We start from the raw sequence: 56,679 nt of genomic DNA on the forward strand, positions 1-56,679 counted from the left end.
TGGCGGGTGCGCGCCAGATATTCGGCTGCGCCGAGCAACATTGTCGTGTGGCCGTCATGGCCGCATGCATGCATCTTTCCAGCGGTCGTGCTGGCATAAGGCAGGCCCGTCGCTTCCATAATGGGGAGGGCATCCATGTCCGCGCGAATGGCGATGCTGCGTCCGCCTGCGCCCTGCCGGAGCCGACCGACGACGCCAAGACCTCCGACATTGCGGATCACCTCGTAACCCCAGCGTTCCAGGCGATCCGCGACGTAGGCGGCCGTTTCACGCTCCTCGAACGAGAGTTCCGGATGTGCGTGGAGATGCCTGCGCGTCTCGATGAGCTCGGCGGTCCGATCGTCGAAATCTGCAATGCGAGCGAACTCGTTTGAAGTTTGTGGCATGAGACTGTCTTCCGTGTTTTGTTCGGCCACCGGTCAGATGAAGCGGCTGAGGAAACTTCTGGTGCGGGGATGGGATGGATTGGTAAGGACCGCGGCCGGCGGACCCTCTTCGACGACGACGCCTCCGTCCATGAACACGACGCGGTCCGCCGCTTCCTTGGCGAAACCTATCTCATGGGTGACCACGATCATGGTCAAACCTTCCTTGGCAAGGTCGCGCATGGTGGCCAGCACCTCGCCCACCAATTCCGGATCGAGGGCGGATGTTGGCTCGTCGAACAGCATCAGCCTTGGTCGGATTGCCAGCGCGCGGGCGATCGCCACGCGCTGCTGCTGCCCGCCCGACAATTGGCGCGGATAGGCGTCCATCTTTTCCGCCAGCCCGACGCGGTTGAGGAGTTCCTTGGCGTAGCGGACGGCCTCATTCCGGTTCTGGCCGTGGACGCCGATAGGCGCTTCGATAACGTTCTGCAGCGCCGTCATGTGCGGGTAGAGATTGAACTGCTGGAACACCATGCCGATCTTGCTGCGCTGCACGGCGATGTCGCGATTGGAAAGCTTGATCAACCGGTCGTCCCTGAGCCGATAGCCGATCTGTTCCCCATCGACTTCGATGAAGCCCTGGTCGATCGCCTCGAGGTGGTTGATACAGCGTAGGAAGGTGGATTTTCCCGAACCTGACGGACCAAGGATCACAACCACTTCCCCGGGCGCGACGTCGAGGTCGATGCCCTTGAGGACTTCCAGCGGGCCGAACGCCTTGTGAACGTTGCGGGCCCGCACGAGGCTTGTTTCAGACATGCTCATGGGCCGCTCCTACCATAGGCGTGGCGTTTTCTTTTGTCCTGTCCGCAGGCATCGAGCCACGATCGCCACGATTGTAATAGCGTTCGATGGCGCCCTGTCCGACATTGAGGATCGACGTGATGAACAAATACCAGAGCACGGCGACAAGCAGCATCGGGATGATTTCGAATGTCCGGTTGTAGATCGACTGAACCGAGTAGAGGAGATCGGCCATGGCGATGACGCTGACAAGCGAGGTCGCCTTGATCATGCTGATCAGCTGGTTGCCGGTCGGCGGCACGATGGACTTCATCGCCTGCGGAATGATGATGCGCCACAAAGCGCGCGCCCTGTTCATGCCGAAGGCTTCCGCCGTCTCGGCCTGACCCTTGTCCACCGACAGCAGGCCGCCGCGAATGATCTCGGCCATATAGGCGGCCTCGTTCAGGGCCAGCCCGACAATGGCTGCGGTCAATGGCGTAATGAGGTCGTTCGTATCCCAACTCGCGATTCCGATGGAAATGCGTGGAAACAGCGTCGACATGTTGTACCAGAAGATAAGCTGCACGAGCAGCGGTGTTCCGCGGAAGAACCAGATGAACAGGCTGGCCAGATATGACGCCAGCCTGTCGTTCGACATGCGTGCGATAGCGAGAATGAGTCCAAGCACCACGCCGATGATCATCGCGACGACCGTCAGGCCGAGTGTCACCCACAGGCCCTGCATGACCGTCGGGTCGAACAGATACTGGGCTACGACCGGCCAGCCGAAATTCGGATTGATCGCTACGATGTAGGCGAATCCGAGAGCGACTGCCAGGGTGAAGATCCAAAGGGCCAGGCGTGTTATGGGGAACGGCACGTGCGCAAGTTTGACGTCGCGCAGCCCGTCGTCGGGTTGGATCGATGCGGAACTGGACATCGTCCTCTACTGCCCCTGGTTGATGCCGGGAGTGTCGATCAAATTTCTGTCGAGGCCCCACTTCTTCATGATCTGGGCGTAAGTGCCGTTCTTGATCAGGATCTTGAATGAGTCGAGCAGCACGCCGCCCAGAGGTGAGTCTTTCTTCACGACGGCGCCCTGATAAATGTCCTTGAACCCGTTGGCCTGGCCGACGGCGGCCAACTCGAGCTGACCGTTGGCCTGCTGAACGAAGTAGGTCAGCGGTGCCTGTGAGGAGAAGAACCCGTCGGAGCGTTTCGACCGAACTGCCAGGATCGAGCTCGGCTGGTCGGTAAAGGACTGAACCTCCACCGCCGGGTTACCCGCCGCCACGCATTTTTCCGATTGTTCCTTGATGACTTTTTCCGCAGAGCCGCCGGCCATCACTGCGATACGCTTGCCGCAAGACGCATCGAGCGACGTGATGCCCTTCGGGTTGCCCTTTTCCACGGCGAAGACGACATATTCGCGGGCCCAGTCGATGAAGTCATTGGCCTTCTGGCGGTCGGGATAGTCGCCCACCGGGCCCATGGCGAACTGGTAGCGGCCGGAATTGATGCCGCTGAGCAGGGCCGGAAGGCCGGCTACGGATGCATGGTCGATGGTGATCCCGAGCAATTCGCCGATGGCGATCGAGATATCGTTGGTCGCGCCGGTCAGTTCGGTTCCGGTAACGATTTCATAGGGAGGGAAGGAGCCATTATTGACGGCGACCATCTTGCCCGCGTCGCGGATGTCCTGTGGCAGGCGCGCGCGCAACTCTTCATTTTGAGTCTGTTTCTGAATGTCCTGAGCCCATGCAGTAGTTGCGGCCAGAGCCGCAACCAGTGAGGCGAGAATGCGGATCGATTTCTTCACGGTACACTCCTCTGTGAAATTGATTCAGGTGGCGTTTGCGCGGCGCGTGGCTTCGAACGGAAAAAGCGAATGCGGCGTGAGGTCTGACTGGAGGATGCCCTGTTCGCGCAATTCGATAACGAAATCCTCGATCATTCTCAAATTCGCGTCCAGTCCGCTATCGTTCCACGTCGGCGGCAAGTCACGCGCCGAGCGCAGCAGCTCGTCGAACATCCATGGCGTCGTCTCGGCATATTTGCGTCGCTTCGAGGTCCAGAGCCGCTGACTTTCGTCGACAAGGCGGGTTAATTCGTCGGCTAGCCATGGATGATCATGGACCAGCTTTGTCTTGACCGCAATTATGTGCATGCCGGGCACATATCCGACTTCATCGAAATAGGCCTTCTCGGCGGCTGCAAAATCCGGCAACAACTGGCGAAGCCCCGCTCCGTTCTCGAAATAGCCGTCGGGCATGAAGGGAGTGAAGATCGCATCGAGCTCGCCCTTTGCCAACAGTTCCAGCATGGGACGTTCACCGGGAGCCGCCTCGATCCTGCCGGGTTGGCCAAAGCCGTCGAGCCGATCGACAATAGGGTGGTTAGCCGTCAGGCGACCGGCGAACCAGAACGCGTCTTCGATACCGACGCCTTCCCTGCGCAGGGCAGCCCGCGTCCAGGTATTGCCGGAGTCGCGCCAGCCGGTAACGCCGATCCGCTTCCCGGCCAGATCGGACAGCCGGGTCATAGGGCTCTCTTCGGTGGTGATAATGCACCTGTGGCGGAAGCCGCGCATGATAAAGCAAGGAATGCCGACGATGGTTTCCGCGCCCTCGGCCATGGCGGAGGTATAGCGGCTGAAGGAAACTTCCGCGGCGTCATAGGTCTCGCTCGAAGCAAGATCGGGGATCAATGTTCCGACGCGATCTACCTGTAGTTCGATCCGGTCCGACGGGACGTCGCCGAAAATCAGTGGAGTCAGATAGTCCCAATCGCGGGTGGCAATTTTTATGGGAACGCGCATGGATTTCCTCATTCCGGCGGTTTGACTAGACCTCCGTAAATGTTTATGTTCATGCAATCAAATGTTATTATGACATTAAACATTTAAAGTTCAGATGATGACGGATCAATTCGACGCCCAATGGTTTGCTCATCGTCTCGGCGATCGGACCTCGCGCGGCATCGCGCTTGAAACGGGCGCGATGATCCGCTCGGGACTTCTGCCGGTCGGAACCAAACTGCCGTCCGTACGCGATCTCGCCTTCACGCTGGGTATAAGTCCGGCGACGGTTTCCATCGCCTGGGCCGATCTGCGCCGCCACAAGATCATTGGGGGGAGAGGTAGGAACGGCGCCTGGGTGATGGGCGACAGATTTGCGCCTCGTCCGACGCGCCTTGTGAACATAGGCAACTACGTGCCGGACACCTTGGAACTCGCGACGGCGTCACCGGATAGGTCTTTGCTTCCGCCGCTGGAAGCTGCGCTGGTGCATGGAGCGAAAGCCGAAGCGCTCAACAGCTACGAAAGGGTTCGTATCCTGCCCGAGTTGGAAGAGGTGGTTCGCCCATCCTGGCCCTATGATCCTGGTGCATTCCTGGCAACCAATGGAGGGTATAACGCCGTATACACCTTGCTGCATGCACTGGTGCCTGCAGGTTCGCCGGTTGCAATAGAAGACCCGACGGCAATGCGGCTTCTGGATATCCTGGAGGATCTCGACGTTCCGATCATCCCGGTTGCATGCGACGGGCACGGACCGCTTCCGGACGCGCTCAGGGAAGCGTTGAAGGAAAAACCGGTGGCGTTTCTTTTCCAGCCCAGGGTGCATTCCGTCACCGGCTCCTCCATGACGGCGGAAAGGCTTGAAGCGCTGGGCGACGTGCTCAAGGAGTCCGAAACGCTCATCATAGAAGACGATGGTGTCGGCGATATTTCAGAGGCGGCCCGGCAGTCATTGGGTCGGCGTTTTCCGGACCGTGTCATCCATATCCTTTCCTATTCGAAAACGCTCGGGCCCGATCTGAGGTTGGCTGTGTTGTCGAGTTCAGCGCGTATAGTCGAACAGATTCAATCGTATCGAAGCTTCAGCGCAGGCTGGACGAGCAGGATTTTGCAGGCAGCAGCATCCTGGCTTCTTCAAGACCCATCGACGGATGAAATCATCCGTCGGGCCAGGACGATATATCGGGAGCGCCGGCAAGTATTTGCCTCGGAATTGCTCCGGCGTGACATAAGAATTGCTACTGGAGACGGGTTGAGCGTGCTCGTCCCAGTCATGTCGGAGAACTTTGCCTTGATAACCCTGGCGTCCCGCGGCATCGCCGTTCATCCAGGCTCAAAATTCTCCATGAAGCCCATCAATTTCATACGCGTCGCCACCAGTGTCCTTCAATTGCCCGACGTCGAAAGGGTCGCCGCCGCGATCGAGGTTGCGGCCGCTGTACCCAGATGAGCATCCGGGGCGCTTTGCTTCATGCAAAAACGGCCTGAGAGATCAGGCCGCTTTCATGTCTTCAAATGGGGGCCTGCGAGGGTTCAGAAATTCCTCTGGAAGCGGATTGTGCCACCGAAAGCATCGTCATCGGCGCCATTGGCAACCGAGAAGGCTTCGCGAGCGCCGTCGAACTTGGTGTAGTTGAGCTCCGGTGTGATTACGAACCCGGGAACCAGTTCGTATTCGACGTTAAGTGCAAAGGCGTAGGTGCCTTCGTCTTCCCATGCCGCCTGGCCATTGAGAGTTGCCTTTTCGGCGACCTTTGCGGTGAAGCCACCCCACGCAGCCCAATCGCCTTCCCATGTCCCAAACCAGTTGCGGTTGAATTGATCGACATCGCCTGTCGCGGGATCGAAGTCATTGTCATAGCCGGACTGATAGCCGCCCATGAGGAAGACCGAGAACTTGTCGTTGATTGTCAGGTCCAGCCGGAGTTTGCCGGCAAATTCCTCGACATTCGAGTCGTAGCCGACGACGCCGGAAACACCGCCCCAGTCTTTCTCGAGTTTTGCACCGGCGAGAACGTGAGGCATATAGTCCTCGATGACATATTGTCCGCCAAGGCCGGTAACATCATCCTGGCCTTGTTCAGCGCCGATCATGGCCGAGAAGCCGTTGCCGCCTGTAAAGGTATAGCTGACCTGATTGCTCTGGCCGGACTGATAGTTGATCACATCGTCATTGAGGATATTGCCGGCGTAGCCGACGAATGATCCGAAAAGTTCATCAGCTGTACCGATGCGGAAGCCGCCGAGTTCGATCCAGGCTTGTGGGAGTGTACCACCGGTGGAGACGCCATTCTCATACTCAAGGCGGGTCTCGGCATAGGAGCGTAATGTGCCCAGTTCGGTTTCGGAGCGGGCGTCGAAGCGAACCTCTGCACGGGTGAGCTTGTACCAGGTCTCGTTGCCCTTGGCGCCGACATTGGTACCATCATAGGGGTTGTCGCCGGCTGCAGCATCGTAACGAACATAACCGTCGATCTTCAGGCAGGTCTCTGTACCGGGTATGTAGAAGAAGCCGGTGCCGTATGCATCGCAAACACGCACATATTCAACGGGCTCCGGTTCAGCAACAACAACTGCATCTGCAGCGCGCGCGCCGGAAGCGACAACCAAAGTTGCAATTGATCCCAGTAAAAAGCTTTTGATATTCATCGGTGTTCCCCTCATTCTTGTTGCTGATCTAGACAAAATTCAATCGAATCGTCAAAGAAGATGTTCGAAATGACGGTAGTTGCATGCTGGTTATCTGATACGTGTTGCCATTTTACCATCAAAACTACTCGTCAGTATTTCTCATCCTTCTCAACCAGTCCTTTCCGATAGAATGCGATCTGAGGATTGCGAGAGGATCTTCCCAATCGAGGCGCGAACAGATGCGATAGATCTCCAATGTCTCCGCATCCATTTCGCCCCGCCGATTGAAGTACATGGCGGCGGCATAACGGGTACGGCCTGACCATTCCTGCCCCAGCGGTGTGTTGATCAGGGCCCACTGTTCCCGCTCGATGTCGTCCGCAGACATGTCAGAAATCCGCAGGCGGGTTCGCAGTGCGTCGATCGAGCTTGATGAACGGCCTCGGCACCACCTTGGCCCGCTTCATCAGTTTCTGATAACGCAACTCGCGCATGGCATAGATCTCGACCCACAGATCGCCGGTTATGGTGTCGCCGTAGGGCCGCTCCAGGCTGGCTAGGGCAATGTTGCGCTTGGCCATCGGCGACCATATCGCCGCGCTGACCAGTCCTATCTCCCGCTTGCCCTGATGGTAGACAATGGCGTGTTCGGCCGGGATATTCCCCTCGATTTCAAGCCCCACAAGGACATGCCGGAGGCCGCCATTGGCTCGGGCCTGCTGGATGGCACGCCGCCCGTTGAAGTGGGGCTTTTCCATATCGATCATGAATCCGAGACCAATCTCATCCGGCATTCGCACCCGGTCCGCGCGAATGGCGTGCTCGGCGGTGATGAAATCCGAGTTGGCAACGATCAACCCTGCTTCGAGCCTCGCCCGGTTGAGCGCGGCATAGCCTATTGCGCGCAAGCCGCGCTGTTCTCCCACTTGCCATAACCTATCCCAAAGACTGAGCGCCAGTTTCTGGTCTACGAACAGTTCATAGCCAAGATCGCCGGTAAAACCAGTGCGCGAGATCGTGACATTTTCGCCGTCGTGCTCAAATTCAGCAAGGTCGAATATTTTCAGCGCGTCGACGCCGTTGAAGCCCGCATCGCGCAGGACCGCAAAGGACGCTGGTCCCTGTAGCGCCAAAGCGGCGATGGATTTGGTCTCCTCGATGATATTGACGTCGAACCCGATGCCGCTATCGAGCAGCCAGGGTAAATGCCGTTCCTGGCTGCAAAGGCGAAACCGATCGCTCGTCAGGCGGAAAAGCGTTCCGTCATCGAGCACGTGGCCTTCATCGTTGCACCAAGCCGTATAGTGAACTCTGCCGGGCTTTAACTTCCTGACATCGCGAAGGGTAACCCGGTTCAGGAATGCTTCGGCATCCGGTCCTTCAATGCGATATTTCACCATTGGCGAAATATCGAACAGTGCGGCCTGGCTGCGAATGGCGAAATATTCGAGTTCTTCGTCCCAAAGCGAAAGAGGAGCCTTGTAGCCCGCCCAATCGTACCACTCCTCCGTTTGCATCAATGCCTCGATGCGCGGCTGAAACGGCGAGGCGATGCGAGGCGTACGGAAATGGTCCTGTGAGGCGGCTCTCGCCATCAGCAGCTTTTTTGGGTCGCTGTGCTTCATGACGTTATCCTTTCCTCGCAATGATGCGCCGCGCCGCGTTCAATCCCGGGACGCCTGATACACCGCCGCCCGGATGTGAGCCGGAACTTGCAAGATAAAGTCCGTCAACAGGCGTGTCATAGCCTTCAGCGCCGAAAACGGGACGGGACATCAACATCTGATCAGCCTGCAGTTCTCCGTGGTGCCAATGTCCACCCGGCATGCGGTAACGCTGTTCAATATCCAGCGGCGTGAGGAGTTCGGCGTGGAGGATCGATTTGCCGATTCCTGGCGCATGAGCCTCCAGCTGGGCAAGGATTGCCTTGAGGAATTTCGGTTTGCCTGTGGTCCAGCCCTCTTTCAACGCATAGGGAGCATATTGAACGACGGCGGAGAGACTGCAGGCTCCCTCCGGCGCTAGCGATGGGTCCAGCAAGCTTGGCAATGTTATCTCCATGACGGGCTTGGGCGAGAATTCACCGTACTTGGAGGGGTTGAATGCGCGCTCCACGTGATTGACGGAAGGCGCAATGACCAGCCGTCCATTCAGCTCGGGTGTGCGCAAGCCTGAAAATTGCGGGGTCCTGTCCAGAGCCAGATGCAGTTTGGCGGCATCGCCATTGACGCGGATATTATTGATCCTTCGGACAAATCCCGTATCGATCTCGCGGGTCCCAACAAGATTGAGAAACGTCGTGCGAGGACTAATTGCGGATACCACCGTTTTCGCCCGGATTTCCTCACCGCTCTCCAGCACGGCACCGACAGCCCGACCATTCTCGATGATGATCCTGGCGACGGGAACATTCGAGCGGATGGCCACGCCAGCCTGCTCTGCGGCCAGTTCGATTGCCCTGACCACGGCGCCGGTGCCGCCGACGGGGTGTACCTGTGCGCCGGGCTTGCCGCCAATTTCGCCCGCGAGCCGATAGTAGAGTCCAAGGAGAGACGTCGGGGAGCGCGGCCCAAGATGACTGCCAAGCGTGGCATCGAAAGCGAGAAGACCTTTCAGCCGGTCATCTTCGATATGCTCATCCAGCACGTCCGCGACATTCATGAGCAGCATGCGCAGGAAATCGCGCATGTCCTCCTTGCCGAGCCGGCGCAGAGAGATGCCGGTCATGGCCATGGCCGACGTTTCCGCAAAGGACATGCCGCTCAGATCGGGGGGTCTGCGTGCGAGCAGGGGTTTGAGGATCCCGGCGTAGCGGAAGAGTTGACTGCGCAGTCCGCTCCATGCCTCCTGTTCCGGCTTTGACGCGCCGAGGAGACCTTCGCCGTAAGCGCCGATCAGGGTAAGTGGTGCACCTTTTGCTGAAAGCACGGTGGTCGGCATCAAAGGGGACGTGTCCAGTTTCAAACCGTGCTTCTGCAATTCCAGAGACTTGATTACCTCAGGATGCAACCTGTTGATCAGGTGGGCTACCGAAGACGTCCGGAAACCTGGTGTGAATTCCTCGGTGCGGGCAGCACCGCCGGTTTCACCATCCGCTTCCAGTACCAGCACTTTTCTGCCGGTTTTCCCAAGAGTAGCGGCAGCAACGAGGCCATTATGCCCGCCGCCTATGACTATCGCATCAAATGACGTCATGGGCCGGACTCATATGTTTCGTGCCACGTGACAGATCACGCAGGATTTCAGCTGCAGCGTTGCGTCCGGGTGCTCCCATGACGCCGCCGCCTGGATGTGTGGAGGAACCGCACATGTAAAGGCCGCCAACCGGCGAACGGTATTGCGCGTAGCCGGGGACAGGGCGGTTGAACAGTAATTGATCGAAGGTCAATTCGCCCTGGAAGATATTGCCCTCCGTCAGGCCGACTTCCGCTTCGAGTTCGCGCGGGGTGCGCACTTCCATATGGATGATGCGATCGCGGAAACCGGGCGAATAGTCGGCGATCTGCGAAATCACCGTCTCGCCGAATGCATCGCGGTCGGCGTCTGTCCACTCCTTGCCTTCCACCTTGGGTGGGCAATATTGGACGAAGCAGCTCATGAAGTGCTTGCCGGGCGGCGCCATTGTCGGATCGAGCGTCGTCGGGATGACCATGTCGAGGAAAGGATCGGCCGACCAGCGCCCGGCCTTCCAGTCATCATATCCGCGTTCCATGCGTTCTACACTGTCGGTGAAGTGCATGTCGCCGCGATAAACGGGGGAATCCTTTGGAAGTGCCGGAAACTCCGGCATGGAATCGAGCGCGATGTTTACCTTCCCGGACGAGCCGCGCATCTTGAAGTTCCTGACGCGTCGCAGGAAAATATCGGGAAGTTCCTTCTCCTCGACGAGTTTGAGGAATGTCCTTTTCACATCGGCGTTCGAAACGACCATCTTGCCTTGTATTTCTTCACCGTCGACGAGCACGACACCCTTGGCGGATCCATTCTTGACGAGAACATGGTCAACTTCGACGCCGGTGCGGATCGTTCCGCCGGAGGCCTCGAACGAGGCGGCGAGCGCCTTGGTGACCGCGCCCATGCCGCCGCGGGCGTAGCCCCACGCGCCGACAGATCCGTCAACCTCGCCCATGTAATGATGCAGCAGCACATAGGCCGTACCCGGCGACATTGGCCCGAGCGCTGTACCGATAATTCCGGATAGCGCGAAATTCGCCTTGATCACGTCTGTCTCAAAATACTCATCGAGGAAATCCGAAATCGACATCGTCCAAAAACGCAATGTATCGGCCATCTCGGTAGCGCCGAGGCCGGCGAATTTCTTGCCGAGATACATTAGTTCGGAGATATCGCGCGGGCGAAAGCTCGTTGGGTCAGCGGCTGTGCGCATGAGTAGCGGCTGGATGAAACGGCACTGCCTCGTCACATCGCGCGCATATCGATCATAGGCTTCGGCGTCGCGCGGCGAGAATCGGGCGAATTCCCGGCGGTGCGCGTGATGATCGCGATAATTGGCAAGATAGTCGCCGTCCTGGGTGAACACCGCGCCACCTTCATAGGAGATCACCTGCAAGCCAAAGCGCGGCAGTTCGAGATCGCGCATGATTTCGGGCCGGAACAGCGAACAGACATAGGAGCAGTTCGAATAGAGGAACCCTGGGGTGAGAGACCGGCTGGTGGCGGCACCGCCGATCCAATCATTCTTCTCCAGCACGAGCACATCGAGTCCAGCGCGCTGCAAATAGCACGCATTGACCAATCCATTATGTCCCGCGCCAATGACGATGGCGTCCCAACTTTTCATTCGATACCCGTTCCCACTGTTCTTGCCCCATAATTCACACGAGAAATAATGGCTTGTCCAGTGCATATTGAATGAATGTTCAACAAATATGATTGCGTTCTGGGTGACTTGCGTTATGGTTGAGCGGGAATTTGGACGGTGGACCTTGACGGAGACCGAGATCATCCGGACTTGGAAACGATGCAGAGCGAACTTGACAATGACGGCTTTCACTTCACTCATCGGCAGGAAGATGCCGGGCGTGAGTTGCAGCCCGGCCGGATGCAAAAGAGGTCAGGCATGAAGGTCACACCGATCAAGGAAAAAGACGCGGAGAAGCGGGGCAGAAAGGCTTCGAAGGAGACGAGGCAGCTGCAGCTTATCGAGGCGACGATCGATTCGTTGGCCAAGCGCGGCTATTCCGAGACAACCATGGCGGATGTGGCCGATGGTGCCGGTCTTTCGCGCGGCATCGTCAATTTCCATTTCGAGAGCAAGGAAAAGCTGCTCATCGCCACGCTGCAGTACATGTCCGAGGAATATTCCGTTCATTGGCGCAATGCATTGGCAAAGGGAGGTGACGATCCCGCAAGGCAGCTCGCCAGCGTTGTTGCTTCCGATTTTGATCGTGCCATCTGCAACAAGAGAAAGCTTGCCGCCTGGTGCGCTTTCTGGGGCGAGGCGAAATCCCGGCCGACGTATCAGGCTCTGTGCGGCGCGCGGGACCAAGCCTATCAGAACGTGATCATCGACATTTGCAGAAAACTCAAGACCGACGGCGACTATTCGTTCGATGCCAATGCAACAGCACTTGGACTAAGCGCCATGCTTGAAGGTCTGTGGCTGCGTCTCATGATGGGCACTGAAGATGTGACGCGGGAATCGGCCCATTTTGCCGCCTGCGACTATCTTGCCTCCGTATTTCCAAAACACTTCTCACGGGAAGCCTTGCCTGCAAAGAAAACCGCATGAACGGTTAAAAAAGGGGAATGAGCATGAAGAAATCGGGCCGCCATCTTGGCATCATACTTGGAGCCGCCGCCGCGCTGTCGGCTGCCGTCGCGACGATCGCCATCGCCGCCGACAAGGATCTGATTGTTTTTGACTGGGCTGGTTACGAAGAACCGTCGTTCCACCCCGGCTACGTCGCCAAGAATGGTGAGTCTCCAACATTTGCTTTTTTTGGCGACGAGGATGAAGCCTTCGAGAAGGTGCGTTCCGGCTTCAAGTCGGACCTTGGCCATCCATGCTCGCAGAGCGTGAAGAAGTGGCGGGAAGCCGGTCTGCTGCAACCATTGGATACGACGAAGATCACCGGCTGGGATGATCTGGCGCCGAACATCATGGCCATGAAGGACCTCGCTACCACAGCCGATGGCAAGGCGTGGTTCATGCCCTGGGATTGGGGAAATACGTCGCTGACGTATAATACCGACAAGGTCGACGCGAAGGATGTGCAATCGCTCAAGGCCTTTGCCGATCCGAAGTTCAAGGATCGCGTGTCTATCGGCGACAACGTCGATGATGCCTATGCCTTGGCCAGCCTCGCGATCGGGTTGAAAGACTGGACCCAGATGACTGACGACCAATTCAAGCAGGCGTCGGATTTTCTTCGTCAGGTCCACAAGAACGTGCGGCTTTACTGGACTGATACGACCGAAATCGTGCAGGCGATGGGTGGCGGGGAAGTCGATCTGGCCTGGGCATGGAACGATGCAGCGACACAACTCGCGCTCGCGGGTACGCCGGCCGCCAGAAAGCCAGACACGGACGAGGGCAATTCAACCTGGGTTTGCGGTTATGTACGCTTCAAGGACGCGCCCGGATCTGAAGCAAAGGCCTATGATTTTCTCAATGCGGTCAATGATCCGGCAATCGCGACCTATATGGTGAACGATTGGGGATATGGCATGGCGAACGCCAAAGGCATGGCATCGGTCGATCCAAAACTCTTGGCCGACAAGGGTTATTCTAACAACGACAAATCCGCCGAGAATACCTTGTTTCAGTCGCCGCTGCCCAATGAGTTGAAGGCGAAGATGATCGCTGAATTCGAGAAGATCAAGGCGGGGTATTGAGCGCAAGCACTCCAACGCGCGTTGTCGTCGTCGGCGCAGGCTTTACCGGCCTGTCGGCGGCGACCGAACTGCAACGGGCCGGAATCGACTTCGTTCTCCTTGAGGCGCGGGACAGGGTGGGTGGCCGTGTCGAGGCAAAAATGAATAACCTCGATGATCTCTACGATACGGGAGGTCAGTTCATCTGCGATGACATGCCCGAGATCATGGCCTTGGCGCGGACCCACGGCAAGACATTAGTCGAAACGCCGGTTCGGGGTGACAGCGTTGCGCAGCCGCCGCCGCACGGCAGGCATGATGCGGAAAAAGTTTCCGCAGGATCGATGGCTCTGCGTCGCCGCCTGCGGAAGCTAGATCCGACCGATCCAGCGCTGTCTGGTTTGACCGTCCGCGCATGGGTCAACAGCCAACAGGCCGACCTCGCCGCAAAAATGCGATTTCTGTCGTTGATCGAAGGTCTATGGTGCGTGCCGGCCGGGCTTGTTCCATTGTGGTTTATTGTCGATAACGACCGGCGTATCACAAACAAGGTCTCCGAACTGCAGTACTTCGTTAGGGAAACGATGCATTCGCTGGCTGCCGACATGGCGCAGTCGCTGGAAAAATCGCTGCTATTGAGTGAGCCCGTCGACAGCGTCGAGACGAATGCATCCGGTGTGATGGTACGCACTGCCCGCGAAGCTTATTCGGTCAACGAGGTCATCATTGCTGTACCCCCTGTAATGGCGCGCAAGATCATCTTTCATCCCTCCTTGCCGGAGGCAACAAACAACGCGCTTGCCTCCTGGAAGAGCGGCACGGTCGTCAAATTGCTCATACGATATTCCGAACCATTCTGGCGGAGGGCTGGCCTCAGCGGCAGTGTCATCTGGGTCGATCCACGCGGGCTCTATGCGTGCGATGCGAGCCATGATGACCAGCACCCCGCGCTCGTGGTGTTCGTCGGCGGGCCCATCGCTGTCGAATGGTCGAGCCACGGTGAGGAGGCGCTCAAGCAGGAGGTGGTGTGGAGACTGGTGAGGGCGCTTGGGCCAGAGGCTGGCGCGCCGCTGGACATCCTGCTTCGCAATTGGATCAACGACACGTGGAGCGGCGGTGGCTATTCGGATATTGTCGAGGTCATGAACGCGACTGGAGCCGAAAATACGCTGCGCCGCGGTCTACCCGGCATCACCTTTGCCTCGTCCGAACTCTCGCCATCGTTTCCTGGCTATATCGAAGGAGCGATCATTGCTGGCCGCTTGGCGGCCCAGCCAATCATCGAGCGATTTCAGTCGGCGAGTGCCACCAACGCGTCGGGGTCATAGGCGAGGCGGATCGGGGCGCCGACAGGAATGTCGTCAGCGCCAAAATTATTGGTTTCCGTCACCGAGAGCGGTTTGTCAAAACCCGGTATCTCGATCACCAGGTGGGTTATCTCGCCAAAGTAGTGCCGATCGACGACCTTGCCGGCCACCTCGTATTTGTCTGTCGTATCATCCCACAGGACGCGCAGGCGTTCCGGTCTGATCCCCAACGTCGCACCCTTACCATTCCTCACAAATGCCGCTGGCTTGTCGGTTTTTACCCGCCCGAAGCCCGGCGTATCCAATATCATCGAGGCGCCGTTCTCCTCGACGATCTCGGCTTTTACGAAGTTCATGCCGCCGAGAAAGTCAGCCACCTGACAGTTGACCGGCCGCTGGTAGATCTCTTTCGGCGACGCGACCTGCGCGATTTTCCCGCCGAACATGACCGCGATGCGATCCGACATCGCCAGCGCCTCATATTGATCATGCGTGACGAGAATGAATGTGATGCCGACGGCCTGCTGCAGCCGCCGCAATTCGACCTGCATCTGTTCGCGCAACTTCTTGTCGAGGGCTGAAAGTGGCTCGTCGAGGAGGAGCACCTTTGGGCGCATGACGAGCGCGCGGGCGAGCGCAACACGCTGACGCTGTCCACCGGACAGTTCGGTCGCGCCGCGCTTCCCAAGCCCCGTCAGTGATACTTGCGACAGGGCTTCTTCGACACGGCGCTTCTCTTCGTCTGCTCCGAGGCGCAGCCGTTTCAGCCCGTAACACACATTCTGTTCGACATTGAGATGCGGAAAGATGGCGTAGCTCTGAAACACCATATTGGTCGGACGCCGATTGGCGGGAATACCATCCATGGGCTGGCCATCGACCGAAATCGACCCGCTTGTCGGCGTGTCGAAACCGGCGATCATACGGAGCAGCGTGGTCTTGCCGCATCCGGAAGGGCCGAGAAGCGAGAAAAACTCGCCCTCGCGGATCGTAAGTGACGTTTCATCGAGCGCCTTGAAGGCCCCGTAGCTGCGCGTCACGCGCGAAATCTCGATCATAGAGCGTTCAGGCAATCATGCCTCCCATATTCTGGGTGCGATTGCTTGCGCGGCGTCGCACGATTTCTGCGATGGTCAAAAGGATAATCGAACCAGCGAGGAGCAGCGTACCGAGCGCGAGGACGCCCGGCAGCTTGGCGGCAAATCGCAACTGACCCCAGATGTAGACAGGCAGAGTTGCTTCGGTACCGGTTAGGAAGAATGCCATGATGAATTCATCGAGCGAGATGGTGAAGGAGACAAGCAGGCTCGAAATGATTGCAGGCGAAACCATGGGCAGCGTCACACGCCGGAACGTTCCGAAGGCGCTCTCTCCCAGATCCGAGGAAGCTTCTTCAAGGCTCCTGTCAAACCCTTCGAAGCCCGAAGTGAGGACGCTCAGGGAATAGGGAATGCAGATCAGTACATGGCCGAATACGACCGTGATCAAAGACAGACTCAACCCGAGTTGCAGCATGACGAGCAGCATCGAGACTGCGACGATAATTTCCGGCAGGACCAGTGGCGCCATAAGAAGGCCATTGATGGTGCGCCTGCCTGGGAAGCGGTAGCGTGTAATGGCGCGCGCGGCGCATATGCCGAATATGGTGCTCAACAGGGACGCAGACACGCCGACGAGCAAGCTGTTCCATGCCGCATCGGTGAGTGCCGGGGTGCGGGTCAGGTCGCCATACCATTTGAAGGTGAAACCGCTCAGGGGAAACTTCGGTGTCGCCGACGTGTTGACCGAAAAGATCGGCAGGAAAATCACCGGCAAATAGAGAAAAATGACGTAAAGGAAGGCGTAGGTTTTTAGCCAGCTTGGCGTAAAGTTCCGCAAGGTCTTCATCGGATTCGCCTCGCTGCCATGCGGATGACCAAAACGACGGAAGCGGCCATCGCCGTCACCACCGCCATGGTCGTCACCGAGAGCGCTGCGCCAAGTGGCCAGTTTGCGCCTTTGCCGAACTGGGCCTGGATGGCATTGGCAATCATCACACCGTCTTTGCCGCCGACCAGACGCGGCGTCACGAAATCGCCGACAGTCGGGATCATCACGATAAGCGTTGCGGATATGATCCCAGGCGCCGACAGCGGTAAGGTAATGCGCAGGAACCGCCGCAATGGCCCATCGCCAAGATCGGTCGCAGCCTCGACAAGCGAGCGGTCGATTTTCTCCAGCGAGACGAAGATCGGTAGCACCGCGAATGTTGCCCACGCGTGGGTCAACGTGATCACGACTGCACTAGTGTTGTACAGGAATGCATCCGACGGACCGTTGGTGATCCCCAGGCCCATCAACGTTGCATTGAGAACGCCATTATAGCCAAGGATGACTTTCCAGGACATCACCCGCAGCAGATAGCTCGTCCAGAATGGAATGGTGATCAGGAACAGCCAGAGGCCCTTGTGCTTGCCACCATGGAACGAGATGAAGAAAGCGATCGGGTAGGCCAGCACGACTGTAAAGAAGCTGACGAGGAGGGAAATCCACAGCGAGCGCATCAGCAGATCGCGATAAATAGGGTCGGTCAGAGCGATCCGATAGTTTTCGAGCGTGAATGTCCGGTCGATCGTCAGGTAGTTTTGCGTCCAGAAACTGTTGGCGATGACCAGAACGATTGGAATGACCAGGAAGATCACCGCGTAGATAAACGTCGGACTTATCAGCCCGAGACCACGCGCAGCTTCTGATTGCAGAACAGGATTTCTTTGTTTTCGCACGACAGGTAGTGCGGCGATCCCTTCCGCCGGTGCCGTCATTCGAACGGACCACGCGCGTGATATGCCATCAGGTACCGGAGCATATTGTTCCCATTCATTCGATTCACGCGGCACGTTCCCTTTGGTGCCATCTTTCTTGCATCATGCGCCTATCTGTGGATTGAAATCAAGTGCTATTTCTGACATATTGATTGAACGAACATTCAATATAATGGGAGAAATCTCATTAATTTCCGATAATTGAACATGATTTTCAACCGGTATACCGGCAATCGAGTGAGGGAATAATGGCGGCGGTGAAACAGATACGGGAAGCCGGGGTGGCAGCGGCGCGAGCAAATCACGAGACGATCGATCTGGCCAAGCGACATCTGGTTCAGCCATGGCCCTGTGCCGGAGAGATTGGCGCCGAGGCCAGGTCGCTTATTAGCGGCGGTGAGGGCATCTACATCACCGACAGCGAGGGCAAGCGGCTTATCGATGGGCCTGCCGGCATGTGGTGTGTCAATGTGGGACACCGCTGCGAGGAGCTGGCGCGCGTCATGTACGACCAGGCCATGCAGCTTTCGTACAACACGCCCTGGTATACGATGAACGAGCCTTCTGCGGTGCTCGCGGAGCGCATCGCTGCTTATGCGCCCGGCGACCTCAATCACGTCTTCTTCACCACTGGCGGCTCAACAGCCGTTGAGAGCGCACTTCGTTTCATGCAGTTCTTCAACAATGCGCGGGGCCGGTCCGAGAAAAAGCTCATCCTTTCACGCGGCGGCGCTTATCATGGTTCTACCTATCTCTCAGCCTCGTTGAACGGGCGTCCGCGGGATCGCGACTGGATGGATGGCGCCGATGACCTTGTCGTCAAGTTGACATCTCCGGATGCATTTCGCCGTCCCGAAGGCATGAGCATAGCCGCATTCTCGGACATGCTGGTCGCCGAGTTAGAGGAGACGGTTCGCCGCGTTGGTGCTGACAAGATTGGCGCTTTCATTGGCGAGCCGGTCCAGGCCTCAGGCGGCGTCATTCTACCGCCCGAAAACTATCTGCCGCGCATCCGCAAGATATGCCGGGACAATGAAATCCTGTTTATCGCTGACGAAGTGGTTACGGCCTTTGGCAGGCTCGGGCACGTCTTCGCTTCCCAGGATGTATTCGATATCGATCCGGATATCATCACCTTTGCAAAGGGTGTCACCTCGGGCTATTTTCCGCTCGGCGGTATGGTAGTCTCCGAGCGTCTTCTTGAAGAACTGCGCCGTTCAAATCACCCGACAGCGATGTATGCGCATGGGCTGACCTACACCAGCCATCCCGTCGGCTGCGCCGTGGCGCTCACCAATCTCGACCTGCTCGAGGATGGCATCCTCGCGCACACGCAGTCCGTAGCGCCGTATTTTCAGCAGCAATTGAAGACGCTTGAGGAATTGCCCCTGGTTGGTGAGGTTCGCGGGATAGGCCTGATGGCCTGCGTCGAGTGCGTTGCCGACCGCGAGAGCAAGAACCCGCTGCAGCTCGATACGAATGTGGGAATGCGTATCGATACACATTGTCATGAACTCGGCCTATTGGTGCGGCCGCTCATCAACATGTGTGTCATGTCTCCGCCGCTGGTTATTACCCGCGAACAGATCGACGATATGGTGGGTATCCTCCGCGAAGGCATTTCGCGCACGATGGACGATCTACGGCGTGAGGGCGTCTGGCAAGGATAATCCGGCTAACGACAAATAGCCCGGCGACTGTGCCGGGTTATTTTATTGCGAGTTGTTAGCAATCAGCTCTGTGCGGCCAGCTGCGCATTGAGCAATGGCACTTCGGCCTCTGCCGGCGCCTTCTCGACCTTCAGTATGGGCAGGACATTGCGCAGGTGATCGTGATGCGAGCGGACACCGTATTCGAGGTCCGAGAGATAGAATCCCGAGAACGATTTCGACAGCATCGATTCATTTGACCATTTCGTCAGCTGAACATCTTCCGAGCTCGTCTCGCGATCGATGCGCGAGGCGAGGTAGCGGGCAGCCCGCTGCTGTCGAGTTTCATCCTTGTTGCGGAATGCAGCGCCGCGCAACAGGGTCTCGCCCGTCGAAAGCGGAAACTCCTGGTAGTACTGCGCGCCTTCAGGCGTAACCGAGATCACAGAATTCGGGAAAATCCCGTAATAGATCCACGCGTTGCGAAGGTTGTCGGGCAGATGCGTCGCCTCCGGTGCCAGATTGATATAGTTGCGCACACTCCAGCGCCGTCCCGCATGCGGATTATAGCTGGCGAAAGATCGCGACACGCCATTGATGAATGGCTCGTCGTAATAGGTCGAACCGTAAAGATCCTGGAGCGCAGGATGGGCCATAGCCACATGGTAGCCTTCATTGTCGACATCGCGCACCGACTTCCAGTTGACGGGCGATATCTGCGTCCAGAAGCCGGCAGGCACCATATCCGCGATCTTGTAGTTCGCAATTTCCGCTTCGAACGGCTTCATCAATGTCGCAACCGATGGCTGGGCGCTCTTGAGGAAACGGATGAAGATAAAACCCATCCAGATTTCGAGTTCGAGTGGCAACAGACCGAATTCGTTTTTGTCCATCTCCGGGAAAGAGCGCGGACGCGACGCGCCTCGCAGGGTGCCGTCGAGGTTATAAACCCAGCCATGGAAGGGACAGACCAGCGCGTTGTTGCATGTTCCCTTGTTGTCGGTGACGACGCGGGATCCGCGGTGACGGCAGATATTGTGAAAGGCACGGATTTCGCCGTCCTTGCCACGTACGATCAGGGCCCGCTCACCCACGACATCAAGCGCGACGTAATCACCGACATTGGGCACATCGCAGACATGCCCGGCTATCTGCCAATGGCTTCGAAAGACGTATTCCTTCTCGAGCTCGAGCAGGGCCGGACTGCTATAGCTCCAGGCCGGCAATCCCCGGCGGTCCCAGTTGTTCGGAATCGTCAAATCGCGCTGATTAACCTGCATAAATTCGCTCTTACTTATTGAATGTTCATTCAATATAAGCACAAACATCGTTTGTTTGCAATCTGTTAGATTAGCAAGTCTCAAATTGCGTTGGCGGTTTGGATCCGTCAAGGCAATCATACTATGTATCGGAGACGGCGGGTGTTGGACTCCGCACTTCGTTGCAGCGCCGTACCGCATTCACTTTTCTGCTGAAGGCCGAGCATTGTCAAAGTGACATCGATTTCATCTCGGAGCATGGCAAGTAGATCCTCGGCTCCCGCCTCACCATTTGTGGCGAGCCCCCCATAGTGGTAGCCGACCAATCATTACTGACTTGGCGCCGTTGGCGATATACTTCAGGACGTCGCTTCCGCGCTTCACGCCACTAGAACGTCAAGATCGTGGCCAATGGCATCCGCGATCCCCGGAAGAACGTCGATCGGCGCGGGTGCAATATCAAGATTGCGGGCACCGTGAGCGGACACCACGATCCCGTCGACTCCAGCAGCCTTTGCTAGATGGGCATCATCAACGCCAAGAACACCCTTGATGACAAGTTTACCTTTCCACCAGCGTCGAAACTGATGGATGTCGTCCCAGTTTAGAAGGTTCTCCAGGCGGACGGCTTCGGCGATGGAACGTCGGGTGACTGCGCTACGGAATTCCTGCGGATAATGGCCATAGGTGGGCATACCAGTCGCCAGGAGATAGCGAAACAGGACTCCACATAGCCAACGTGGATGGAGCGCCACGTCCAGGCCAAGCCGCTGTGAATACTTTATCGGGATCGAAAAACCGTTCCGATGGTTGTATTCCCGCTTTGGAGTTGCGGGGGTATCGGCTGTCACGACCAGTGTCGTCACACCTGCATTTTCCACACGTTCGAGAAGCGCGCGCGACAGGTTTCTGTCCTTCCACATGTAAAGTTGAAACCAAAGGCTGGCTCCTGGAGCGCCGGCACGGATCTCTTCTATGGTCGTAATGGATTGTGTGGAGATGCAAACCGGAATGCCCATCCGCGCAGCCGCACGGGCAAGTTTAATCTCGCCGTTGTGCGAGACCAGTCCCGCCAGTCCCGCCAGTGCCGTCGGCGCCACAACCAACGGCATCGCTGTCGTTTCACCGAGAATTTCGGTTTTCAGTTCGCGCTCCGGGTGGCCAGTCAGCACCCTCGGAATGAGGTCGATAGCGTCGAGACTGTTTCGAAGGTTTCGCAGGGCATTCTCATCTTCGGTTCCACGATCGATGTATTCGAAGAGGGCTTTGGGTGGGCAGAAGCAGCGTGTTGCGATTGCACGGGCGTTGGCAATGGAACCCGAGGTGATGCCCTTCGATGAAGTCACGTCTGCGCTCGATCCGGAACTTGTTTCCGAAGTGCTGTCCGTAATGCGTGATCTTGCCGCGGAAGGTATGACAATGATCATTGTCACGCATGAAATTGCCTTGCCCGTGAAGTTGCCGACATAGTCGTCTTCATGCGCGATAATGTTATCGTGGAAGAAGGGCCGGCACGCGAGGTCATCGACACACCGAAACAGGAGGGCACACGGTCTTTCCTGAGGCATTTTCATACCCGTAGCTAAATGGGGCGTACGGATATCGGCCAAAGCACCGATGCCCTGCCTCTAGTCAATGTAGTGGCCCGACTAGTATGCTCAGAGCCTACCGAGAGATTCCTTGCGCAGGAGGTTGCAATGACTGTATTCCGCTTTTCGAATATCGGGTTCTCCTTGGCGGCAACGCTCCTTGGAATTCTTGCGATCTTCCATATGACTGGTGTTGCTGCTGCGGCGCCCGGCCCTGATCTCCGCCAATTGTGCAGCGAGGTGGGCAACGACGACACGATACGCGAATACTCCCATTCGCTCTATAATGGGACGGTGGAAGCCTTCAAGAAACTGGTCCCAGCGGCCACGGCCACCCCGGACGAGGCAGAGCTAAAAACGCAGGCACAATATCGCTGTATGAACGGCAAGATCATGGTCTGCTTCGTCGGTGCGAACCTGCCTTGCGTGAAAATGAACAATGCCCGCAATAACCCAGGAGCAGATGAGTTCTGCCGGCAGCATCAGAACGAGGACAATGTTCCAGCTTTTGCGATCGGCCACGACGCCGTCTTCTCATACAGATGCCGTAGTGGGCGAGCGGAGATCGTCGGCAGTGCGTGGAAACTCGACGAACGCGGCTTCGCCAAGAAACTCTGGACAATGCTTCCCGACCGCTAGCGATCAGGAGCGGCCGCGAACGGAGGCTTTTAAAGTCGGGGATGGAGGAGCAGCGGATGGATTCTCATGAAGGAAAGTCGTCCAATGCACGTGATCACCTCACTCTCGGTCGAATTGTCAGAGTCAATCACGCCGGCGAATTCGGTGCTATAAGGATTTATTCCGCTCAGATATTCGTGTCCCGTTTGTTCTGGACCGATTGCATTCCAGCTCTGTCTGAAATGCTCGCCGATGAACGTCGTCACTGTGGACTTTTTCGAGCCGCAATGCCGCTTCGACAATCTCGACCCTGCCGCGCAATGTATCTTTGGAGCTGTGGAGGCTGGCTGCTGGGATTCGTCACTGCACTCCTTGGCCGACGCGGCATATGGGCATGCACGGCAGCTGTGGAAGCAACAGTGCATCGACACCTTGATGACCAGCTGCAATTTCTGAAAGACCGCGATACAGAGCTGTATCAGATCATTCTGTCCATTCGCGACGAGGAACTCGCACATTTGCAGCATGCCGAAGAACGGCTTCTCTATTCGAGTACGCCGCTTCGGGCTTTGCGTGGAGTGATCTCTTTTGCCACCGACTGTTTGATTTGGCTGTCAACCTGGGGAGACTCCTCTCGAATGGCACGTGCACTCGCAAGGGACAGAGCATGATACTATCCTCGGCATTTGTCGCTTGGCTGTGGTTATCAGAGCCCATACTCGCAACTAGGCTGTGACGAGTCCTCCATCAACGGCAATGACCTGTCCTGTGATCCACGTCGCGCGGGGATCGGCGACGTTCAAAATCCACGTGGCAACGTCTTCCGGTACACCACGGCGACCCAACGGGATAAGCTTGCGCTCTTGCTCTGTCACGGCGGCAATCTGATCCGAAGACAAGCCCATACGGTCGCGTAAAAAGTCTGTTTCCACAGGTCCGGGCGCTATGGCATTCACGCGAATTCCTAGCGGTGCAAGTTCCAATGCCCAGCAGCGTGTCAGGTGCTCGACGGCGGCCTTGCTCGAACCGTAAACCGAAAGCTCTGGTGCTGCCTTGCTGCCGAATGTACTCGACATGTTGACGATAGTGCCCCTTGTCTTTGCAAGATGCGGAACTGCTGCGGCAGCAAGCAGGATTGGTCCAGTCACGTTCACCGCGTATATACTCGCGATGGTATTCGCATCGCTCTCCATCAGGGATCGGATTGCACCAGCACCGGCATTGTTGACCAGGATATCGAGGCGGCCCCAAAGTTCGATGGCAGAATCAATCGTGTTACCCGCTGCTTCAGGGTCGGCTGCGTCCGCGACAAAGCCATGGATGTTGGGATTTGCAGCGGCAATCTCTGCCAGCACTTCAGCGCGCCGCCCTGTGACAAGGACGTTCGCACCCTGCGATGCAAATTGCTGGGCTGCAGCCAATCCTATACCGCTGCTGCCACCTGTAATGATGACAACTTTTTCCTGGAAGTTCTCCATGGCAGTTCGCCTCATCTCACTTTCTTGACGACGCATTGTCGTCGATCGTCAGGGCCGTCCCGGAGTCGTCGACAAAGAAGAGTGTCGGTAGTCGCCGCTCCGGTTCGATATAATTCGGTCTTGCCGACGCCATGATGGTCACCAGCCGCAGACATCTCTCAACTTCTTATGAACGCAAGAAGATCGGCGTTGATGACGTCCGCATGGGTCGTGCACATGCCATGCGGATATGTCTCATAGACCTTCAACGTTCCATTCTTCAGAAGTTTCACTGAAAGAAGCGCGGAGTCCGCAATGGGAACGATCTGATCGTCGTCGCCGTGCATCACCAGCGTTGGAACGTCGATGACTTTCAGGTCTTCCGTAAAATCCGTCTCCGAGAAGGCTTTGATACAGTCGTAGTGTGCCTTCGCGCCTCCCATCATGCCCTGCCGCCACCAGTTGGTACGGATTGGGTCGGATATGGCTGCGCCCTCGCGATTGAAACCGTAGAACGGGATCGGGAAATTCCAATAGAACTCTGCGCGGTTTGCAGCGAGCTGAGCACGCAAGCCATCCAAGACTTCGATCGGCAAGCCACCGGGGTTTGCGGCGGTTTTCACCATGATTGGCGGAACGGCACTTATCAAGACCAGTTTGGCCACGCGGTCCTTGCCATGACGGGCGACGTAGTGAGCAGCTTCGCCGCCGCCGGTCGAATGTCCCACGTGTATGGCGTCCCGCAGGTCGAGCGTCGCCGCCAGTTCGGCAAAGTCGGCGGCATAGGTGTCCATGTCGTTGCCAGTTGCGGTTTGGGTTGAGCGCCCGTGGCCACGACGGTCGTGAGCGATGACGCGGTAGCCTTTATCCAGGAAGAAGAGCATTTGCGTATCCCAATCGTCGCTGGAGAGGGGCCAACCGTGATGGAAGACGATCGGCCGCCCCGTTCCCCAATCCTTGTAAAAGATCTCCGTACCGTCCTTGATTTTAAGTATGCCCATGTCATTAGGCCTTTCGCTTCGGTTGTTGGAATTGGTTGGTGAAAGAGGCGGGGCGCCGAACGCCAGTGAAGGCATTGCAGCGAAAACCGTCGCACTCGCCCCAAGCAGAAGAAGGTTGCGGCGAGACGCATCGATCGTTTCAAACGGTGTATGTCCGTTCATGCGGAGATCTCCTTGAGTTGGAGCCGGACAGCTGCAGGAAGAAACCGGAAAAACTCCTGCATTCACCATCTCTGTCGCGTCCGGTTAACACGGCTCGCACATTAGAATTAACTCCGATGTCGAACTCAGACATCCCATCCATTGGTTGGGGGAACACATACCGAAGGTCAAAACACACAATTGAAATGAAGGCGAGAGGAACTGGCGATCTTCGATGGTGCTTTTCATAGTCTCCGGGGGTGATCCAGTGAGACCGATCGATAGTTTCTTTCAGCGGCAATGACGGTCCGCTACAGTCCCTTACTCAGGAAACCACATACGATGGTATTGGATGCACCCGTCCTCAGCAGGATGGCCCGCACCTTTGAAGTTTGGCAAAGGTGGGGTGACAAAGCGACTCCCGCTGACGGTACGCGACCGCATTTCGGACGATTTTACGCTGTGGTTGCCGAACTCGACAACCGAAGCAGTCCTGGATAAGAGCGGGTCGGATAGCAGTCCCGGACCAGATTAATGGGTCCTGAGCCTAGATAGCTCGTCTCGAGGTATTCGCGCAGCGAGCGGCTACTTTCGCGAAACACTGCCTTCGTGTTCCTGTCAATCTTAATGACACTCGACGTTGCTGAACAACCAGTGATACCATCCTGGTTGTAACGCGCCCAAACGCTGGCGCCAGCCCGCTCAGCGGCTGCGTTGCCCAACATTAAATGATCACTAGACTGCAGGGACCGCAGCCGAACCATGACGGAAACCGCTCGCCATTCTTCGATGCCTCGCGATCCTGTGTCCCTCGCTGTCGGTGCGACCGCCGCGCAGGTGATCGGCGGGCTGGTTCCGCAGATGTCGCCCTTTGTGATTGGCGGGCTAATGGACGGTCTCTCGTTGTCGGAACGCGAGGCTGGCCTCATCGCCTCCATCGAACTCCTTGCCCTCGCCGTCACCGCGATCGCAATTGCACCCGTTCTGCCCCGGTTCTCCTATCGGCGCGTCGGCCTCTTCGCCGTCGTACTGACGTTGCTCGCCCAAATCGTATCGATCTTCAGCGCTTCGGCGATGTCACTTGCCCTGCTGCGCGGCCTCGCTGGTATCGGTGAGGGCGCGCTTTACGCCGTGTCACTCTCCATCGTCTGCTCCCGTTCCAGCAACCCCGACAAAGTCTACGGCTACTTTCAGGTCGTCTGGGCCTTGACTAGCGTCGCTCTCTTTACCATGGGCGGGCACCTTACCGCAGCCTTCGCGCATCGCGGCGTCTTCGCGCTCATTGCGGGCGTGATTCTCGTACTCGCGCCGCTCCTGCTTCTCATTCCGGACGCCCGAGACAAGACCGACAACCGAGTTACTAGGGAAACGGCGCGGACTTCCCCGACACTCGGCGTCATGACAATCGCGTCGATCGCGCTTTATCTTACCGTCTCTGCCGCGGTTTACGCGTTCAGCACGCCCTTGGGCGCGCGCGCAGGCCTCGACACGGCGGCGGTGGGCTATGCACTGACGATCACCACCTTGGTCGGGCTTGTAGGTGCAGGAGCCGCGACCGCGCTCAACGTGCGCTGGGGACGAACAATTCCTTTCTCGGGGTTCTGCGTCGGCCTCACACTCGTCGCCCTGGCGCTCTGTCTCTCGCGCAACCCGACAGTCTACCTCGTCGCTCTTGTCGCGTCGGGTGTCATTTATTACTTCTCGATTCCCTACCTTTTCGGACTTGCCGCCGCGCTCGACCGCAGCGGGCGTTGGGCCGCGGCGGCGGGGTCGGCCTATCTGTTTGGCTTCGCCGCCGGCCCTCTGATGGCCGGCTCCGTGATTGCGGCGGTAGGCTACGCAGGCCTCGCTGCCATCTGCGTCGCGATCACGGCGGCCGCATGGGGGCTCGCCATGGTCGTTATTCGGCGCCTCAGCGGAACCGCCCGTGCCTCGCACTTTACCGACGTTCCAGCATGAACCGCTGATGATTTTCTCAATTCGGTCAATGCGTTTGAAGCGGCGCGGCCTCCACAGTCTTGCGTACCTCGGCAGGCAACATCTCCCACACGCGAACGAGTTCGCCGACGGAAGTCAGCTGCATCTTGCGCATGACGTTGCAGCGATGGAGCTTGACAGTGATATCGCTGATGCCGAGGTAGAAAGCGATCTGCTTGTTCAGCCGGCCAGCCGCGACTTCGCGTAGGACCTGGCGTTCGCGCGGCGTGAGCAACGCGAACTTGCTTAGGTACTCCTTCAGTATCCGCGCGTGCGCTCGCCGCTGGATGTCAAGCTCAATGCCGGCGGCGATGGCATCGAGCAGCGTCTGGTCGCGCACCGGCTTGGTGAGGAAGTCGACAGCTCCCGCTTTCATCGCTTGCACCGACATGGGGATGTCGCCATGGGCCGTGAGAAAGATGATCGGTTTGGCCTCGCCGCTCTCGGCTAGCCGATATTGGAGATCCAAGCCGCTTAAGCCAGGCATCCGTACATCGGCAACGAGGCAGCCTGGCCGATCCGGGAGTTCAGCCTCGAGCAATTCGCCCGTGGAGGCGAAGCTGATCGTGTCGATGCCCACTGAATGCATGAGCTCCTGCAGCGCCTCCCGGAGGCTGGCTTCGTCGTCCACGAGGATGACCAGCGGGCGATCCGCTTCGGCCCAGTTGCTTGCGGACTGAGATCGGTTGAGCACTCTGCTCTTATAGCTCTCACTCATATGATAACTTACACTCATCGTGAATTCTCCTTTCCAGTCAAAGCGTCACCAATCGCTGCAAGCAACGCTTGCCCGTCGAAAGGCTTGCGGAAGAACCAGTTGTGCTTCGCCTGCAACAGCTCAATTACTTCATGGCGGGCGGTAATCAGGATCACTGGCAGGTCGGGACGTCTCTCGCTCATCAAGCGCTGCAACTCGAAGCCGTCCATGCCGGGCATGCCGATGTCTGTGATCAGACAATCTATCTCCGGGACTGTATTGCTGTCGAGCAGGGTCTGCGCCGAGGAGAATGCCCGCACGACGTGCCCCGCTGACTCAAGAAGATTCTCAAGCGATTCGAGCAGGCGCTGGTCGTCATCGACGATCGCTATCACGGACTGCGGGTTGGGCATTCTTGCAAGCTTCCTGAACGTCTGGAATGAGTGATTGGAATCCGCAGCTTTTCAGCGATCCGCACCAGGTCGGCGAGCGATTCCGCCCGCATTTTGTGCATGATCTTGCTGCGGTGGATTTCAAGGGTAATCTCACTGATGCCGAGCTCTGCAGCGGCCTGTTTGTTCAGCAGGCCGCTGACCACGAGCGGCAATACCTCACGCTCCCGCGGGGTAAGAGCCGCCAAGCGGCGAGCAAGCTCGGACAGCTCCGCGCGCGCCGATCGTTGAATGCGATCCCGGTCGATCGCCGCCCGAACCGCCGCAACCAGATCGTTCTCTCCGACCGGCTTGGTCAGAAAGTCGACGGCACCTCCCTGAATTGCCCGTACCGACGATGGAATGTCGCCATGTCCCGTTATAAATACGATCGGGGGATGGACATCGTCGGATAGCTGCTTCTGGAACTCCAGACCGTTGATGTCGGGCAGCTCGACATCGAGGATCAGGCACGCGGGGAGATCGGGCTTCGCATAGGCGACATAGTCCGCGGCCGCGGCGAACGTCTCGGATTGCCATCCCAAGGACTCCAACAGTTCGTTGATTGCCTCGCGCACCCTGGCATCATCATCCACCACGAAGACCATTTCCTTGCGCTGGCTCATGGCGCCTCGCTTGCCTCCAACGGAAGCGTGAAAGCGACGGTCGCCCCACGGGTCTCGTTGTTGGCCATCCAGAGTCGGCCCCCATGCGATTCGATGATTGAACGGCAGATGGCGAGCCCCATACCCATCCCGTGCTGCTTGGTTGTGAAGAACGGTTGGAAAACGCTCTCGGTGTCCTCGAAGCCGGTTCCGGCGTCGCGAACCTCGATGCGGATCGCGTCATTACCGTCACGGAGCGAGCTTATCTGGAGAGCACGCGCCCCGTCGACGATAGCGCCGTCCATCGCCTCGACCCCATTCCGCACCAGGTTCACAAACACCTGCTGTACCTGGACGCGATCGAGCGCGACCGACGGCAGGTCCGGCTCGAGATTCGTCTCGATGCGGATGCCTTTCGCCGCGATCCCATCAGCCATCAGTTGGCAGACTTCGCCAATCAAGTGGTTGATATTTTCAGACGACCTGGCGCGCGGTGCCTGACGGAAAAGGGCGCGGATGCGACTGACGACATCCGCCGCCGAGTTGGCGTCGCGAGTGATGCGCTCGGCTGTGATCTTCGCGCGCTCGACGTTCGGGGGCTCGGCGGACAGCCAACGGTGGCATGCGTGGGAATTGGCGACAATAGCCGCCAGCGGCTGGTTCACTTCGTGCGCAATCGAGGCGGAAAGCTCGGCCAGGCTGGCCGCCTGAGTAGCCCGCGCGAGTTGCTCGGATGCGCGTCGCAGCGCCTCTTCCGCATGCACCTGATCATCTATGTCGTGACAGAGGCCGAACCACTGGGCGATGCGTCCGTCCGGGGCACGCAGCGGTTCGGCCCGGCCCGACATCCAGCGATAGACGCCGTCGTGCCGACGCAGGCGATATTTCATGGAGAAGAGCTCGCCTGTCTTGAGACAGCGCCCCAAAACATCCGACACCGCGTCCACATCGTCCGGATGGAAGATGGCGTCGAACACCACCGCCAGCTGGCGCTTGTCCTCCAGGTCCACACCGAGAAAGTCTGCCATGTGCTTGTTAGCAAGGGTAGTCTCCCCGTCCGGGGTCAGACGCCAAAGGTTACTCGGAACCATGTCCACGAGCAAAGAGAGCTCTCGCTCCCGATTGCGCAGCGCCTCCTGCGCGCGCACTTCATCGTCAATGTCGAGAGAAACGCCGTACCATTGCACAATCGTTCCGTCTTGGTCACGACGAGGCTCCACCCTGCACTCCGCCCACCGATAGGCGCCATCTTTCTCAAGCCACCGAAACCGCATGACGGTGCCGCGGCCAGATTCAAAACAATTCAGCAATGTTCGCTGCACTTCAGGTGCATCTTCGGGACAGATCAGTTCTTGCAGCAATGTTTCGATGCGCGGCTCCTCGATAGCTTCGAAGTCGGGGATCACGGCGCGGAAATGGTCCTGGTATCGCTTGTTGAAGTACACCGGCCCATCCATGGATGTTACGCTCCAGATGCGGACCGGCACGGCATCGATCATCTGCTGAAGCTGCCGCTCGCTTTGTCGCAACGCCTCTTCGGCGTGCATCTGGTCGTCGATGTCGTGACAGAGGCCGTACCACTGGACAATGTGTCCGCCCGGATCCCGCATCGGCTCGGCGCGGCTCGACATCCAACGATAAACACCGTCGGCGCGGCGTAAGCGATACCTCATGGTGAAATGCTCGCCGGTAACGAGACAGCGGTTAAGCGTGTCCCTAAACTCCGCCGCCTCGTGCGGATGGACGGTCTCAATGACCGCCTCCAATCGGCTTATTCCCGGTTTGTCCATGTCCGGAACGTCGAGGCCAAGGAAGTCGACCATGCGCTTGTTGAAGAAAGTCGGCTCCCCCTCCGGAGTCAGGCGCCACAGGTGGCTCGGAACCATGTTGATGAGCTGCGAGAGCTCGTGCTCCCGATCGCGCAGCGTCTCTTCGACCGGTTTGTGCACTTCGATTTCTATTGGCATAATCAGCTGCTCCTGCCCGGCAAAGCAAACCTCGGGACCCTCTAAGCTTCTTATACCACTCTCAATCGATGTCTGGCTTGGCGAAATCATACGATAGTTTAATTCAGCCATGCGCCTGTCGCACCTCATGGAAAACCATGATGAGCCATATGTCTCGCGCCACTTGAATGGCGAACGTCAGTGAGAGTTTCCGAGAGAAGGCAACCGGACAGCCGTGGACAGAGCTCAACGAAAAACTGCGGCCCTTCCGTAGAAGAGCCGCAGTTTTTGATCGGGTCTCAATCGCTCGTTAGCAGGCGGCCCCTTGGCACACCTTGCTCAAAAGGTCCGTGCTGCCTTTCAGCGGCTGCGCCGAGACGAAAGCTGGTAACGGACGGCGCCATTCGCTGACTTTCTCATCGCTAAAATTTTTGGTCGCCACGGTCGTCATAAGGAGCTCGAGCTCTTTTCGGCTGACGCGATCGGCACGCATGACAGCGTTGATCAGCGGGTCCGAAAGGACTTGTGACTGTGTGAGGTCGGAATAAAACTGGGACATATTGGTCTCCTTTTCGATGACCAGTAAAACTGTATTGGATCAAAATTAGGGCGTTGGAGGTTACGGGCAGGGTGGCAAACGAGTGAATTGACTTTGGCATTCAATGTGTGTTACCGGTCAGTAACGTCCCAATAGTTACTAAGCGGTAACATCAATGTCAAGTGCCCCTTCGAAAACAATAGCAGATAATTCTGACAAGCTCGTGACCACACTGGAACGTCCTCGTGAGAGGATCGTGAAGAGCGCCATAGAGCTGTTCCGCCAGCATGGGATCAAGGGTATCGGTGTCGATGCTATTGCCGAGGCTGCCGGCTCCAACAAGATGACCCTCTATCGCCACTTTGGCTGCAAGGACGATCTGGTTTGCGAGTGCCTGAAGCAGGTCTCGAGCGAAAAGGAACGTATCTGGGTCGATCTGGAAGACGCCTATCCCGGTGAGCCGGCCAGGCAGTTGCGGGGTTGGGTCGATGAAGCTGCCCAACGAATCTTCAATGATTTGCGCGGCTGCGATCTCGTCAATGCAGCGGTTGAACTGAAAGAAGCCGGCCATCCGGCTCAAAAAGTCATCATGGACGCTAAAAAAGCGCATGTGCAGCATTTGGTCGAGCTTTGCCGCAGGGCGGGCGTTCAGCAGTACGAACAACTCGCGCAGGCGCTCGTACTCCTCGTCGAAGGCGCGCGTGTCTGTGGTCAGAGCATCGGTATCGAAGGCCCGCAACAACGGCTGAAGCAGACCTGCGAAGCCTTGATCGATGCATTTTCCAAACACTGATAAATGTTTCTGAAAAACAATTCCCTGAATGCGCACCATTCAAGTGATTGTGTTTGTGCCCGGCTGTCGATCATCGATATTGAGGAGCTGGCGCCTGGTATGAGTAGAGGCGTCTGAACCGAAACGACAGGACAGATCCATGAAACAGAACATTGAAATCAAGACCGCTGATGGCACGGCTAAAGCCGCCATCTTTCGCGCCGATTCCGCGCCATCAAAGGTCGGCGGCGCCGAGCGCGGTGTGGTGTTCTACATGGATGCGATGGGTCCGAGGCCTGCACTGGATGGCATGGCGCAACGCCTGGCAGATTTCGGCTACGTGGTTCTTCTGCCGGACTTGTTCTATCGGTTCGGAGCCTATGGTCCTTTTACCGGAACGTCCTTTTCCGACGAAACCGCCAAGGCACAGATCATGACCATGGTGCGCGGCACCACCCAGGAAATGACCAAGCGCGATACGGCGTCGTTTCTCGATACGTTGGCGGCAGCCGGCGCAACCGGTCCCGTCGGCGCCGTCGGTTATTGCATGGGCGGCGGACGAGCCGTTACCGCTGCGGGTGCCTTTCCGGACAGGGTCGCGGCAGCGGCGAGCTTTCATGGCGGCAATCTTGCCATTGACGCTGAAGACAGCCCGCATCGTTTGGCAGGCGGCATCAAAGGCCGCGTCTATGTGGGCGTGGCAGGGGTTGATGGCAGCTTTCCACCTGAGCAATCGGCGCGCCTCGCCGAAGCGTTAAGGACCGCCGAAGTCGACCACATCATCGAGAATTATGTAGGCATGGCCCATGGCTGGGCGGTGCCGGATCACGGCGTTTACAACGCGGTCGGCGGTGAGAGGCACTGGAAGCGGCTGAAGACATTCTTCAATGAGGCCTTGAGCCACGACAATTTGCGATAGTTCAGTGTTTGGAAGCGCCCTGATGCCGGGCGCTCCCAAATTTTGGACTTACTTCTGGATGCAGGTCGCAACCGTATCCTTGGTGCATTCGTCGAGACCAGTGAAGACCGGATCTTCAACGGGCTTGCCTTCGATCAGATTGATCATGACGGAAGGCGCCTTGTAACCCATTTCGAAAGGCCGCTGACCAACGAGTGCGGTAACCAGGCCTTCGCCGGCAATTGCTACTTCGTCGCCGATTGTATCGGCGGCGCCGATGACGAACTCATTGCTGGCGATCTTTTCCTTGTAGGGACCAAACAGATCACGGTAAGGCTGTGGTGCGCCGAACAGCGGCCAGCCGCCCATGATCCCGAAGGCGTCGAGCTTCGGATTGGCTGCAAGGATGTCGGTCATTGCCTGAACGCCCTTGGCGCCGTCGTCATTGGTGAAGACAGGGCAACCCGCAACTTCCGTCCAGCCGCCTTCGCCCTTGAGCGCTGCCAGGCCCTTTTGACCGGTCAGGGCATCGCGCATGCCTTGAGCCCGGCGAAGGATGTTGTCGGCGCCCGTATTGCCTTCGATCGTGCAGATCGTACCGCCTTTTGGCTTGCCCTTCTTGATATATTCGCCGATCTTGAAGCCCATCAGATAGTTGTCTGTGCCGAGATAGGTCTTGCGCAAGGCAGCGTCTTCAGCGGCGAGATCAGCGTCGAGCGTCATTACTGGAACCGATGGATTGGCCGTCTTGATCGTCTGGGCAATCAGCTTGGCGTTCGACGGCGAGATCGCGATAGCCGCCGTGTCGGCCTTGCCGAGCATATCCTGGACGATCTGCGCTTCGCCAGCTTCATCCGATGTCGATGCGGGGCCGGTGTAGAAGCATTCATATTCCGAGCTCGCGTTCTCGCTGTTCCACTTCTGGCAACCTTGATTGATTGCCTCGAAAAACGGATTGTCGAGACCTTTAACGACGATGACGACCTGTTTTTTTGCCAGAGCAGGTCCCGCACCAAGTGCAAGAGCGGCCGCGGCGACTAACAATAGTGACTTTCTCATTTATTCCTCCCTTGGAAACAAACGGACATGAAATGCCCGCCATTCAGTCTTCTACCGTTGATAGGTGCGCAATGGCCGGTGTTGAAACCTGCAGATTTTGAGTCCCCTCCGAACTTTATCCGCTGCGCCACGGACAAATACATTCCTCCGATCGCCAGCTAATATTGGCAAAGTTCACCCGTCAATGGGTATTTGTCATATAAAACGACTTTTCATCGCTATGGTGACCGGATTCAGCGGAAAGCCGATTGACGCCCTGCGCGGCGTTTGCGTAAATGCCCGTCACGGCTCTTCCTGGGAGGGGAGGGCGGGATCGCAAAAAAGCCTCGTGTTTCAATGAGAACACGGGTAGCGCGAGCAAACATGCACGGGAGGCATACGGCTGGTGGCAGTTCTGGAACTCACCAACATTTCAAAACATTTCGGCGCCATCCAGGCGGTCAACGATGTTTCATTCTCCATCGAGGCGGGCGAAGTCGTTGGCCTCATGGGCGACAATGGCGCGGGTAAATCGACGCTCGTCAAAATGATCGCCGGCAATTTCAGCCCGAGCCATGGCACCATGCGCATGGATGGTGCCGAGCTTGTCCTCAACAAGCCGGTCGAAGCGCGCCGTCACGGCATCGAGATCGTTCACCAGGATCTGGCGCTCTGCGATAATCTCACCGCAGCGGCAAATGTGTTCCTTGGTCGCGAGATTCGCCGCGGCGTCGGGCCTTTCCGCATTCTCGACTACGCGTCGATGTACAAGCGTGCAGGCCAGATTTTCGCCGAGCTGAAATCCGAAACCCGCCCTCGTGATCTCGTCAAGCAGATGTCCGGCGGGCAGCGGCAGGCGGTAGCGATTGCGAGGACGAGGCTCTCCGAGGCAAAGATCGTGCTCATGGACGAACCGACGGCGGCAATTTCCGTGCGTCAGGTTGCCGAGGTGCTGAATTTGATTCGCCACCTGCGCGATCAGGGCATTGCCGTTGTGCTCATCAGCCACCGCATGCCGGATGTTTTCGATGTTGCCGACCGGGTCATTGTGATGCGCCGCGGGCGCAAGGTTGCAGACAAGCGGATTGCGGCGAGTTCGCCTGAAGAAGTCACCGGCCTCATCACCGGTGCCATCGAACAAGTTGCGTAGCCGGCATGTCGGCGGAATTAATAGATAGATAGAAGGTCGACTATGGCAATTACACTTGACCAGACCATTGCGCACAAGCAGCAGAGCTGGCTTGCGGAAAAACTGAGCAGCCAGACTTTCTGGGTTCTGGTCGCCGTCATTCTTGCGTGCATCTTCTTGTCGTTCGCAACGGATTCCTTCGCGACCTCCAAAAACCTCTACAACATCACCCGCAATGTCACTTTCGTCGCGATCATTGCGCTCGGCATGACGCTGGTGATCATCACAGGCGGTATTGATCTGTCCGTTGGCTCGGTGCTTTGTCTTTGCAGCATGATTCTCGGCGTCGTCATGCATGCCGGTTACAGTATCGAAGTCGGTATAGCAGCGTCCATCGCCACGGCCCTCATCATCGGCGCGTGTCACGGTCTGCTGATAGCCTACATAGGCATGCCGCCATTCGTTGTGACACTCGCGACGCTGTCGATCGCACGCAGTCTGGCCATGGTTGCCTCCGGCAACACGGTTGTATTCCAGTTCGGGCCGGACCACGACAAACTCCTGGCACTTGGCGGCGGTGCATGGTTCTTCGGTATCGCAAACCCCGTGGTTTACATGGTCGTGCTGGCCTTGCTTACTGGCTTTATCTTGCGTTGGACGAGATTCGGACGTTACATCTATGCCATTGGCGGCAATGAGCACGCGGCGGTCCTTACCGGCGTGCCGGTTCGCCAGATCAAGGTGGCGGTCTATATGATCTCGTCGCTTTCGGCTGGTATTGCCGGTATCATCCAGACCGGCTGGCTCGGTGCGATCACTACCAATATCGGTACCGGCCTCGAGTTGCAGGTCATTGCCGCAGCCGTCATCGGCGGTGCGGCTCTCGCGGGCGGCGTCGGCACGGCCCTCGGGGCTATCGTTGGTGCGGCGTTGATCGAGGTGATCCGCAACAGTCTTGGATTGCTTGGCATCAATGCCTTCTGGCAAGGTTGTTTCATTGGCGGCGCCATCCTGTTCGCCGTGCTGTTCGACCGGATGCGCAAATTCCGCCAGAGTGAATGAGTTCCTAAGGAGAATGCAAAAATGAAGAAGCGGATCGTATTCACAGGCGGTACCGGTAAGGCCGGCCGTCACGTGGTTCCTTATCTCGTCGACAAGGGCTACGAGGTCCTGAACGTCGATCTCGCCCCGCTCGACTATCCCGGCGTCAACACCATCAATGCCGATATCGCCGACAGCGGCCAGATGTTCGACGTACTCTCCAGCCACTTTGGTTTCGAGGGTTTCGAGAGTGGCAAAGGTCCCGCCCCGATCGATGCAGTCGTGCATTTTGCAGCGGTGCCGCGCGTGTTGATCAAGCCGGACAACGAGACGTTCCGCATCAATACGATCGGGACCTATAATGTCATCGAGGCCGCGGTCAAGCTCGGGATCAAGAAGGTCATCGTCGCATCGAGCGAGACCACTTATGGCGTCTGCTTTGCCGAAGGCGACAAGGATTTCCATCATTTCCCGCTTGAGGAAGACTACGACACCGACCCGATGGACAGCTACGGGCTGTCCAAGGTGCTGAACGAGAAGACCGCGCGTGCCTTTGCCATGCGTTATGGGGCCGATATCTACGCTCTGCGCATCGGCAATGTCATCGAACCGCACGAGTACGACCGGTTTCCCGCATTCCTCGCCGATCCGATGTCGCGCAAACGCAATGCCTGGAGCTATATCGATGCGCGCGACCTCGGACAGATCGTCGATCTTGCGATCCGCAAGGATGGCCTTGGCTTCGAGGTATTCAATGCCGTAAACGACACGATCACCGCGAAGCTTCCGACGCGGGAATTTCTCGAGAAATATTGTCCCGGCGTACCGATCCGGCGCGAGCTCGGTGAATTTGAAGCGCCTCTTTCCAATCGCAAGACGCGCGAGTTGCTTGGTTTCCGCGAGGAGCACGACTGGCGCAAATATGTGCCGCAGAAGTGATCTAGCGCCAGTACTCGTGGAATAGTCCGCCGAAATAGTAGGGACCAAAGCTCCAGACGGCCGCCCATAGAGCGGCCCCAAGGAGGTTGGCGAGGAAGAAACTGTGCCACGGCATCCCGACCGAGCCGGCAACCAATCCATTCAACTGCCGCAGCACAACGACAAAGCGTGCGCCGACAACGATGATCGGTCCGCGGTGCCGGAAAAGGTCTTCCAGCTTTTCCAGACGCTCGGGGGTGAGTTTGACGAGCCAGCCATATCGCTTCAGCAGGGGTCGCCCGCCAAAGTGGCCGATAGCATAGCCGGTGCCGTCGCCGAGCACGGCGGCAACCCAGACGGTGAAAAACAGGTCGGTTACGGAGAGATCACCACGCACCGCGAGAAGCGACGATGCGACAAGCGCACTTTCGCCAGGAAGCGGAGCGCCGAAGGATTCCAGGTATATGATGACGAAGATCGCATAGAGCCCATATTGCTGGATGTACGGTTCCAGGAATGTAATGCCGGTGTGCAGGAATTCCACGGCTTTGCTTTCTGTTGACGCATTGCAGGACGCCATACCTATTGGCACGAAATTATTATGATTCTCAACGTATGCGGGATATTTGGTCGTGCTGAACGTTCAAGTCATGGCATTTTTCGATGCCACCTCCTGCGCCACCCAATCGAGAAACACCCGAACGCGTGGTGAAAGTTGACGATTACGGGGGTAGAGCAGGGAGACCGGCATCGGACGTGGAGGACAATCGGGCAGAAGCTGGACAAGCGCTCCTCGTGCAAGATCGTCAGCGGCATGGAAGCGGGGCACCTGAACGAGACCGAGCCCCAGTCGTGCGGTTGCAAGATAGCTCTCTGTGCCCGTCACGGAAATCGTCGTTGGCAGCGTCACATTTTCCAATCGTTCGCCGATCATGAAATCCAATGGCCGCACGACACCCGTCGTCAGTGACCGGAGCCCGATCATGCGATGGCCGTCCAGCGCATCCCAACTTGCCGGCGTGCCGAAACGGTCGAGGTAGGCGGGCGCGGCGCATGTCAATCGTTCCAGCGTCGCGACGCGCCGGGCAATCATGTCGCTGTCCGGCAGGATACCGAACCGCAGCACGCAGTCTACGCCCTCGCGGATAAGGTCGATCCACCGCTCGCCTTCGCTCATGCTGATTTCAATATCGGGATATTTCTCGAAAAAGGTCGGCAGACCCGGCAACAGGAAGTAGCGCGCCAGCGTGCCCTGAACCTCGACACGCAGCAATCCCTTGGGCCTTGCCGCGCCGAATGCCCCTTCCGCATCCTCGAGATCGGCGATGATCGAGACGCACCGCCGGTGGTGGGCCTCGCCGTCAAGGGTCGGACTGACCTGGCGTGTCGTGCGTTCGAGCAGGCGCACACCGAGCCGCGCTTCCAGCTGTTTCACCGCATCGGTCACGGTCGAGCGTGGCAGGCCAAGATCGTTGGCGGCGAGCGTGAAACTGCGCCGTTCGACGACCCGGACGAAGACGCGCATCGCTTCAAATCTGTCCATTTGGATGTTCCGGTTACTGGATCAGGCGTGATTGCATCATGAAATGCCGGTGTTGGCTTTGCAAGATAATTGTTCGTATTTTTCGGATAGTGATACCAGAGAACGCACGATTATCCGCAAATAAAAGAGGCCTATTCTCTCGTCATTATCCAGTTCATCAAGGAGCAAGATCATGACACAACAGACAAACAAGGTAGCAATCGTTACCGGAGCATCTCGCGGTATCGGCGCAGCAATTGCAGAACGACTGGCCAGTGATGGCTTTACCGTAATCGTCAATTATGCCGGTAGTGCCAAAGAGGCTCAGGATCTGGTTGACAAGATCGAAGCAGGCGGTGGCAAGGCAGTGACTGCACAAGCGAATGTCGCTGATGCGGCAGCAGTGCGGCGCATGTTCGATTCCGCTGAAGCAGCGTTCGGCGGTGTAGACGTTTTGATCAACAATGCCGGCGTCCTGAAGATGATGCCGCTGGCAGATACGAGCGATGAAGAATTCGATCGCCACTTCGCCATCAACACCAAGGGAACTTTCAACACGTTACGTGAAGCTGCCAAGCGTTTGAGGGATGGTGGAAGGATCGTCAACTTTTCGTCGACGAGCCTTCGTCTCAAGATGCCAGGCTATGCTTTGTACAATGCCACCAAAGCAGCGGTCGAAGCCTTCACGCATGTGTTTTCAAAAGAGCTTCGTGGCAGGAACATCACGGTCAACGCGGTAGCTCCCGGGCCGATCGCCACCGACCTCTACCTCAAGGGCAAAAGCGAGGAAGTGATTGCGATGGCTGCCAAGGCGCCGCCGCTCGAACGCCTTGGTCAGCCCAGTGATATCGTCGGTGTGGTCTCGTTCCTCGTCGGACCTGACGGTGGCTGGGTCAATGGCCAGATACTGCGTGCCAATGGCGGCGTCGCCTGATTTCGGCGATCAGGCCGGGGGTTGATCCTCGGCTCTTATCGCGCATCGGCAGGCTCAATGCCGCAGAATCTTGCTCAGGAACGCGCGGCTTCGATCGGTCTTGGGATCGGAGAAAAACTCGTCCGGCGTGCCAGTTTCGACGACTGCTCCCGCATCCATGAACACGACCCGCTGCGCCACTTTGCGGGCAAAACCCATCTCATGCGTCACCACCATCATGGTCATGCCCTCTTCGGCGACGCCAACCATCACGTCCAGTACCTCACTGATCATCTCGGGATCGAGGGCTGATGTGGGCTCGTCGAAGAGCATGATTTTCGGGCGCATGCACAGGCAACGAGCGATGGCGACCCGCTGCTGCTGACCACCGGACAGCTCGGAAGGATAGGCATTGAACTTATCGCCGAGCCCGACTTTCGCCAGCATCTCGCGGCCCGACGCCTCGGCCTCGCCGCGCGGAATTTTCCGCACGTGGATCGGTGCAAGCGTGACGTTTTCAAGCGCCGTCTTGTGCGGATAGAGATTGAAAGCCTGGAAGACAAAGCCGATCTCGGTACGCAGTTCGGTCATGTTGGTGGCGCGGTCGCCGAGACGCTGTCCGTCGACGACAAGGTCGCCGTCCTTGATCGTCTCAAGGCCATTGATGCAGCGGATCAGCGTGCTCTTGCCCGAACCGCTTGGGCCGCACACGACGACGACTTCACGCGGCTCAACACTGAGCGTGATGTCCTTGAGAACATGAAGCGCGCCGAACCATTTGTTGACGCCGCGAAACTCGATCATATCTGGCTGCCTTCGTTAATGGGACGGAAATGCGTCACAATTGCACCTCGCCATGGGCGGCGCTCATGCGTCTCTCCAGCCGGCGGGCGAGCAGGATCAGCGGATAGCACACGACAAAATAACCAATGCCGACAATGGCGAACACGAGCAACCCATTGGGTACTCGCTGAACCACCAGCCAGCCGACCCGGGTTAGATCTGTCAGGCCGATAGCGGAAACGACCGACGAATCCTTGATGAGAAGCACGTATTGGCCGACGAGCGGCGGCAGGGAGACACGCATCGCTTGCGGCAGGACCACTTGACGCATCCGCTGCCACTGCGACAGCCCGGACGCAAGCGCCGCCTCGACCTGCCCGGTCGGTACCGAACGGATGCCGGCTGCGACGATCTCGCAAATGAAGCAGGCTGCGAGGTTCGTCAGCGCTATGATGCCTGCGGTGAAGGCATCGAGCTCAACACCAAGTTCCGGCAGGATGAAGAAGATCAGGAATATCTGCACGAGGAATGGCGTCCCGCGGATCAGGTCGACCCACAAGCCGATTGCAGAATCCAGCAAGCGACTGCCGCTCGTGCGCAGGACACCGAGCGCAAAGCCAAGGATCGTACCGAGCACCAGGCTTATTCCAGACAGGGCAATTGTCATGCCGAGCCCGCGCAACGCCAGTGGATAGCTGCCCATCAGGCTTTGGAGCTGGAACCAGATCATGTGCGGCTCCCGATCGGGCGCACGCCGAGCCAGCGCGCCGAGAATGCTGCCAGTGATTTCAATCCATAATAGAGGACGAGATAGCACGCGGCAGTCGTGATGAAGCCTTCGGCGGGCATGAACCTGTCCGACGCCAGCAATTGGCCCGCTCGCGTCAGTTCGGCGACGGAAATCAACGACAGCAACGCCGAGTCCTTTACCAGAACAATGGCTTGCCCGAGCAGCGGTGGAATAGTTACCCGGATAGCCTGCGGCAGGATCACCAGGCGCATGCGCTGGGCATAGGTCATCCCGGACGCTATGCCGGCCTCCACCTGTCCACGCGAAATCGACAGGATGCCAGCGCGGATGATCTCGGCGATATAGGCGCCACTGTTCAAGGCCAAAGCCAGAATGCCGACGACGAGTTCGGGCAATACGAGGCCTAGCCGCGGCAGGCCAAAATACAGGAAATAGAGCTGTGCCAGCAGAGGTGTCGCGCGGATTGCGTCGATATAGATTTTTGCCGGAAGCTGTAAAAGCCGCGAGCGCTGCAGGTTCATCGCACACAGGATGATGCCCACGGCAAGCGCGCCGGCAAACGAGACGATCGACAACCACAGCGTCGCAGCAAATCCCTGCCCGAACAGGGGCAGATATTCGACGATGGTGCGAAAGCTGAAGTTTTCAAGCATGCCGGGAAGATCCCTCAGGCGGCGGAACAGGCGCGATCAAAAAGCGGCCAGACTGCATGCGTGAAGCGACTTGCCCCACGCATGCCGTCCGAGACCTGCTATTGATGGTCTTTCTTCCAGGCTTCCGAATTGACCCAGTAATCCAGGTTCTTCTGCAGACGGCCGTCGAGAGCCACCTGATCGAGGAACAGATTCATCCAGACGAGTAGGTCCGGCTCGTCATAGCGTGTGGCGAAAGCCAGTGGTTCCTTCGACAGGACTTCCGGCATAATCGTGAAGCTCCCGGCGGGATAAGCAGCCTGCTGCCCCTTGACTGCCGAGACATCGTTCACGCCGCAATCGGCCTGGCCGTTATTGACAGCATCGAGCAGGAGCGGGCCGCCGCCCTTGTAGCTCTTGATTTCGGCATCGGGGAACGTCTCCTTTGCCACTTTTTCGCCCGTTGCTCCGAGAAGTACGGCGATCTTCGTGCCCTTGGCCTTGCAAGCATCCATGGTCCCGAATTTGCTGTCAGTCTTGGCAAAGACAGCACTGCCCGTATACATGAAAGGCTTGGTGAACGCGACTTTCATCGCCCGCGCCAGTGTCGGGGTCATATCCGCAACCAGCAGATCGGCCTTGCCGGAAAGCAGTGCCGGGATCAGACCATCCCAGTCATAATCTTGGAACGTGATTTTTACGCCCATTTCCTTCGCCATCAGTTCGGCAAGCTCGACCGAGCTTCCCGTGCGCTTGCCAGCCGCATCGACCATGGAGAAGGGCGGGCCCTGCGTCTGAACCGCGACGCGCAGTTCGCCGCGCTTGGTGATATCGTCGAGTGTTCCGGCATTGGCTGCGACAGTCATGCCGAGCAGGGCAATCCCTGCGACGAATAGTCGAGTAATTTTCATTCTTATGTCCTCCGTTGGTGTTGGTATTCCCCGCCCTTTATTGGGCTCTTTAATTTGTTTTTGGTGCCATTGCCGGATCAGTCCAGCATCCCTCCGGCAAACTCACCCATTTGTTGCACGATGCCATGACCACAAAGGTCTCGCTTCGTACGATCTCTCCGAGGTCGCCGACCCCGGGTATCAACTCGCTGGTGACCCGGTAAAGATCGGCAATGTCGCCTGCGATGACCACATCGACGATGATGTCGAACCGTCCGGTTACGACACATGCCGACGTGACGAAGGGGAGCGCTGCAATCCGTTCCGCGATCTCGCGTACGCGGCCGCGCCCCTGTGTATTGACACCGACGATGGCCGAGATCAGTTCGGGACGTTCCGTCAGGTTGAGCAATCCGACGATCTTCAGGAGGTTTCGGTCCAGCAAGTTGCGAAGGCGCGTGCGTACCGTTGGCACGGACATCGCCATCATTTCAGCAAGACGCGTCAACCCAGGCTGCGCATCCTGCGAGAGCTGTTTGACAAGCCGCCTGTCCGTCTGATCCAGATGTTCCCGCAAGCGGCTAGACTTTCACAAAAGAGAAAATACAGCGATATTTTTTACCGATATGGAATATCCTATGCGGTACTTTTGCAGAACACAAGGATTTTTGAAACTCAAACAAATGGCTTTGCCGGGTCGAACTTGCGAGGAAGCAGCCTTTCCAGATAGGCTCGGCCTTGGGATGAGATCTGGTTTGTATCGGATAGCATGAAATCATCCGGCAGATGCTTCGTCTTTCCGGCGACATTGGCAAGCGGTATCAGCTGCGGACTTGTTTTTCCGTTTGCATACTGCAGGGCTACCGATCCACCGCCACGGGCAGCTGCTTCCACGGCGAAGGCGCCGGCTTCAAAGGCTTCGCGCGCGTCCGTCTCATTGATGGTCGCGATGTTGCCTCGAGGCAGATAGCCAAATGTATCGACGCGGGCGCGTGCACCGGGCAGCCCGGTGCGGATCAACTCGTCGATGGTCATGCCGAGATCGCCACCCGAAAGGCGCACGTTGCCATGTGCATCACGCTCGAGCCGGTCGGGTAGAACGAGGTTTTCGACGACCGATCGTCCATCTTCGGCCGTCACACCCTCTGACATTGCCACGATGCAGCGTCCATGGCGCGAGGTGGTTTCGCGTACGTCGTCGATGAATCGTTCCGGCGAGAACGCCCTCTCCGGAACGTAGAGAAGGTGCGGTCCACTCTCTTCGTCAAGCTGCCATGCGGCGGCGGCCGTGGTGAGAAAGCCCGCATGTCTGCCCATGACGATGCCGACATAAATTCCCGGCAAGGCGCGAAAATCGAGATCGACGCTCAAAAAGGCCCCTGCAACCAACTCGGCCGCGGAGATGAACCCCGGCGTATGGTCGTTTTCGACAAGGTCATTGTCGATCGTCTTCGGGGCGTGGACAAAAGCGATATCCTTGCCGGCAGCTTCGGCAAGAATTTGCTGCGTCCCGGCCGTATCGTTGCCGCCGATATAAATGAACGCGGTGGCTCCGGCCTTGTGCAAGCCTGTGAGGATGACCTCGCAGTAGGCGGCGTCAGGTTTGTCGCGCGTACTCCCAAGAGCTGCGCTCGGCGTTGCGGCGATTCGGCGGAGCTCCTGTTCGCTCAAAGCGGAAAGATCGACGAAATTCCCGTCGCGTATACCGCGTACGCCATGCAGCGCGCCAAGAACGCGTGCATCCTTGTGACGCTTGCGGATCTCGATCGCGGCGCCTGCCAGTGTCTGGTTTATAACGGCAGTCGGCCCGCCGCCCTGCGCAATTACGAACGTCTCGGTCATATCAATTCTTTCGGTTTGCGTGTTTCCGGAAGCCAGATGGCCGGGTTGGACCGGATGATAACAATATTTGGCCGCATGCGTAAATTTTCTCACCTAAATTGTTTTGCGTGAAGCGAGTTGAAACAATTCCAATTCAATTCTATAAAAGCTGCGTTGAATTTTTGATTGTCGAAGTTTTTCGCGTGCAAGCGCTTCTACCTTCTCCTTCAAAACTCGATAGAAACGGTTATCGTGCATGTGTACGATATCCAGGTTGAAGTTGGCAGGGAGGGCTTAATATGGCCACAGGCACAGTTAAATGGTTCAATTCCACAAAAGGTTTTGGTTTTATTCAACCTGAGGACGGCGGCGCGGATGTGTTCGTGCATATCTCTGCTGTTGAGCGCGCCGGATTGCGCAGCCTCAATGATGGCCAGAAGATCAATTACGAGCTGGTGCGCGACAAGAAGTCGGGCAAGATGTCAGCCGATCAATTGAGCGCTGCCTGATCAGCGTTCAGTTTGTGGTCGCCAAGAGGGTGACCATGGCGTAAACTGAAATATATGACGGAGGCCAGGCCGATGCCTGGCCTTTTCAATGGAATTGACGTCGCGAGCGCAAGCAGCTCGCTCAATATACGAACAAGGATGACCACCGGTTGAAAAATCTCAAGGAATTGGCTGAGCGCCGCACTGCTGCAGCCGAGGCGAAGAAACTGCTTCTCAAGAAGTTCGATAGTGCACCCAAGCCGACTGATCCCGAGATGCAGGCAAAACGTGCCGAGCGGGAGGCAATCGCGGCGGCGCGTGAAGCGCGGCGTGCGGAAAAAGAGCGGTTGGCGCAAGAAGAACTGGCCCGCAAGCAGGCAGAAGCCGATGCGCTGGCCGAGGCCGCCCTGGCCGAAGCGGAAGCCGCCAAGGTCGAAGCAAACAGACATGTCGCGCGTGTCCTCGCCGATGAAGCTGAGCGCAAGGCGGAACGCGACCGGCGTTATGCCGCCCGCAAGGCGAAGCAGCGCTGAGACGCGACTAATTTTCAGACCTCTAAGTTCCCTGGCCGTTTGCTCCCCAATTTCGCGCGATTGACAACAGCCGCCGGAAAACAGGATTATCTCGTATGCCGAGGACTTACAGCAGTGGCGGACGGGTTCCGCGAGGGGCACCCGGGCGAGCCCTGGGAGGGCCGCCCTTGCCAGAGGTCCACACCCTCCGGGAACGTTTCGGGGCTCTGAAGAACCTTTGGCCATTCCTGTTGATGGTATGGCGGACAAGTCCGCAGCTGACTGCGGCATCGCTCGTCCTGCGTCTGGGCCGGGCGCTCCTGCCCGTTATAACGCTGTTCGTCGGCAAGCTCATCATCGACGATGTGGTCTTGCTGGTGCAAACGCCGAACAAGCCGGAAACTCTGTCGCAGTGGCTGGACAGCGGCCTCCTGAATTGGCTCGGGCTGCTTCTCCTCGCCGAATTCGCGCTTGCGGTTCTGTCGGATATTCTTGGGCGGGTCGTATCCCTGATCGACAGCCTGCTATCGGAGCGCGTGTCCAATAGCTCGAGCGTTCGCCTGATGCAGCATGCGGCAACGCTTGATCTGGAGGATTTCGAGGACGCCGAGTTTCAGGATCAGCTCGAGCGAGCCCGTCGCCAGTCGAGCGGGCGCATGACCCTGATGGGGCAATTGCTCAGCCAGGCACAGGACATGGTGACGGTTGCGAGCTTTGCCGCCGGCCTGATCGTCTATGCACCCTGGCTCATAGTTCTGTTGTTTCTTGCCCTGGTTCCGGCCTTTCTGGGCGAGGCGCATTTCAACGCCCAAAGCTATTCGCTCGATTTTGTTCGCACGCCGGAGCGGCGCGAACTCGACTATGTGCGGCAGACCGCAGCGAGCGTCGAAACAGCCAAGGAAGTCAAGATCTTCGGGCTGCACAGTTTCCTGATAGACCGCTACGTGCGTCTCGCCACCGATTTCTATGCGGCCAATCGCGTGCTCGCGTTGCGCCGTGCCAGCTGGGGCGGCCTCTTCACCGCGATGGGTACTGTCGGCTATTATCTGGCTTATGCCTATATCGTCCTGCGCACGCTGGGCGGCGAGTTTTCCATCGGCGATCTGACCTTTCTCGCCGGCTCGTTCCGGCGCCTGCGCACCCTGCTCGAAGGGCTTCTGACAAGCTTTTCCAGTACGGCAGGACAAGCGCTCTATCTCGATGATCTGTTCGCCTTCTTCGAGGTCAAGCCCGAAATCCTCTCGCCGGAAAATCCACGTCCTTTCCCGCATCCGATCCGTCAGGGCTTCGTGTTCGACGATGTCGGGTTCATCTATCCCGGCGCCGAGCGCTGGGCGGTCCGCCACCTCAGTTTCACGTTGCATGCGGGCGAAGTGGTGGCGCTTGTCGGTGAAAATGGCGCTGGCAAGACGACCCTGGTGAAGCTTCTCACCCGCCTTTACGACCCGGATGAAGGCCGTATCCTGCTCGATGGCCATGATCTGCGCGAATATGATCTTGAGGCGCTGCGGGGCAATATGGGCGTGATCTTTCAGGATTTCGTGCGCTACAATCTCAGTGCTTCCGATAATATTGCGGTTGGCCGGATCGCCTACCGGGACGATCATGAACGCATCGCGCAAGCGGCGTCGCGCAGCCAGGCGGATGCTGTCATTGCCAAGCTCCCCGGTCAGTACGAGCAGATGATCGGCAAGCGTTTCAAGAACGGCGTTGAGCTATCGGGCGGCGAATGGCAGAAGATTGCCATCGCCAGAGCCTATATGCGCGAGGCCGAGGTCCTGATCCTCGACGAGCCGACAGCGGCGCTCGATGCCCGCTCCGAGTTCGAGGTGTTCCGGCGTTTCAAGGAACTCAGCGAAGGCAAGACGGCAATTCTCATCTCGCATCGTTTCTCCAGCGTGCGCATGGCCGACCGTATTCTCGTTCTCGCCGATGGCAAGGTCGAAGCTGCCGGTACGCATGAGGAACTTGTCGCGCAGGCCGGGCGCTATGCCGAGCTTTTCGAGTTGCAGGCCGCGGGCTATCGCTAACCCTCAGACGCGCAGCAGCAAGCCTGCGCTGTTTTCCCTGGAGACCATGCTGTACCACCCGGGGACGTAGCTGTCCGTATGGGAGCACGCGCGGGCAATCCCGGGATGTTCTTTCGCCCATCTTCTCAAAGCAATCCAGGCGGGACTTTCCGTGAATGACCGCGGACGGATCCTTCCCGAAATCGGGATACCGAATTCCCGGGCGACAATTTCGACGTCTTCCTCGGAAAAAAGCGGCAGGAGGATATGCGGCTCGTTGTATTTGCAGATCGCATAGTAGGATCTGCCGGTACCCTTGGAGATCGAGAGTGCCGCGCCCAAGGGAACACCACGACCATAGGTGCGGTTCTCAAGCATTTTCAGACACGGACCCTCAGCAGAAATGGATCCTGTGAAGATACGGCCGCAAATTTCCACTCTATGAAATTCATGTCTGTCGGGCATGCTGTTCCCCCATGATTAACCATGACGCAGGCACGCTTGACAACTTGGCGAATCATACACGAATCCCGGCATTTAACCAGCTTGGGGCGGCCCTCCGCACGGCGTTGAACAGCTTTCGTCGAGTTGGTGTCACATTTTTGAATCATACTGTGTTGAAATATCTTGGCTTCGATCAGCAAAAGGAGATACCGCCGTGAACGATAAAGTCTTCCACGTCCTGTTTCTCTCGCATCGCAATTCTGCAAGGAGCATGATGGCCGAGGCGATTCTCAATCGCATCGGAAAGCCCCACTTCGTCGCCTATAGTGCCGGCACGGAGCCCGGGGAGGCGATCGATCCTGAAACGAAGGAATTACTCGAGCAGACCGGCTTTGCGGTGGATGGCCTGCACCCCAAGCATTATCGCGAATTCGGCCTTGAAGGTGCGCGTGACCTGGATTTCGTTTTCACGTTGAATGATGACGCCGCGGGCGAGCCCATGCCTGAATGGCCGGGCGTTCCGGTCACGGCCCATTGGGAGTCATCCGATCCTGTCCAGGCCAGCGGTGAACCATGGGAGCGCAAGCAGGCGTTTTCCCGCACGATGATGGAACTTGATCGCCGGTTGAAGATTTTCATCAACCTTCCGCTCAAATCGCTCGATCGCATGAGCATCCAGCATCACGTCGATGAAATCGGCAAGTCAACATAACTATCTACAATGTGACTTGCGGAAAGCTGCCGCCGCTTTTGCGCCATGAATTTTTCATCCGTCTGACATGGCCGCCGATTATCTTTCGGGTACGCGAATCAAACCTGATCGGTAAAGCAGATGAACACAGCAAATCGCTGGACGCCGCACTGGGCGATCCATCCTGGCGAGCATTTGCGTCAGTGCATCGAATGTAACGGTCTTTCGACCGAAGATTTTGCGCGGCGCGTCGAGATGCCCGTGGCAATCATCGACGCCATCATTGCCGGCCAACATCCGATTACGCTCGACATTGCGACACGCATCGACAGAACGCTGGGGATCATGCCCGAGCTCTGGTTTGTGCTTCAGTCCAGATGGCTGCGCTATCAGGAGACATTTCAGGCCTCGGCTTAGACGGCGTTCTGTCCTCGCCAATTGGGGCAATTGGCGAGGCGGCTTAACTGTAACGTACTTCCGTACAAACGTATCCTGTACAACCATGCCGATCCAAAAGACGGAGGGACGGCATGCGAAAACTCCTGTTTACACTGCTGGCTCTGGGAGCGATATCATCGACCGCTCATGCCTTCTCGCCCAAGGAATTGACACAGCGCACCATAGAGCGACGAGCCGTGGAGGCCGTCATCTGGGGAATTCCGGCCGTCAACTACGATTTGATGTTGCAGGAGATGCTGACCAAGACCAAAGGCAAGGTCAACGAGATCGTCTACTGGTCGCGCCCACTCGATTGGCACAATCAGACGCTGACGCCAAATCCCGATGCGATCTATCTCATGACCTTCACCAACACGAAGGATGTCGGACCAGTCGTGATCGAGGTTCCTCCGGCCGAAGGCGGATCGATCAATGGCAATATCGTCAATGTCTGGCAGATGGCACTGGAGGATGCTGGGCCGTCTGGAGCAGACCAAGGCAAGGGTGGCAAGTATCTGGTGCTTCCCCCGAACTATGCCAAGAAGATTCCAGACGGCTATATTCCCCTCCACTCCGATACCTTTGGCGGCTACGCCCTGCTACGATCCAACCTGCCCAGTCACAGCGATGCCGATATCAAAAAATCGGTTGAATATGCGAAGCGCCTGAAGGTCTATCCGCTATCGCAGGCCGCAAACCCTCCCGAAACGATCTTCACCGACGCGGAGGGCGTCGTGTTCGATTCCACGATCCGTTACGACGCCAGCTTCTTCAAGTCCCTCGACCGGATCATCCAGACCGAGCCTTGGCTGTCGCGCGACCGGGCAATGATCGACCAGCTCCGATCGCTCGGCATCGAAAAAGGCAAATCATTTTCACCGACACCCGCCACTACCAGACAACTTGAGGCAGGAGTTCAAGAAGGCCGCGAGTGGCTGGATGAGAAGTACGACACAAGTCTCATTCCATTCTACGAAAAGAGCAGGTGGAACTATGCGGGAAGTCCGGAACTGGTGAAGAGCGCACAGGCATCGTACGATGAACCTGACACCTACCCAGTCGATCTGAGAGGCTTGGCATACAGCTATGCTTTCGTCGGATTAAAGCGAATGGGAACGGGTCAGTTTTACCTGATTTCGATCAAGGACAAGGACGGCCACGCCTTTGATGGCTCAAAGACGTATCGCCTCAACGTCCCCGCCAATGTGCCTGTCGAGCAATATTGGTCGCTGACCGCCTATGATCGGGAGACCCACGCGCTGATCCGCAATATGCCTCGCGCAAGCCGTTCATCGCAAATCTCCGAACTGCAGGAAAATGCGGACGGGTCCGTCGACATATTCCTCGGACCAAAGGCGCCGAAGGGCAAGGACGCCAACTGGATTCCGACCGATGAAAAACGGGATTTCGAGCTCATGTTCCGTCTCTACGCCCCGACCAAAGCGCTGTTCGACAAGACTTGGGTCCTTTCGGACGTCGAGCAGGTGAAGAAGTGATCGGCAAAGTCCAATTTGGGAGGTCCGGATGTCTATCAAATCTCTTCTGACGATTGGTATCGCTGCGTTGACCTTTGCCAGTGGCGCGTGTGCCAAAGAGCTGCTCAATGGCCCCGTCGAAACCCGGATCGGGCGGATCGACCTTCAGGCCGGCTATCCGAGCGCGAGTTCGGTGAAGAAACTCTACGACGAGATCGATTTTCAGCGCGCCTCACAAGCCTATATATGGGCGACACCGGTCGTGTCGATGGAGGCCATCCGGCGGGCCAACAAACGCGACTGGCGGGTCGACTACAACGAGGTCGGGCTTGTTGATGGCTACACGACGCCCATCGTCGCCGCCCTGACAGCAAACAACACGACCATTTATGCGGTTGTTTTCACCGACCTGGGCCGTGATGGCCCGGTTGTTATCGACATTCCGACCGGTGTCTACGGTGTTATCGATGACTTTTGGCAACGGCCCGTCGTCGAGGTGGGCCCGTTTGGACCTGACAAGGGGAAAGGCGGAAAATTCCTGCTGCTGCCGCCGGGATACACGGGCGCTGTCCCGGACGGATATTTGACGGCAAAATCGAAGACAAACCAGACGATGCTGGTCGGCCGTGCTTTTGTGAAAGACGGCGACATCAAGTCGGCTGTGAATACCCTCGCAGGGATCAAGGCCTACCCGCTTTCCAAGGCCGGCAATCCTCCTGAGACTCGTGTCATCCATGCGGGCGACCGCGCGATGAACTCCATCCCGCCCAAAGGGTTTGAGTATTGGCAATTTCTTGCCGATGCCTTGAACAAGGAGCCTGTGGAAGAGCGTGACCGTTTCTTCCACGCCATGCTCAAGCCGCTCGGCATCGAAAAGGGAAAGCCATTCGAACCAGATGCCCGCCAGAAGAAAATATTGTCTGATGCGGCCGATGTTGGGTTCCTGATGGCCCAAACACTAAGCATGGCTCCGCGCCTGACCAATGCATCCTCCTATCCAGGAACGCACTGGGAATGGGTGCTCACCCTCAATCCGGATCAGGAAGCGCCCGGCTATAGCCAACTCGATGAGCGTACCGACTACACCTTCGAAGCTATAACGGTAGCCGAAGGCATGGTGAAGACCATCGTCGGTGCGGGCTCGCAATATATGAGCGCGGCCAAGGACAAGGATGGCGCGTGGCTGGATGGCGGGAAAAATTACACTCTGTATGTACCTGCAAACGTACCCGCCAAGGAGTTCTGGGCCGTGACCGTCTATGACGTGCTCACGAGGTCAATGATCAAGACCGACACTATGAAGGCCGGTGTTTCCAGTCACGATAAGCTCAAGGCCAATGACGACGGTTCCATCGATATCCATTTCGGTCCAAAGGTTCCGAAAGATGGTGTAAATTGGGTCAAGACGATCCCGGGCCGAGGCTGGTTTGCCTATTTTCGGTGGTATGGACCGACCGAACATTTCTTCGACAAAAGTTGGACGTTGCCCGACATTGAACGCCGAGGCTGAGCACACAATTGGCTGCTCCAGCTATGCCCGCCGCGGGGGGCTACTGCAGATCGAGTACCCAAGTTTGCCCCACCAGGTCCTGGCCGAAGGAATGATGCTTCTCCTCGTCGACCAGGCGGAATCCGGCTGCCTCGTATATGCGGCGCGCCGAGACGAGGACGTCATTTGTCCATAGCTTGATCTGCCGGTAGCCGGCCTCCTTCGCGCGCTCGACACAGGTTGCAACGAGCGTTCGACCGATACCAAGACCGCGCGCGCTCGGTTCGACATAGAGAAGGCGCAGCTTCGCGACTTCAGGATCCTCGGATCGGACGAGGAATATGGACCCGGCGATCGAACCGGCATGTTCGGCAATCCACGCGGCTTCGCGTTCTGGATTGAAATTGGCGACGAATTTCGACAGGATTTCAGCGACCAGCGCTTCATATGTCCAGTCCAGGCCGTATTCCTGATGGTAAAGCACTGCTTGTCGGTGGATGACCCAGCCGAGATCGCCGGGCTGGAGGCCGCGATATGTCACCTCGTCCGGCACATGGTTTTCGGCATTGATAAGGTTTCTGATCTGACGCATGGACGATACGAGCTGCCTGCGGGCATCGTCACCCAACGGTGCAAGGATTTGCTCCATCTGAAGCTGCGAGCGCCGGTTAAGGCCGGAGAAGACCTCCTGGCCCGCCGGAGTCAGCGTTATGAGACGCTGCCGTCCATGTGTTGAGCTGGCATGAACGCGCACGAGCTTGCGCTTTTCGAAGCGTGAGACGATGCGGCTGAGATGGGCCTTGTCCATGTGCAGACTGCGACCGATATCGGCGGCCGTCTGTTCGCCATTGTTGGCAAGTTCATATAATACTCGGCCCTCTGCCAAAGTGTAGTCGCTGGCAAGCAGGTGCTTGTCGAGCAGTCCGATTTCCCTTGTAAAAAAGCGATTGAAACTACGAAATTCGTCAACTGCGTTCATGTTATTCGCTCTATGTTGTCAGTGACAACATCATATGCATTTCGCTTGGGATCGCAAGATGGAAATGTGATGACGGCAGCCAATGGAAAGAGGCTTACGTGGCCTTCGCCGCCGCCCTGCCGGCCGTCCGGCCCGAGAAGATCGAGCCGCCGAGGAAGGTTCCTTCAAGCGAATTATAGCCATGCATGCCGCCGCCGCCAAAGCCGGCTGCCTCGCCGGCTGCATAGACCCCGGCCAGCGCTTCGCCGTCAGCCTGCAACACACGCGCATTCAAATCCGTCTCGATGCCGCCAAGCGATTTCCGTGTGAGGATGCTCAGGCGTACCGCGATCAGCGGCCCATGTTTCGGATCGAGTATCTTGTGCGGCGGCACCACGCGAACGAGGCGATCGCCGACATAGTTGCGGGCGCCGCGGATCGCCGTGATCTGGGCATCCTTGGTGTATGGATTGTCGACTTCGCGGTCGCGGGCCATGATCTGCGCCTGCAATTTGTCTTCATGGATCAGATTGTCGCCAGTCAGCGCGTTCATGCGGCGGACAAGTGCGGAGAGGTCCCTTTCGACGATGAAATCCTCGCCATTGTCGAGGAAAGCCTGCACGGGAGCGGGGACACCGCCTAGGGCGCGCTTGAGCACCTGCCTCCAGCTCTTCGAGGTGAAGTCCGGATTCTGTTCCGAGCCGGAAAGCGTTATCTCTTTCTTGGCGATCGTCTGGTTCAGCACGAACCAGGAATAATCATAGCCGCTCTTCATGATATGGCGGAGCGTGGACAGCGTATCGAAACCGGGCAGGCATGGCGCGGGCAGGCGGTCGCCACTAGCGTCGAACCACAGCGACGACGGGCCGGGCAGAATGCGGATGGCGTGCTTTGTCCAGATAGGGTCCCAATTGTTGACGCCTTCGACATAGTGCCACATGCGGTCTTCGTTGATGAGATGGGCTCCGGCTTTCTCAGCGACGCCCAGCATCAACCCGTCGACATGGTCCGGTACGCCGCGGATAAGATGCTTCGGCGTTCCGAGCCGCGCCGGCCAGTTCTTGCGCACCAGATCGTGATTGCCGCCGATACCGCCGCTGCAGACAATGATCGCTTGCGCCTTCAGCGCGAACGATCCGGTGGCAACACGGGAACTCGGTTCACTGCGCCTGACCTCGCTCGGCTGGAGGACTTCGCCTTCGACCCCGTCGATCATCCCGGCGTTTTTCACCAGCGCCGTTACGCGGTGCCGGAAGCGAAAAGTGAGGAGACCTTTGTCCTCGGCTTCGCGAGCCCGGCGAATAAACGGCTCGACTACGCCGAGACCCGTGCCCCAGGTGATATGAAAGCGCGGAACGGAATTGCCATGTCCTGTGGCGAGCGATCCGCCGCGTTCAGCCCAGCCGACGACCGGAAACCAGCGCATGCCTTGGGCATGGAGCCATGCGCGTTTTTCACCCGACGCAAAATCGATATAGGCCTCCGCCCATCTGCGCGGCCAGTGATCTTCAGGCCGGTCGAAACCGGCCGAGCCCATCCAGTCCTGCAATGCGAGTTCGGGTGAATCCTTGATGCGCAGACGGCGCTGCTCGGGGGAGTTGATGAAGAATAATCCACCGAAGGATCGCCAGGCCTGGCCCCCGAGTGTCTGTTCCGGTTCCTGATCGAGGATGATCACCTTCTTGCCGGCATCGGTAAGTTCCGTTGCCGCGACGAGCCCGGCTAGACCCGCGCCAATGATGATCGCATCCGCATCGTAACCCATTGCCGACTTTCCTCCCGAGCGTATTCGCGTAGCAGAAAAAGCGGGAAAGCTAAATTGTCATTGCGGAAGAGTTTTAGACGAAAAGAAGCCGATCTGGCGTAGGAACCTTCGATTCCTATGCAAGAATCGTCAATTCCGGGATGATTTTGTCTACTGTAGATTGAAAATTACGTGTGGCTGGTTGTTTTGGTTGGTCGAGCTATCGGACTTCCACCTTTTCTAAACTCTGTAACAGGGCTTGAAGCGGTTGGGGACGATGAAACAGAAAGCCTTGACCATAGCCGATACCAAGCGATTTAAGGATGTCGACCGCCTGCAGATCCTCGATATGTTCGGCAATAACATCAACACCAAGTTCGCGCGCGATACCGTTGATGGAAGCAACAACCGCTTGATCGAGCCGGCTTTTGGACAATTTTTCGATAAATGCCCCGTCTATTTTGATACTGTCCACCTTGAAATGGTGTAAGTATCCGAATGAACTGAGGCCGGTGCCAAAATCATCGAGACTTATACGACATCCGGCTGCGCGTGCCTCCCTAACGAAGTGTTCTGCCGCCTCGTAATTATTTACCGCAGTGGTTTCCGTAATCTCGAATATCAAACGGGACGGAGAAACTTTGGTTTTTTCAATCGTTGACTGTAGAAATGGCCAGAGTGTGGGATCGCTTATTGTATTTGCAGATAGATTTATTGCGAGCGACACGTTCTTCATCTGCATCAATTTTGGGCCATAGGTCTCAAGCGTGTGCTGGATAATCCAGCGGTCGACTATACCCATAAGGCCGAAGCGTTCCGCAGCGGGAATGAACTCGGCGGGTGCAATGATTTCCCCGTTTGCTCCGGTCATCCTCGACAGTATCTCGATACAGATGCTGTGGTCGTCTGTATTGGAGATTGCTCTGATCTCCTGGCCGTAAACTTGCAGTCGTCCTTCGGACAATGCTTCCAGAATTCCAGAGGCGGCCTGAATACTTGCGAGGTTCTGTCGGGCCGCGCCAGTATTGATATTGTAGATGGCGCTGCGATTGCGGCCTTCCGCCTTTGCGGCGTAACATGCAGCATCGGCGCGGGCGATCGCCTCGGCGAGGGTGACGCCCGGTTCATCGAGTGCCGCTATTCCAACGCTGGCGCCAATGTTCTGGATTTTTCCGTCCCAAGGCAGCTGAATGGTTCTTATCTCGCTTATCAAGCGCTCGGCCGCCTCTTCCGCCTCCTCAAATTTGCCGATCGGAAGGAGAACAGCAAACTCATCGCCACCAAGGCGTCCTATGATGGCGGAGTCGGGTAAGGCATTGTTCATGCTCGATGTTGCCATTTTGAGCAAAGCATCGCCTGCCGCATGACCAAGCGTGTCATTGACCATCTTGAAGCGGTCGAGGTCTATGTAAAGCAGCACATGCGGAGCTCGATCGCCGCTTTTTTCGATCAGCGCCGATACGGCCGATTCGAATGCCGTCCGGTTCAAAAGGCCCGTCAACGCATCATGGGTTGCCGCGTGGGAAAGCTCTCTCTGCAGGTTTCGAGCGCTCGTGACATCCTGAATTACCAGCACAGATCCGGTTATCGCGCCTGTCAGATCGAAGAGCGGGGAGGCGATATCCCTCAGAGAACGCCGTCCTCCATCCGACCGGACAAAGAGAGCGTTTTCAGCGCTCTCCACGGTCTGGCCGATTTGCATTGCACGGCTCGTCGTAGATGCAAGGGTCGTGCCGGTTCCTTCATCGATGAGATTGAGGACATCTTCCAGTCGTGAACCGATGAGTTCCTGGGCATTAAGCAACAGTAATCGTTCCGCCGCTGGATTGGCAAACGTAATATTGTTCTCAACATCGGTAGTAAGAACCGCATCGCCAATGGACTG

55 protein-coding genes and 2 pseudogenes (2 of these 57 running past the window's edge) are annotated in these 56,679 nt (G+C 57.6%); 22 read left to right on the forward strand and 35 right to left on the reverse strand.

The features are described 5' to 3' along the window. The 5 genes from PHA01_RS18615 to PHA01_RS18635 form a co-directional block, all read right to left on the reverse strand. A protein-coding gene (locus PHA01_RS18615; protein ID WP_271897876.1) for a M20 aminoacylase family protein crosses the window boundary here: on the reverse strand, positions 1-386 show its beginning. It extends 799 nt beyond the left edge of the window; only the first 386 of its 1,185 coding nucleotides appear in the window; its start codon is at positions 384-386; the stop codon falls past the left edge of the window. Positions 387-419: 33 nt separating this feature from the next. Beyond that, the gene (locus PHA01_RS18620; protein WP_271897877.1) at positions 420-1,193 is read right to left on the reverse strand and encodes an amino acid ABC transporter ATP-binding protein; all 774 of its coding nucleotides are present in this window, start codon (positions 1,191-1,193) and stop codon (positions 420-422) included. Next, on the reverse strand, positions 1,180-2,094 hold the full coding sequence (locus tag PHA01_RS18625) for an amino acid ABC transporter permease (protein WP_271897878.1): 915 nt from the start codon (positions 2,092-2,094) through the stop codon (positions 1,180-1,182). Before PHA01_RS18625 ends, PHA01_RS18620 begins: the two co-directional genes overlap by 14 nt. 6 nt (positions 2,095-2,100) lie before the next feature. After that, positions 2,101-2,931, reverse strand: a complete 831-nt coding sequence (locus tag PHA01_RS18630) for an ABC transporter substrate-binding protein (protein ID WP_417020989.1) — start codon at positions 2,929-2,931, stop codon at positions 2,101-2,103. A 66-nt stretch (positions 2,932-2,997) separates the two neighbouring features. Then, on the reverse strand, positions 2,998-3,972 hold the full coding sequence (locus PHA01_RS18635; protein ID WP_271897880.1) for a substrate-binding domain-containing protein: 975 nt from the start codon (positions 3,970-3,972) through the stop codon (positions 2,998-3,000). A 97-nt stretch (positions 3,973-4,069) separates the two neighbouring features. Between PHA01_RS18635 and PHA01_RS18640 the strand changes: the two genes are divergently transcribed. Beyond that, positions 4,070-5,404: an aminotransferase-like domain-containing protein gene (locus tag PHA01_RS18640; RefSeq protein WP_271898069.1), complete on the forward strand. Its 1,335-nt coding sequence runs from the start codon at positions 4,070-4,072 to the stop codon at positions 5,402-5,404. An 83-nt stretch (positions 5,405-5,487) separates the two neighbouring features. Here the strand turns inward: PHA01_RS18640 and PHA01_RS18645 are convergent, their stop codons facing one another. The 5 genes from PHA01_RS18645 to PHA01_RS18665 form a co-directional block, all read right to left on the reverse strand. Beyond that, positions 5,488-6,603, reverse strand: a complete 1,116-nt coding sequence (locus tag PHA01_RS18645) for a porin (RefSeq protein ID WP_271897881.1) — start codon at positions 6,601-6,603, stop codon at positions 5,488-5,490. Positions 6,604-6,727: 124 nt separating this feature from the next. Then, complete coding sequence (locus PHA01_RS18650; protein ID WP_271897882.1) at positions 6,728-6,973, reverse strand: hypothetical protein; 246 nt, start codon at positions 6,971-6,973, stop codon at positions 6,728-6,730. 1 nt (position 6,974) lies between these two features. Then, positions 6,975-8,210, reverse strand: a complete 1,236-nt coding sequence (locus tag PHA01_RS18655) for an aminomethyl transferase family protein (protein WP_271897883.1) — start codon at positions 8,208-8,210, stop codon at positions 6,975-6,977. 4 nt (positions 8,211-8,214) lie between these two features. Beyond that, positions 8,215-9,780 carry a phytoene desaturase family protein gene (locus tag PHA01_RS18660; protein WP_271897884.1) on the reverse strand — a complete coding sequence of 522 codons (1,566 nt, stop codon included), beginning with the start codon at positions 9,778-9,780 and terminating at the stop codon, positions 8,215-8,217. After that, a complete protein-coding gene (locus tag PHA01_RS18665) occupies positions 9,767-11,386 on the reverse strand; it encodes a phytoene desaturase family protein (protein WP_271897885.1) in 1,620 nt (539 codons plus the stop codon). Before PHA01_RS18665 ends, PHA01_RS18660 begins: the two co-directional genes overlap by 14 nt. Positions 11,387-11,647: 261 nt before the next feature. Here PHA01_RS18665 and betI point away from each other — a divergent pair, with 261 nt between their 5' ends. Genes betI through PHA01_RS18680 form a run of 3 tightly spaced genes read left to right on the forward strand, consistent with a single transcriptional unit; the run spans position 11,648 to position 14,750 of the window. Further along, a complete protein-coding gene (gene betI, locus PHA01_RS18670; protein ID WP_271898070.1) occupies positions 11,648-12,337 on the forward strand; it encodes a transcriptional regulator BetI in 690 nt (229 codons plus the stop codon). A 23-nt stretch (positions 12,338-12,360) separates the two neighbouring features. Beyond that, positions 12,361-13,443: an extracellular solute-binding protein gene (locus PHA01_RS18675; RefSeq protein WP_271897886.1), complete on the forward strand. Its 1,083-nt coding sequence runs from the start codon at positions 12,361-12,363 to the stop codon at positions 13,441-13,443. After that, positions 13,440-14,750: a flavin monoamine oxidase family protein gene (locus PHA01_RS18680; RefSeq protein ID WP_271897887.1), complete on the forward strand. Its 1,311-nt coding sequence runs from the start codon at positions 13,440-13,442 to the stop codon at positions 14,748-14,750. The genes PHA01_RS18675 and PHA01_RS18680 overlap by 4 nt, the downstream gene beginning before the upstream one ends. Here the strand turns inward: PHA01_RS18680 and PHA01_RS18685 are convergent. Genes PHA01_RS18685 through PHA01_RS18695 form a run of 3 tightly spaced genes read right to left on the reverse strand, consistent with a single transcriptional unit; the run spans position 14,714 to position 17,530 of the window. Beyond that, the gene (locus tag PHA01_RS18685) at positions 14,714-15,787 is read right to left on the reverse strand and encodes an ABC transporter ATP-binding protein (protein WP_271898071.1); all 1,074 of its coding nucleotides are present in this window, start codon (positions 15,785-15,787) and stop codon (positions 14,714-14,716) included. The genes PHA01_RS18680 and PHA01_RS18685 overlap by 37 nt on opposite strands. A gap of 7 nt (positions 15,788-15,794) precedes the next feature. Continuing rightward, on the reverse strand, positions 15,795-16,616 hold the full coding sequence (locus PHA01_RS18690; RefSeq protein ID WP_271897888.1) for an ABC transporter permease: 822 nt from the start codon (positions 16,614-16,616) through the stop codon (positions 15,795-15,797). Continuing rightward, positions 16,613-17,530, reverse strand: coding sequence for an ABC transporter permease (locus PHA01_RS18695; RefSeq protein WP_271897889.1), 918 nt, complete (start codon positions 17,528-17,530; stop codon positions 16,613-16,615). The genes PHA01_RS18690 and PHA01_RS18695 overlap by 4 nt, the downstream gene beginning before the upstream one ends. Before the next feature lie 248 nt (positions 17,531-17,778). On the opposite strand from PHA01_RS18695, the gene PHA01_RS18700 reads away from it, so the two are divergent. Next, positions 17,779-19,200, forward strand: a complete 1,422-nt coding sequence (locus PHA01_RS18700; protein ID WP_271897890.1) for an aminotransferase — start codon at positions 17,779-17,781, stop codon at positions 19,198-19,200. 62 nt (positions 19,201-19,262) lie between these two features. Here PHA01_RS18700 and PHA01_RS18705 read toward each other — a convergent pair whose 3' ends face one another. Both PHA01_RS18705 and PHA01_RS18710 read right to left on the reverse strand, forming a co-directional pair. Beyond that, positions 19,263-20,459 (reverse strand): aromatic ring-hydroxylating oxygenase subunit alpha, encoded by a 1,197-nt coding sequence (locus PHA01_RS18705; protein ID WP_271897891.1) that lies wholly within the window; start codon positions 20,457-20,459, stop codon positions 19,263-19,265. A 264-nt stretch (positions 20,460-20,723) separates the two neighbouring features. Continuing rightward, positions 20,724-21,733, reverse strand: a pseudogene (locus PHA01_RS18710) (alpha-hydroxy acid oxidase). Here PHA01_RS18710 and PHA01_RS18715 point away from each other — a divergent pair. From PHA01_RS18715 to PHA01_RS18725, 3 genes and pseudogenes are all read left to right on the forward strand, one after another. Beyond that, a pseudogene (locus PHA01_RS18715) lies at positions 21,621-22,024 on the forward strand (ATP-binding cassette domain-containing protein); the annotation flags it as partial. The pseudogenes PHA01_RS18710 and PHA01_RS18715 overlap by 113 nt on opposite strands. A 111-nt stretch (positions 22,025-22,135) precedes the next feature. Next, entirely contained in the window at positions 22,136-22,666 is a 531-nt protein-coding gene (locus PHA01_RS18720) for a hypothetical protein (protein ID WP_271897892.1), read from the forward strand. Positions 22,667-22,722: 56 nt separating this feature from the next. Then, positions 22,723-23,316 carry a demethoxyubiquinone hydroxylase family protein gene (locus PHA01_RS18725; protein ID WP_271898072.1) on the forward strand — a complete coding sequence of 198 codons (594 nt, stop codon included), beginning with the start codon at positions 22,723-22,725 and terminating at the stop codon, positions 23,314-23,316. A 54-nt stretch (positions 23,317-23,370) separates the two neighbouring features. On the opposite strand, the gene PHA01_RS18730 is transcribed toward PHA01_RS18725, so the two are convergent. Beyond that, on the reverse strand, positions 23,371-24,138 hold the full coding sequence (locus PHA01_RS18730; RefSeq protein WP_271897893.1) for an SDR family NAD(P)-dependent oxidoreductase: 768 nt from the start codon (positions 24,136-24,138) through the stop codon (positions 23,371-23,373). Positions 24,139-24,281: 143 nt separating this feature from the next. Then, a complete protein-coding gene (locus PHA01_RS18735) occupies positions 24,282-25,103 on the reverse strand; it encodes an alpha/beta fold hydrolase (RefSeq protein WP_271898073.1) in 822 nt (273 codons plus the stop codon). A gap of 903 nt (positions 25,104-26,006) precedes the next feature. On the opposite strand from PHA01_RS18735, the gene PHA01_RS18740 reads away from it, so the two are divergent. Then, positions 26,007-27,203 (forward strand): MFS transporter, encoded by a 1,197-nt coding sequence (locus tag PHA01_RS18740; RefSeq protein ID WP_271897894.1) that lies wholly within the window; start codon positions 26,007-26,009, stop codon positions 27,201-27,203. A 25-nt stretch (positions 27,204-27,228) separates the two neighbouring features. Here PHA01_RS18740 and PHA01_RS18745 read toward each other — a convergent pair whose 3' ends face one another. The 5 genes from PHA01_RS18745 to PHA01_RS18765 form a co-directional block, all read right to left on the reverse strand. Beyond that, positions 27,229-27,939 (reverse strand): response regulator transcription factor, encoded by a 711-nt coding sequence (locus PHA01_RS18745; RefSeq protein ID WP_271898074.1) that lies wholly within the window; start codon positions 27,937-27,939, stop codon positions 27,229-27,231. Between the two features lie 14 nt (positions 27,940-27,953). Then, on the reverse strand, positions 27,954-28,331 hold the full coding sequence (locus PHA01_RS18750; RefSeq protein WP_224506194.1) for a response regulator transcription factor: 378 nt from the start codon (positions 28,329-28,331) through the stop codon (positions 27,954-27,956). Continuing rightward, positions 28,310-28,975, reverse strand: coding sequence for a response regulator transcription factor (locus PHA01_RS18755; RefSeq protein WP_271897895.1), 666 nt, complete (start codon positions 28,973-28,975; stop codon positions 28,310-28,312). The genes PHA01_RS18750 and PHA01_RS18755 overlap by 22 nt, the downstream gene beginning before the upstream one ends. After that, positions 28,972-31,050 (reverse strand): PAS domain-containing protein, encoded by a 2,079-nt coding sequence (locus PHA01_RS18760; RefSeq protein ID WP_465248738.1) that lies wholly within the window; start codon positions 31,048-31,050, stop codon positions 28,972-28,974. The genes PHA01_RS18755 and PHA01_RS18760 overlap by 4 nt, the downstream gene beginning before the upstream one ends. A gap of 160 nt (positions 31,051-31,210) precedes the next feature. Next, complete coding sequence (locus PHA01_RS18765; protein WP_271897896.1) at positions 31,211-31,459, reverse strand: hypothetical protein; 249 nt, start codon at positions 31,457-31,459, stop codon at positions 31,211-31,213. 235 nt (positions 31,460-31,694) lie between these two features. Here PHA01_RS18765 and PHA01_RS18770 point away from each other — a divergent pair, with 235 nt between their 5' ends. Both PHA01_RS18770 and PHA01_RS18775 read left to right on the forward strand, forming a co-directional pair. Next, positions 31,695-32,231 (forward strand): TetR/AcrR family transcriptional regulator, encoded by a 537-nt coding sequence (locus PHA01_RS18770; RefSeq protein ID WP_271897897.1) that lies wholly within the window; start codon positions 31,695-31,697, stop codon positions 32,229-32,231. A gap of 139 nt (positions 32,232-32,370) precedes the next feature. Beyond that, entirely contained in the window at positions 32,371-33,129 is a 759-nt protein-coding gene (locus PHA01_RS18775; RefSeq protein ID WP_271897898.1) for a dienelactone hydrolase family protein, read from the forward strand. Between the two features lie 48 nt (positions 33,130-33,177). Here PHA01_RS18775 and PHA01_RS18780 read toward each other — a convergent pair whose 3' ends face one another. After that, a complete protein-coding gene (locus PHA01_RS18780) occupies positions 33,178-34,167 on the reverse strand; it encodes a substrate-binding domain-containing protein (RefSeq protein ID WP_271897899.1) in 990 nt (329 codons plus the stop codon). A 385-nt stretch (positions 34,168-34,552) separates the two neighbouring features. Between PHA01_RS18780 and PHA01_RS18785 the strand changes: the two genes are divergently transcribed. The 3 genes from PHA01_RS18785 to PHA01_RS18795 are packed head-to-tail and all read left to right on the forward strand — an operon-like array spanning position 34,553 to position 37,255. Further along, positions 34,553-35,296 carry an ATP-binding cassette domain-containing protein gene (locus PHA01_RS18785; protein WP_114430538.1) on the forward strand — a complete coding sequence of 248 codons (744 nt, stop codon included), beginning with the start codon at positions 34,553-34,555 and terminating at the stop codon, positions 35,294-35,296. Between the two features lie 42 nt (positions 35,297-35,338). Then, a complete protein-coding gene (locus PHA01_RS18790) occupies positions 35,339-36,337 on the forward strand; it encodes an ABC transporter permease (RefSeq protein WP_271897900.1) in 999 nt (332 codons plus the stop codon). A gap of 21 nt (positions 36,338-36,358) precedes the next feature. After that, positions 36,359-37,255, forward strand: coding sequence for an NAD-dependent epimerase/dehydratase family protein (locus PHA01_RS18795; protein WP_271897901.1), 897 nt, complete (start codon positions 36,359-36,361; stop codon positions 37,253-37,255). Position 37,256: 1 nt separating this feature from the next. On the opposite strand, the gene PHA01_RS18800 is transcribed toward PHA01_RS18795, so the two are convergent. Further along, positions 37,257-37,757 (reverse strand): DedA family protein, encoded by a 501-nt coding sequence (locus PHA01_RS18800; protein WP_271898075.1) that lies wholly within the window; start codon positions 37,755-37,757, stop codon positions 37,257-37,259. Between the two features lie 120 nt (positions 37,758-37,877). Next, the gene (locus PHA01_RS18805) at positions 37,878-38,777 is read right to left on the reverse strand and encodes a LysR family transcriptional regulator (RefSeq protein ID WP_271897902.1); all 900 of its coding nucleotides are present in this window, start codon (positions 38,775-38,777) and stop codon (positions 37,878-37,880) included. A 172-nt stretch (positions 38,778-38,949) separates the two neighbouring features. Here PHA01_RS18805 and PHA01_RS18810 point away from each other — a divergent pair, with 172 nt between their 5' ends. After that, the gene (locus PHA01_RS18810) at positions 38,950-39,690 is read left to right on the forward strand and encodes an SDR family oxidoreductase (protein WP_271897903.1); all 741 of its coding nucleotides are present in this window, start codon (positions 38,950-38,952) and stop codon (positions 39,688-39,690) included. A gap of 54 nt (positions 39,691-39,744) precedes the next feature. Here the strand turns inward: PHA01_RS18810 and PHA01_RS18815 are convergent, their stop codons facing one another. The 6 genes from PHA01_RS18815 to PHA01_RS18840 all read right to left on the reverse strand — a co-directional run bounded on the left by PHA01_RS18815 (position 39,745) and on the right by PHA01_RS18840 (position 44,567). Then, on the reverse strand, positions 39,745-40,473 hold the full coding sequence (locus PHA01_RS18815; RefSeq protein WP_271897904.1) for an amino acid ABC transporter ATP-binding protein: 729 nt from the start codon (positions 40,471-40,473) through the stop codon (positions 39,745-39,747). Between the two features lie 34 nt (positions 40,474-40,507). Further along, on the reverse strand, positions 40,508-41,182 hold the full coding sequence (locus tag PHA01_RS18820; protein WP_271897905.1) for an amino acid ABC transporter permease: 675 nt from the start codon (positions 41,180-41,182) through the stop codon (positions 40,508-40,510). Then, positions 41,179-41,856, reverse strand: a complete 678-nt coding sequence (locus PHA01_RS18825; protein WP_271897906.1) for an amino acid ABC transporter permease — start codon at positions 41,854-41,856, stop codon at positions 41,179-41,181. The genes PHA01_RS18820 and PHA01_RS18825 overlap by 4 nt, the downstream gene beginning before the upstream one ends. A gap of 98 nt (positions 41,857-41,954) precedes the next feature. Beyond that, entirely contained in the window at positions 41,955-42,746 is a 792-nt protein-coding gene (locus PHA01_RS18830; RefSeq protein WP_271897907.1) for an ABC transporter substrate-binding protein, read from the reverse strand. A 49-nt stretch (positions 42,747-42,795) separates the two neighbouring features. Next, positions 42,796-43,302, reverse strand: a complete 507-nt coding sequence (locus tag PHA01_RS18835; RefSeq protein ID WP_271897908.1) for an Lrp/AsnC family transcriptional regulator — start codon at positions 43,300-43,302, stop codon at positions 42,796-42,798. Between the two features lie 98 nt (positions 43,303-43,400). Further along, complete coding sequence (locus PHA01_RS18840; RefSeq protein ID WP_271897909.1) at positions 43,401-44,567, reverse strand: diphosphate--fructose-6-phosphate 1-phosphotransferase; 1,167 nt, start codon at positions 44,565-44,567, stop codon at positions 43,401-43,403. A 278-nt stretch (positions 44,568-44,845) separates the two neighbouring features. Here PHA01_RS18840 and PHA01_RS18845 point away from each other — a divergent pair, with 278 nt between their 5' ends. The 3 genes from PHA01_RS18845 (at position 44,846) to PHA01_RS18855 (ending at position 47,576) form a co-directional block, all read left to right on the forward strand. After that, on the forward strand, positions 44,846-45,055 hold the full coding sequence (locus PHA01_RS18845) for a cold-shock protein (protein WP_112528883.1): 210 nt from the start codon (positions 44,846-44,848) through the stop codon (positions 45,053-45,055). A gap of 149 nt (positions 45,056-45,204) precedes the next feature. Next, entirely contained in the window at positions 45,205-45,567 is a 363-nt protein-coding gene (locus PHA01_RS18850) for a DUF6481 family protein (protein WP_114430528.1), read from the forward strand. Between the two features lie 95 nt (positions 45,568-45,662). Further along, the gene (locus PHA01_RS18855; RefSeq protein ID WP_271897910.1) at positions 45,663-47,576 is read left to right on the forward strand and encodes an ABC transporter ATP-binding protein; all 1,914 of its coding nucleotides are present in this window, start codon (positions 45,663-45,665) and stop codon (positions 47,574-47,576) included. Positions 47,577-47,579: 3 nt separating this feature from the next. Here the strand turns inward: PHA01_RS18855 and PHA01_RS18860 are convergent, their stop codons facing one another. Then, complete coding sequence (locus tag PHA01_RS18860; protein ID WP_271897911.1) at positions 47,580-48,020, reverse strand: hypothetical protein; 441 nt, start codon at positions 48,018-48,020, stop codon at positions 47,580-47,582. A gap of 193 nt (positions 48,021-48,213) precedes the next feature. On the opposite strand from PHA01_RS18860, the gene PHA01_RS18865 reads away from it, so the two are divergent. The 4 genes from PHA01_RS18865 to PHA01_RS18880 all read left to right on the forward strand — a co-directional run bounded on the left by PHA01_RS18865 (position 48,214) and on the right by PHA01_RS18880 (position 52,113). Continuing rightward, positions 48,214-48,711, forward strand: coding sequence for an arsenate reductase ArsC (locus PHA01_RS18865; RefSeq protein ID WP_271897912.1), 498 nt, complete (start codon positions 48,214-48,216; stop codon positions 48,709-48,711). 120 nt (positions 48,712-48,831) lie between these two features. Continuing rightward, positions 48,832-49,107 carry a helix-turn-helix transcriptional regulator gene (locus PHA01_RS18870; protein WP_114430524.1) on the forward strand — a complete coding sequence of 92 codons (276 nt, stop codon included), beginning with the start codon at positions 48,832-48,834 and terminating at the stop codon, positions 49,105-49,107. 113 nt (positions 49,108-49,220) lie between these two features. Continuing rightward, on the forward strand, positions 49,221-50,624 hold the full coding sequence (locus PHA01_RS18875) for a DUF1254 domain-containing protein (RefSeq protein ID WP_271897913.1): 1,404 nt from the start codon (positions 49,221-49,223) through the stop codon (positions 50,622-50,624). A gap of 28 nt (positions 50,625-50,652) precedes the next feature. Next, complete coding sequence (locus PHA01_RS18880; RefSeq protein WP_271897914.1) at positions 50,653-52,113, forward strand: DUF1254 domain-containing protein; 1,461 nt, start codon at positions 50,653-50,655, stop codon at positions 52,111-52,113. Between the two features lie 40 nt (positions 52,114-52,153). Here the strand turns inward: PHA01_RS18880 and PHA01_RS18885 are convergent, their stop codons facing one another. The 3 genes from PHA01_RS18885 to PHA01_RS18895 form a co-directional block, all read right to left on the reverse strand. After that, positions 52,154-53,071, reverse strand: a complete 918-nt coding sequence (locus PHA01_RS18885; RefSeq protein ID WP_271897915.1) for a bifunctional helix-turn-helix transcriptional regulator/GNAT family N-acetyltransferase — start codon at positions 53,069-53,071, stop codon at positions 52,154-52,156. Between the two features lie 94 nt (positions 53,072-53,165). Next, on the reverse strand, positions 53,166-54,815 hold the full coding sequence (locus PHA01_RS18890) for an FAD-binding dehydrogenase (protein WP_271897916.1): 1,650 nt from the start codon (positions 54,813-54,815) through the stop codon (positions 53,166-53,168). Positions 54,816-55,014: 199 nt separating this feature from the next. Next, positions 55,015-56,679: the 3' portion of an EAL domain-containing protein gene (locus PHA01_RS18895; RefSeq protein ID WP_271897917.1), read on the reverse strand. The gene runs 858 nt beyond the window's last position; 1,665 of the gene's 2,523 nt are visible here — the last part of the coding sequence; the start codon falls outside the window, past its right edge — the gene reads right to left on this strand; its stop codon occupies positions 55,015-55,017.

The organism is Candidatus Phyllobacterium onerii, assembly GCF_028331445.1.
GTDB lineage: Bacteria > Pseudomonadota > Alphaproteobacteria > Rhizobiales > Rhizobiaceae > Phyllobacterium > Phyllobacterium onerii.

Bases quoted from the DNA above. Each gene is read 5' to 3' on its own strand.
- PHA01_RS18805 (WP_271897902.1), bottom strand. From the start codon at position 38,777: ATGGACAGATTTGAAGCGATGCGCGTCTTCGTCCGGGTCGTCGAACGG.
- PHA01_RS18780 (WP_271897899.1), bottom strand. From the start codon at position 34,167: ATGAGAAAGTCACTATTGTTAGTCGCCGCGGCCGCTCTTGCACTTGGT.
- PHA01_RS18885 (WP_271897915.1), bottom strand. From the start codon at position 53,071: ATGAACGCAGTTGACGAATTTCGTAGTTTCAATCGCTTTTTTACAAGG.
- PHA01_RS18620 (WP_271897877.1), bottom strand. From the start codon at position 1,193: ATGAGCATGTCTGAAACAAGCCTCGTGCGGGCCCGCAACGTTCACAAG.
- PHA01_RS18640 (WP_271898069.1), top strand. From the start codon at position 4,070: ATGACGGATCAATTCGACGCCCAATGGTTTGCTCATCGTCTCGGCGAT.
- PHA01_RS18795 (WP_271897901.1), top strand. From the start codon at position 36,359: ATGAAGAAGCGGATCGTATTCACAGGCGGTACCGGTAAGGCCGGCCGT.
- PHA01_RS18660 (WP_271897884.1), bottom strand. From the start codon at position 9,780: ATGACGTCATTTGATGCGATAGTCATAGGCGGCGGGCATAATGGCCTC.
- PHA01_RS18755 (WP_271897895.1), bottom strand. From the start codon at position 28,975: ATGAGCCAGCGCAAGGAAATGGTCTTCGTGGTGGATGATGATGCCAGG.
- PHA01_RS18790 (WP_271897900.1), top strand. From the start codon at position 35,339: ATGGCAATTACACTTGACCAGACCATTGCGCACAAGCAGCAGAGCTGG.
- PHA01_RS18635 (WP_271897880.1), bottom strand. From the start codon at position 3,972: ATGCGCGTTCCCATAAAAATTGCCACCCGCGATTGGGACTATCTGACT.
- PHA01_RS18860 (WP_271897911.1), bottom strand. From the start codon at position 48,020: ATGCCCGACAGACATGAATTTCATAGAGTGGAAATTTGCGGCCGTATC.
- PHA01_RS18840 (WP_271897909.1), bottom strand. From the start codon at position 44,567: ATGACCGAGACGTTCGTAATTGCGCAGGGCGGCGGGCCGACTGCCGTT.
- PHA01_RS18760 (WP_465248738.1), bottom strand. From the start codon at position 31,050: ATGAGGTGCGACAGGCGCATGGCTGAATTAAACTATCGTATGATTTCG.
- PHA01_RS18775 (WP_271897898.1), top strand. From the start codon at position 32,371: ATGAAACAGAACATTGAAATCAAGACCGCTGATGGCACGGCTAAAGCC.
- PHA01_RS18730 (WP_271897893.1), bottom strand. From the start codon at position 24,138: ATGAGGCGAACTGCCATGGAGAACTTCCAGGAAAAAGTTGTCATCATT.
- PHA01_RS18880 (WP_271897914.1), top strand. From the start codon at position 50,653: ATGTCTATCAAATCTCTTCTGACGATTGGTATCGCTGCGTTGACCTTT.
- PHA01_RS18855 (WP_271897910.1), top strand. From the start codon at position 45,663: ATGCCGAGGACTTACAGCAGTGGCGGACGGGTTCCGCGAGGGGCACCC.
- PHA01_RS18645 (WP_271897881.1), bottom strand. From the start codon at position 6,603: ATGAATATCAAAAGCTTTTTACTGGGATCAATTGCAACTTTGGTTGTC.
- PHA01_RS18725 (WP_271898072.1), top strand. From the start codon at position 22,723: ATGGATTCTCATGAAGGAAAGTCGTCCAATGCACGTGATCACCTCACT.
- PHA01_RS18695 (WP_271897889.1), bottom strand. From the start codon at position 17,530: ATGACGGCACCGGCGGAAGGGATCGCCGCACTACCTGTCGTGCGAAAA.
- PHA01_RS18720 (WP_271897892.1), top strand. From the start codon at position 22,136: ATGACTGTATTCCGCTTTTCGAATATCGGGTTCTCCTTGGCGGCAACG.
- PHA01_RS18740 (WP_271897894.1), top strand. From the start codon at position 26,007: ATGACGGAAACCGCTCGCCATTCTTCGATGCCTCGCGATCCTGTGTCC.
- PHA01_RS18745 (WP_271898074.1), bottom strand. From the start codon at position 27,939: ATGAGTGAGAGCTATAAGAGCAGAGTGCTCAACCGATCTCAGTCCGCA.
- PHA01_RS18650 (WP_271897882.1), bottom strand. From the start codon at position 6,973: ATGTCTGCGGACGACATCGAGCGGGAACAGTGGGCCCTGATCAACACA.
- PHA01_RS18750 (WP_224506194.1), bottom strand. From the start codon at position 28,331: ATGCCCAACCCGCAGTCCGTGATAGCGATCGTCGATGACGACCAGCGC.
- PHA01_RS18820 (WP_271897905.1), bottom strand. From the start codon at position 41,182: ATGATCTGGTTCCAGCTCCAAAGCCTGATGGGCAGCTATCCACTGGCG.
- PHA01_RS18665 (WP_271897885.1), bottom strand. From the start codon at position 11,386: ATGAAAAGTTGGGACGCCATCGTCATTGGCGCGGGACATAATGGATTG.
- PHA01_RS18830 (WP_271897907.1), bottom strand. From the start codon at position 42,746: ATGAAAATTACTCGACTATTCGTCGCAGGGATTGCCCTGCTCGGCATG.
- PHA01_RS18625 (WP_271897878.1), bottom strand. From the start codon at position 2,094: ATGTCCAGTTCCGCATCGATCCAACCCGACGACGGGCTGCGCGACGTC.
- PHA01_RS18825 (WP_271897906.1), bottom strand. From the start codon at position 41,856: ATGCTTGAAAACTTCAGCTTTCGCACCATCGTCGAATATCTGCCCCTG.
- PHA01_RS18705 (WP_271897891.1), bottom strand. From the start codon at position 20,459: ATGCAGGTTAATCAGCGCGATTTGACGATTCCGAACAACTGGGACCGC.
- PHA01_RS18735 (WP_271898073.1), bottom strand. From the start codon at position 25,103: ATGGGCATACTTAAAATCAAGGACGGTACGGAGATCTTTTACAAGGAT.
- PHA01_RS18690 (WP_271897888.1), bottom strand. From the start codon at position 16,616: ATGAAGACCTTGCGGAACTTTACGCCAAGCTGGCTAAAAACCTACGCC.
- PHA01_RS18815 (WP_271897904.1), bottom strand. From the start codon at position 40,473: ATGATCGAGTTTCGCGGCGTCAACAAATGGTTCGGCGCGCTTCATGTT.
- PHA01_RS18700 (WP_271897890.1), top strand. From the start codon at position 17,779: ATGGCGGCGGTGAAACAGATACGGGAAGCCGGGGTGGCAGCGGCGCGA.
- PHA01_RS18655 (WP_271897883.1), bottom strand. From the start codon at position 8,210: ATGAAGCACAGCGACCCAAAAAAGCTGCTGATGGCGAGAGCCGCCTCA.
- PHA01_RS18870 (WP_114430524.1), top strand. From the start codon at position 48,832: ATGAACACAGCAAATCGCTGGACGCCGCACTGGGCGATCCATCCTGGC.
- PHA01_RS18875 (WP_271897913.1), top strand. From the start codon at position 49,221: ATGCGAAAACTCCTGTTTACACTGCTGGCTCTGGGAGCGATATCATCG.
- PHA01_RS18765 (WP_271897896.1), bottom strand. From the start codon at position 31,459: ATGTCCCAGTTTTATTCCGACCTCACACAGTCACAAGTCCTTTCGGAC.
- betI (WP_271898070.1), top strand. From the start codon at position 11,648: ATGCAAAAGAGGTCAGGCATGAAGGTCACACCGATCAAGGAAAAAGAC.
- PHA01_RS18685 (WP_271898071.1), bottom strand. From the start codon at position 15,787: ATGATCGAGATTTCGCGCGTGACGCGCAGCTACGGGGCCTTCAAGGCG.
- PHA01_RS18890 (WP_271897916.1), bottom strand. From the start codon at position 54,815: ATGGGTTACGATGCGGATGCGATCATCATTGGCGCGGGTCTAGCCGGG.
- PHA01_RS18845 (WP_112528883.1), top strand. From the start codon at position 44,846: ATGGCCACAGGCACAGTTAAATGGTTCAATTCCACAAAAGGTTTTGGT.
- PHA01_RS18810 (WP_271897903.1), top strand. From the start codon at position 38,950: ATGACACAACAGACAAACAAGGTAGCAATCGTTACCGGAGCATCTCGC.
- PHA01_RS18675 (WP_271897886.1), top strand. From the start codon at position 12,361: ATGAAGAAATCGGGCCGCCATCTTGGCATCATACTTGGAGCCGCCGCC.